Genomic DNA, 45,414 nt, shown 5'->3' on the forward strand with positions numbered 1-45,414 from the left:
GGGGGGAAGCTACGTCCGGGCTACGCCCGGCCTCCGCTTCCCCCCACACGTCATCTACGATGTCGCTGACCCTTCAACTGCGATGTCGCTGTGCAATACTGCATGTCGAAGCCTTCGCTGACATGACAGTCGATATAGAGGATCGGATCGAGCGCGCGGATCAGGCCGATCATCGCGCGCGATTCCGGCGCATCCAGCTTGGCGTAATCGCGATTGAGATCGATATTGCGCGCATTGGCGTCCCGCCCCTTTTCGACCGGGCCCCGGATATGCGGATAGTTGTAGGCGCTCCTCTGTTCATGCCCGTCGATATTGTAGATCGGCACGAACACCAGATCGACCTGATCGAGCAGGCTGTCCTTCCCGCGCAGCGCAATATCGCGCAGCAGCATCAGCCCGGCATCCTTGCCGTCGATCTCGCCCGAGTGGATGCCGCCCTGCACCAGCACGACGGGCTTGCCCGCACCGCCCTTGCTGGCGCGGACATAGATCATCTCGCGCCCCTGGGTGGTGTGGCCGAACGTCTCGACGCGGATGAAGGGCGACGCCGCTTGCAGGCGTGCGAGCCATGCCCTCACCTCGGCATAGCGCGGCGTCGTTCGGAAACCCGATGCCTCGACCGGGGTGATCCAGGGATCGCCCGCCTTTGCGATCAGGGCCTCGCTCTTCCCGGACCATGGCAGTGTCGGCGGCAGGCGCGCGGGCTGCTGCGCATTCAGACTGCCTGCCGTCGTCAGCAGCAAAAGGCCGAGAAGGGGAGCACGCTTGGTCTGCAAGGCAGCACTTTCATAGGGGACCGACATGAAGCCGCCGCTGTATGATACGATATAGCGTACCGCAACCCGGTGCTTGTATCGGCCCGATATGGCTTGTGTGGCGACAGCCCAAATCGCGCCGCCAGCAATGTTTTGTTACTTTCGGCGCACCGTCGCGTTGTCGTGGGGTAATTCGTTCGAGGTCCCGTCACACATGCCATTTCCCGCCGATCGCAATGCCATTCTCGAAGCCCGTCGTACGCTGAAGATGGCGCGATCCGCCCATGCCTATGTCCGCGGCAACACGGCGAAATTCTACGAATGGCTGGCAGCGTCCAAGACGGCGCGGCGGGTGCCGCAGGGACCGGCGATCTGGATTTGCGGCGACTGCCATCTGGGCAATCTGGGGCCGGTCGCCAATGGCCGTGGCTCGGTGGAAATCCAGATCCGCGATCTCGATCAGGCCGTAATCGGCAACCCCGCCCATGACCTCATCCGGCTCGGCCTGTCGCTGGCCACGGCGGCGCGCGGCTCTGACCTGCCCGGTGTCGTGACCATGCGCATGATGGAGGCGATGGTCGAAGGCTATGCCACGGCCTTCCGCGATCCCGATCGCGACGATCCCGACCTCGACTCCGAAATCGTCCGCAGCGTCGAGCGTGAGGCCCTGGGTCGGCGCTGGCGCCATCTGGCCAAGGAAAGGCTGGACGCCGTCGAACCGCTTATCCCGCTGGGCAAGAAATTCTGGGAGTTGTCGCCTGAGGAGCGTGAGGCACTGACCGCGCTGTTCGCCGACGAACGGGTCGGTGCCATGGTCCTGTCGCTGAAGGGCAAGCCGCAGGACCGCGAAGTCCGGCTGGTCGACGCCGCCTATTGGATGAAGGGGTGCAGTTCGCTGGGCCTGCTGCGCTACGCCGCGATCGTGGCGCTCCGGACGCGCAAGGGTAACTGGTCGTACGCGCTCGTCGATCTGAAGGAGGCGACCGATCCCATCGCCCCCGCAGCGTCCGGCGCGAAAATGCCGGGCGACCCTGCGGAGCGGGTGGTGACCGCGGCCCGTCATTTGTCCCCCTATCTCGGCGAGCGGATGATGCCCGTCACGATGCTGGACCGCTCGCTCTTCATCCGCGAACTGACCCCGCACGACATGAAGCTGGAGGTCGATCAGTTCAGCCAGGGCGAGGCGGTTCGCGCCGCCCGACATCTGGCTTTCGTCGTCGGGACCGCCCATGCGCGTCAGATGGACGCGGCCGCCCGCTCCGAATGGCTGGCGATGATCGAAGCGGATCGGAGCGGTGCGCTCGACACGCCGTCATGGCTATGGGAAAGCGTCGTCACGCTCTCCGGCAGTCACGAAGCGGGCTATCTGGAACACTGCCGACGCTATGCCATCGCCGCCTAGCGATCCGTCGGAATTGACCCGTTGGCCTCGGCGATCAGGCGCGCCATGCGCGCGGCGTCCTTGGCGACCTGTTCGTCGTCCAGTTCGCGACGCAACCATCGCATCTCGTGAAGATTGCCGTGCTCGTCGAGCTCACCACATCCGATCCGCTTGCCATAGTCCAGCAGTGCGCACGTCGCCCCGGGGACATGCGCCCGGACGATCTTCTGCACCTCATCGATAACATATTCGCCGGAACCAGCAATTTGCGTCATATCATCCTCTGATCGAGCCTCGGGATAGCATTCGCATCGACGCGTACGAAGCCATTTCTTTGCCCCTCCCCGTATCGGACGGCGTAGCGGGCACGAAAAAGGGGCGCGGTGCCCGGACCTAGGTCCGGCGCACCGCGCCCCCGTGAGGCAATCGACGGGCTTAGCTGGCCTGGTTGGCCGACACCGGCTTGGCGGTCACGTCGAAGCGATCGGCGTTCATCACCTTCACCCAGGCCCGCACGAAGTCGCGCACGAACTTTTCCTCGTGCCCGTTCTCGGCATAGACCTCGGCGGTCGCGCGCAGCTGCGAGTTGGAGCCGAAGATCAGGTCGGTCCGCGTCGCGCGCCACTTTTCCTGGCGGCCGCCACGGTCGTAACCGATGAACTTCTCGTCGCTTGACGCATCGACCAGATCCCAGAAGGTATCATTGTCGAGCAGGTTGACGAAGAAGTCGTTGGTCAGCTGACCCGGACGATCGGTCAGCACGCCTTCCGGTGCATCGCCGAAATTCGCGCCCAGCACGCGCAGGCCACCGACCAGCACGGTCATTTCTGGCGCGGACAGGCCCAGCAGCGCCGCCCGGTCGAGCAGCAGCTCCTCGGTCTTTACCGGGTTGCGGGTCTTCAGATAGTTGCGGAAACCATCGGCCTGCGGCTCCATCCACTTGAAGCTCTCGACATCGGTCCATTCCTGCGTCGCATCGCCGCGACCGCCAAGGAACGGGACGCTGACGTCGAACCCGGCATCACGCGCCGCCTTCTCGACCGCCGCCGAACCCGCCAGCACGATCGCGTCAGCCAGCGACATGTCGCCGCGCAGTTCGTTCAGCTTGGCCAGAACCTGCTGGAGCTGTTCGGGCTCGTTGACCGCCCAGTCCTTCTGCGGAGCCAGCGCGATGCGGGCACCGTTGGCGCCGCCGCGATGGTCCGACCGGCGATAGGTCGATGCCGAGGCCCAGGCGGTCTTGACCAGCTGCGCGACCGTCAATCCGCTGGACAGCACTGCGTCCTTGAACGCAGCCACGGCCGCATCCGACGGTGCAGTGCCTTCGGGCACGGGATCCTGCCAGATCAGCGTCTCTTCGGGAGCTTCCGGCCCGAGATAGCGGATCTTCGGCCCCATGTCGCGGTGGGTCAGCTTGAACCAGGCGCGGGCAAACGCATCGTCGAGCGCCGACTGATCGTCGCGGAAACGCAACGCGATCTCGCGGAACTCGGGATCCATCTTCAGCGCCATGTCGGCGGTGGTCATGATCGTGGGCACGCGCTTGTTCGGGTCGCGCGCGTCGGGGGCCATGTCCTCCGGATCAGGATTGACCGGGGTCCACTGCTTGGCACCCGCCGGGCTCTGCGTCAGCTCATAGTCGTACTTGAACAACAGCCGCAGATAGTCGCCGGTCCACTGGGTCGGATTGTTCGACCAGGCACCCTCGATGCCCGAGGTCGTGATATGGCCCTGGCCGATCTCCTCGCTGTCGGTCAGCCAGCCGAGACCCTGCTGGTGGATCGCTTCCGAGGCGGGGTTCTTGAAGCCCGTAGGCGGCTTTGCACCATGCGCCTTGCCGAAGGCGTGGCCACCGGCGGTCAGCGCCACCGTCTCTTCCGAGTTCATGGCCATGCGCTGGAACGTCGCCTTCATGTCGCGCGCCGAGGTCAGCGGATCGGGATTGCCGCCGGGACCTTCGGGGTTGACGTAGATGAGGCCCATCTGGATCGCGGCAAGCGGCCCTTCGAGCTCGGGCAGTTCCTCGGTGATGCGGGTCTGCGCGCCTTCGTCGACCCACAGCTCTTCGGCACCCCAGAAGGTGTCACCCTCCGACGCATAGACATCCTTGCGGCCGCCCGCGAAGCCGAAGGTCGGGCCGCCCATGCTCTCGATCGCGACATTGCCCGCCAGGATGAACAGATCGGCCCAGCTGATATGCTTGCCGTATTTCTGCTTGATCGGCCACAGCAGGCGCCGAGCCTTGTCGAGATTGCCGTTGTCCGGCCACGAGTTGAGCGGCTCGAAACGCTGCTGACCCGAGGACGACCCGCCGCGCCCATCGGTCACGCGATAGGTGCCCGCGGCGTGCCAGGCCATGCGGATCATGAAGGGGCCATAATGGCCATAGTCCGCCGGCCACCAGGGCTTGCTGTCGGTCATCAGCGCGAGCAGGTCCGCCTTGACCGCGGCATAGTCGAGCGTGTTGAACGCCTCGGCATAGTCGAAATCTTCGCCCATCGGATCGGGCGAGATGCCGTGTTGGTGCAGCATGTCGATCGGCAGCGCATCGGGCCACCAGTCCTTGTTGGTCCGCCCCAGCAGCGACCGCGCCTTGACTTCGCCGCCGCCCTTGCCGCCCATCGGGCAACCGCTGCCCTTGGGCTGTTCGTAATCGGCCATGTCGGTGTCCTCTTCCAACCGGTGTTCCTATGGGAGCGAAGGTGCCGCATCGGACAACATGCTGTCCAAGCGATTTTTCGGGCCTGACAGATTTCATTAATCGATCACTATCGGCACCGTGCTCATGGAACAGAATGCCTATGACCGCGACCGGTTGCAGAATGACAGGACGGACCATCTGTCGGGTCGCACGTCCCAGCCCGCTGGCGGGCGGCGGGGAATGACGACCGTCCGCCCCGCCCTGAAAAGCGGGAACGGACGGTACCTATCAAGAAGCGCGGGTAAGACCGCCGGGCGATCTTCCTCCGGCCCGGCGATCCGGCGACTTACGCCGAGCGTCGCGACGTCAACCGCAGCAACCGACCGCCATCGCCATCCTCCAACACCCACAAGGCGCCATCGGGACCGGCCGTCACGAAACGGATGCGGGCCCCCATGTCCCAGCGTGCCGCTTCCCGTGGCTTGATGCCGTCGAACGTGATCTGCACCAGCAGGTTCGATCCCAGTCCACCGACAAAGGCCGAACCCCGCCATTCGGGGAACATGTTGCCCCGATAGAAGGTGAAGCCCGCAGGTGCGATGACCGGGTTCCAATAGAGCGCCGGTTGCCGGAACTGCGGCTTGGTGTCGGGACGCGGGATCGGCTTGTCGTTGTAATTGTCGCCATAGGAGACCAGCGGCCAGCCATAATTGGCGCCCGGTTCGATCAGGTTGAGTTCGTCGCCGCCCTTCGGCCCCATCTCGGTTTCCCACAGCCGCCCTTGATCGTCGAAGGCGAGGCCGTAAGGATTGCGCAGGCCGCTCACCCAGGTTTCGGCCGGGGTCAGGTTGGGCGCGGGCATCGTCGCCTGCCGGACCTTGGCGGTGGCGGCGGCGACCGTATCCTCGGGCGGATCGATGATGCCGATGCTCGTCGCGCCGGTCTTGCCCGCCGCCGGATTGCCCGCCGCCGGATTGCCGGGCGCGGGCTTGCCGTCCAGGGTCAGGCGCAGGATCTTTCCGAGCGCCTGATCGGGGTCTTGCGCCGGGGTGAAACGCTGCCGCTCGCCCACCGTCAGGAACAGATGCTGCCCGTCCGGCGAAAAGGCGATATAGCCGCCGAATTGCCCACCCGCCCCGCGCGGCAGTTGCCGCCAGATGACCGACAGGTTCGCCAGCGAGGCGCCCCCTGCACCTTCCATCAGCGTCGCACGCGCAAGGGCCAGCCCGTCGCCGCCTTCGCCCGGCTCCGCATAGGTCAGATAGACCTGACGATCCTGTGCGAAGGTCGGCGATGCGATGACGAAGAGCAGGCCGCCCTGCCCTTCATGATGAACCGTCGGCACGCCGCCGACCGGGGTCTTGGCCCCCGCCTTCGTCACCAGCCACAGCTTGCCCGGCTTTTCGGTGACCAGCATGCGGTCGTTGCCGATAAAGCTGAGCGCCCAGGGATCGTCGAACGTTGCGATCGCCTCGGTACGGAACGGCTTGGACGTCGCGGGCTTGGCGTTCCCGTAATTGACCGGCGCTTCCGCGGAACTTGCCGTGGAGCCGTTTTCCTCCGCCTTGCCGCAGGCGGTCAGGGTCATCGCCAGCGTGGCAAGCGGCAGGACGAAGGGTGGGATGCGATGGAACACGGGGGATGAAATCCTTGGCAAAGACGCGGGAGACGGGTGTCAGCAATGCTGGGGGCGAAGCGGCTCGACGACGGCGGCGATATCCTCGTTTGCCCGCCCGGCCGCCGCCGCCGCCTCGAAGCGGGTGCGTGCGGCAGCGGCGCTGGCGAGATCGATACCCTGCGCGTCGAACGCCGCCTGGGCATAGGACAGGTCCTTGGCCATCAGCGGGATCAGGAATTGCGGGTCATAGGCACGCTGAAGCATCCGCCCCGCGACCGCGCCCAGCAGCGGACTGCCCGGCGCGCCACTGGCCAGCAGGCCGACCGCACGGTCGACATCCAGCCCGCTCCGCTCGATCATCGCGACGGCCTCCGCCAGGCTGGCGATCTGCACGCCGCACAGGAAATTGTTGACCAGCTTCAACAGCGCGCCGCTGCCGGTATCGCCCAGATGGATGGTTTCGCTGCCCATCGCCGCGAGAACGGGTTGGGCCGTCTCCACATCGGACGCGGCACCGCCCACGAGGAAGCGCAGCTGCCCCGACGCGGCCTGCACCTTGCTTCCCGTGACCGGCGCATCGAGAAAGCCGATACCGCGCCCCTTGGCGGCGGCGGCCAGCTCGCGCACCCAGTCGATCGTCAGCGTACTCGCCTCGATCAGAATGCTGCCGAGACGCATCGCCGCCAGCGCGCCCGCGTCCAGCCAAACGGCGCGGGAGGCATCGTCGCTCGACAGCATCCCGACCGCGACATCCGCCTGCGCCACCGCATCGGCCGGTGTCTCGGCAACGTGCGCCCCGGCGGTTGCCAGCGAGGCGGCCTTGTCCTTCGAGCGGTTCCACACGGTGACGTGGAACCCCGCCTCCAGCAGCTGGCGCGCCATGCCGCCGCCCATGATGCCCAGGCCCAGCAGGGCCACATTGCGGATCGTCATTGCGTCACCTCGAATTGCAGGAGTGCGGCCTCGTCGATCTCCAGCCCCAGGCCGGGAAGATCATCGGACAGCCTGATATAGCCATCCTGCGCGACGGGCTCGCCCTTGAAAATATACCAGAACAGCTCGTTGCCCACTTCCACGTCGACCTTGGGAAAATATTCCGCGATCGGCGAGTTCAGGCTGGCCATCACGACGTGATAATTATGCATCTGCCCGGCATGCGGTACGACCGGGATGCCATGCGCCTCGGCCAGCGCCTGGATCTTGCGGGCGGCGGTCAGGCCGCCGACCCGGTTCGTGTCGAACTGAATATAGTCCAGCGCGCGAGCCTCGATCAGCTGGCGGAAGCCGTAGCTGGTGAATTCATGCTCGCCCGCCGCGATCGGCGTCGATCCGAAACGGCGCAGCTCGTGATAGCCATGGATATCGTCGGGGATGATCGCCTCTTCCAGCCAGCGGAGGTTGAACGGCTCGATCAGCCGCATCATCCGCTTCGCATAGTCGAGGCTCCAGCCCATATAGGCATCGGCCATCACGTCGATCTCATCGCCCACGGCTTCGCGCACCGTACGCACCAGCTCGACATTGCGCGCCATACCCGCCGCACCGTCGGCCGGGCCCCAGCCGAAACGCAGCTTCATCGCGCCGAAGCCCTGCGCCTTGTAGCGTCGGGCTTCCTCGGCCAGCTCGTCGAGCGGCACGGAATAGAGGCGGCTGGCATAGACGGGAATATGCGGCCGGGTGCGTCCGCCCATCAGGCGGAAACAGGGCTGCCGGGCGTCCTTGCCCATCAGGTCCCACAGCGCAATGTCGATGGCGGAGATCGCGGCCATCACCACGCCCTTGCGCCCGAACGCCATCGTCTTGCGGTACATGTGCTGCCACAGGAACTCGGTGTCCCACGGATTGCAGCCGATCAGCAGCGGTGCCAGCGCACCGTCGATGATCTGCTTGGCGACCATCGGCGCCAGCGCGGCATTGCCGATGCCGACCAGCCCGGTATCGGTGAATATCTCGACGATCAGCCAGCCGTGGAAGGTGAAGCTGCCCATCGTCTCGGGTGACAGCATGGGCGAAACGGCATCCATCGGATTGGTGCAGAAATGAGGCGGCAGGGCCTGTGTGCGGCCCTTCCACTGCACGACTCGGGTGCGGACTTCGGTGATCTTCACGCGGTGTTTCCTTCACGGTCGAGTTGTTGGATGCGCGGAACCGCCAGACAGATCAGCGCGAAGGCCAGGACATGGAGCGAGGCGGCGACCGCCAGCACGGGGGCGTAGCCATGGCCATGGTCGAGCGCCCACCCCGCCGCCTGGCCCATGACGATGCCGCCGAACGCGCCCCCCATGCCGACCAGTCCCGCGAGACGCCCCAGCGCCGCGCGCGAGATCATGTCGGTCGGCAGCGTCATAACCAGGGTCGACCAGCCTTGCTGGCCGAAAAAGGCTAGGCTGAAGATGGCCAGCACCATCCCCACCGTTTGCGCCTGCGGCACCAGCATCACCCAGGGCATGCACGCGGCACAGGCGGCCAGCGCGATCTTGCGGGCGGCGTTGACGGACATGCCGCGTGCGAGCAGTCGGCTCGACAGCCAGCCCGCGCCGATGCTGCCGCCGCCCGCCGCCGCATAGGGAATCCAGCCCAGCGTCGCGGCCTGTTTGAGGTCGAAATGATGCACCTCGAACAGATATTTGGGCAGCCAGAACAGGTAGAAATACCAGGCGCCGTCGCTCAGGAACTTGGCACCGACGATACCGGCGACCTCACGCCGGGCAAGAAGCGCACGAACCGTCGGCGCCTTCGCGGGATGGTCCGGCACAGCCGCCTGCGGGCGCGGATCGCGATAGGACATGGCCCACGACACAGCCCAGACCAGCCCCAGCGCGCCGGTCACGAAGAACACCCAGCGCCAGCTCGCCAGGCCGAACCAGTTCGCCTGGGCGAGCAGCAACGCGATCAGCGGCGGGGCGATGACCGCGCCGACCGATGTCCCGGCATTCACGATACCCATCGCGGTCGCACGGGCGCTGGGCGTGAAACGCTCGGCAATGGCCCGTGTGGCGGCGGGAAAGCCCCCGCCCTCACCGATGCCCAGCAACAGCCGACTGGCGACCAGCGCCACGACCCCGCCCGCCAGCCCATGACTGGCGCAGGCCAGCGACCAGAACGCCATGATCGCGACAAAGCCGACCCGCGTTCCCACCCGGTCGAGCAGCCAGCCGCCGCCCAGATACATCAGGCCATATGTCGCCAGGAACGCGGAATCGAGCAGCGCCTTGGTCTGGTTGCTGATCGGGATATCCTTCTGGATATGCCCGATCACCCAGGGCAGTGTCTGTCGATCGAGATAGCTGATGGCGATCGCCGTCGCCACCAGCAGCGCGATCCCCCATGACCGTGTGGCAATCGGGGTATCAACGCGCATTCAACACGACCAGCGCGACGCCCTGTCTGGGCACCGTGATCGACGTGGTAACCGTGTCGCGCGCCTCGGCCGTCAGGGTGATGGGCTGCGGCTGCATCGCCGATGCCTTTTCCAGCGCGGCATATTGCGTGACGTTGGGATTCAGCGGCGACCCCATCTTCTTCCAGGCGGAAAAGGCATTTGCGTTATCCTCATCGACGCGGAACAGCGTCGCCGTCGGGGCCCGGCCACGGACGCCCCGGATCGTCAGGCGGATCGCAGCACTCGGGCCGGGCACGTCGTCATCGTGATAGTGCCACAGGAGGACGGCGACCTGGCCATCCTTGGTCCGCGTGGCGAGCGTGCCGACATCCGCCTGCCCCCGCACGCCTTTGGCCATGATCTCGTCCAGCGGCAGCTCCGCATCGCTCGTCGCGGCCAATTGGTCGGTTCCCAGCTTCGCGAACATCCGGAACACGTTGAGCACGGGCAGGTCGATGCCGTTGGACGACAGCTGGCGATACCCCGCGAACCAGGGCTGGTCCTCGAACTCAAACGCCCAGGTCAGCACGCCTTCCAGATTGACGTTGCGCCGCTTTGCCAGGGCCCAGATGCGCGGGAAGCTGGCCGCCGTATAGCTGGAATACATGGTGCCGTTGCGATAGCCGTTCTTTAGGCCGGGACACGCCGCGCAGCCCTCGGGATCGCTTTCGCCGATCACGACCGGCTTGGACGCCAGCGCTGGCATGGCCAGCGTCTTGTCGAAGCCGCCGTTCACGCCGCGAAGGTGAACGTCGAGACCCATGCGGACATGGCCGTCCACGAACTTGGGGTCCCCCTTGGCATGGAAGGCCAGGAAGTCCGTCGGCGTTCCGATCTGGCCGGTCGCGTAGTTCTTGCCGCTGGTCACATGGCGCAGGAAGCCGTCCATGAAGCTGCCACCGGGACCCGCCGAATCCATGCCGCCGACCCGCGCCGTGGGCAGCGCGCGGCGAACGCCATCGATGGCATAGTCGTGCAGCTTGTAGAACTCCTCCGGCGTGCCCTGCCAATAGGCTCCGTTCGGTTCGTTCCAAACCTCGAAATACCAGCGTTCGACCTCGGCACGGCCATAGCGTTCGACATTGTGGCGGGTCCATTGATAGACCAGCTCGCGCCACTTGTCATAATCCTTGGGCGGATAGGCCCAGCCGGTGATGATGTATTTATAGTCGAAGCCCGGACGCCAGTTGTGCCGGTACGGCGTCCCCGCCGGGGCCGTCGACATCGCCTCCGGCATGAAGCCGATCTGGAGGTACGGCTTCACGCCCCGCGCGATATAGGTGTCGATGATGCGGTCGATATTGGTCCAGTCATAGATCGGCTTGCCGTCCTTGGTCTCCCGATAGATATTGGTGCTGCCCCATTTGAACGCCGGTGTGCCGTCGCCGGTGTTCAGCAGGTTGTGCGCCCGGAAATACACCTCGCCGCGCCGCAGGTCGCCCAGTTGTACCAGCAGCTTCTCGCCGTCCTTCATCGTCGCATAGTTCGGTACGTCTGCCCCGAAGAACCGCCACGACGGCGGCAACGCCCCGACCGTCTTTGACGCATCCACCGAGACCGCCACGGGTCGCGGCGCCGCCACCGCCGCCGGGGCGGACTGCCCGTACGACGGCGCGGACATCAGCAGCGCGCCCATGGCGACCGACAAGCCGCTGAAATATCTCATGACCTTATCTCCATAAAGGCGTTGGGGATCGATCGGGGACACGAAGGTCCGCTGCGAAAGCGCAATGATGGACGAGAATAGGGCTCAGCGGCGGCGAACGCCCCCACTGCGCCTTCCGACGCCGTGCGAACCGCAAACCGAAGCGGCGCGGTTCCGTTTCGCACGATCGCCTTGAGCAGCGCGACACCTATCCCCTGCCTCGCCATAGCCCCTCTCCCCAAGCGGTATGCAACCGCCTCAAGCCACAACCATAACTTGTAGTACCAGATTCCACAACGACAAAGAATTGGGACTTTATCGTATCTTGTCCGTTCGCAATCTTGTAAGACATTGGACCCGACAGCGGTCGCGCTTGACGCATACCGGCTGTCGTCACCATGGTGTTGATATGACTGCCGATGACGCCCCCGACTTCGTTCGCAAAAGCCGCCCGACCGACATACGCGGGGGGATTGCCCATGAATTGGGGGTGGCGATCGTGAGCGGCAGGATGGCTCCCGGCACCCCGCTCGTCAGCGAAGAGCGCTACAGCAGCGAGAACGGCGTTTCACGCGGGGCGTATCGCGAGGCGCTGCGAATCCTGGCGGCCAAGGGTCTTATCGTCAATCGCGTGAAGAGCGTCACGCGGGTGACCGAACGGGCCAAGTGGAACATGCTCGACCTCGACGTCCTGGGCTGGATGTTCGAGGGGGGACCGACGCCCGAATTCATCGCCAGCATCTTCGAACTGCGCAGCATCGTCGAACCGTCCGCCGCCATGTTCGCAGCCCGGCGGCGTGACGAGCGGCAGCTGGCACGCATGGGCCATGCCCTGGGAGAGATGGAGCGCTATGGCCTGCTCGACCCTGCCGGGCGGGCGGCCGATCAGGCCTTTCACCTGACGATCCTGGAGGCCACGCGGAACGAGCCGTTGATGACCCTGTCCTCTTCGATCGCGGCGGCGGTCGAGTGGACGACCCGCTTCGCCAGGGACGAGCGCCGTCAGTATCGCGACCCGATGCCGGATCATCACGCGGTGTACGCCGCCTTGATCGAAGGCGACGGGCGGGCCGCCCGTCACGCCATGGAGATACTGATCGGCAACGCGTCCAGCGACGCCGGTGTCGACCCCGATCGATGATGGGAAGGGAGTCGGGCCCTTAGGGGTCGGATTCTCCGCGTCATTCCACGGGGGTACGCCGCACCCACAGCACCGCGAGCAGGACGATGGCGGTCAGCACCCCGCACATCGCCCAGGCCGCGTTGACGGCGGGGACGAGCGCGGCCTTTTCCACCAGCGGCCGCACCATCTCGACGGCGAAATCGTCGAGCGGCTGGCCGCGCTGTTCCAGAAAGGCGTCCTTGGGGATGCCGATGCGCAGCGCCGTGTCGAGGTCACCCGCCTGAAGGCGGCTGGCGATATGGCGCCCCTCGGTCGCGGCGCGGCTGAAGATCATTGTGTCGACCAGTGCCAGCCCGACCGCACCGCCCAGATTGCGCATCAGGTTGAACAGCCCGCTGCCATCGGCGACCAGCGTGCGCGGCAATCGGCCCAGCGCCATGCGGGTCGGCGGCAACAGGCAGAACATGATCGCCGCGCCGCGCACCACCTGGGGCAGGATCATCGCGTGGAAATCGGTCTGCGCGGTCTGGCTCATGCTCATCAGCAGGCCGATCGCGAACAAGCCGAAGCCGAAGGCGGTCAGCCAGCGCGGATCGACCCGCCGCTCGGCCCAGACCGCGATGGGCGCGCTCACCAGTTGGGCGATGCCGGTGACCAGCATGATCTCGCCGATGCGCAGCGCGCCATGCTCGCGCACCAGTCCCAGGAAGAAGGGCATCAGATAGGTCGAACCGAACAGGCCGAACCCCAGGACGAAGCTGAACAGGCATCCGATCGCAAAATTGCGGTCGGCAAAGCAGCGCAGTTCGACCAGCGGCACCGCCGCGCGCCATGTCCGTACGACGAACCCGCCCCCGCACGCCACGAAGACGGCCAGCAAGCCCAACACGCGCGCATCGCCCCAGCCACGCGTCGGCGCGTCCTTCAACCCGATCTGCAACGCGACGAGCGCGGCGGCGAGCAGGACCAGCGCCGCAATGTCGATGCTACGGCGCGTGCCCGATCGCTCGACCGCCGCCTGCCCGCGCAACAGCCACGCCACGCCCAGCGCCGCGACGATACCCGGCACGATGTTGATGCGGAACAGCCAGTGCCACGAAAAGGATTGCGTCACCCATCCGCCAATGATTGGTCCGATGGTCGGCGCCAGAACGGCGGCCACCCCGGCGATGGTGGTCGCCAGCCCCTGTACCCGTACCGGGAACAGCAGAAAGACGGCGGAAAATACGATGGGGATCAGCGTGCCGCCCGAAAAGCCCTGCACGACCCGCCATAGGATCAGACTTTCGAAACTGCCGCTCATCGCGCACCCGATCGAGGCCAGGGTGAACAGGCTGACCGCGCCGACGAACAGCCGCCGCATCCCCAGCACGTCGGTCAGATACCCCGTAAGCGGGATCGCGACGATCTCGGCGGTCAGATAGGCGGTCTGGATCCAGACCATCCGATCGGGCGCGATACGCAGCGCGGCCTGGATCGTCGGCAGCGAGGTCGCGACGATCTGTACGTCCAGGATCGCCATGAACATGCCCAGGCACATGCAGGTGAAGCCGGCCCAGGCGGCGAACCCGGCCGTCTTCGGCTCGGAGGCGGGCGATGCGGTCGCGGGTGTCATATCGTCGCTGCGCCTGCCATCCGTCGACCCCGTCCTGTATTTTTCGACAGGTTGAACAAGCCGCGACGCGGATCGTTGCGCTCCGGTATCCATTTCCGCCGGTTGACCGGCTACTCGGACGGTGCATGTCTCAACCGGTTGCCCTTCTGTCGCTTGCGACGCGCACGCCCCATCATCGACTGTCCCAGGATCAGGCCCTCGCTACGGCGCGGGCGTTGATCGGCGACCGCTTCGCCGATTTCGACCGGCTGGCGCCCGTCTTCGACCATGCGGGCATCGCCGAGCGCCAACTGGCCATGCCGCTCGACTGGTATCATACGCCCCGCTCGTTCGAGCAGCGGAGCGCCGCCTATCTCGACGTCGCACTCAACCTGTTCGTCGCCGCCGCCGGTGGTGCGCTGGAGGAGGCCGGATTGGAGGCCCGCGACGTCGATGCCATCGTCACCGTCTCATCTACCGGGATCGCCACGCCCAGCCTGGAGGCGCGGGCCATGGCACATCTGTCATTCCGGAACGATGTGCGGCGGGTGCCGGTCTTCGGCCTGGGCTGTGCGGGCGGCGCCACCGGGCTGGCGCTTGCCGCCGATCTGGCCCGCGCGCGACCGGGTTCGACGGTGCTGTTCGTCACGGTCGAACTGTGCAGCTTGGCGCTGAGGACCAACGGCGCGGACAAGGCCGACCTGATCTCCACCGCGCTGTTCGGTGACGGCGCGGCGGCGTGCCTGCTGCGAACCGGCGACGAAGGCTTTGCCCAGATCGTCGGTAGCGCGGAACACACCTGGAACGACACGCTCGACATCATGGGGTGGCGCACCGAGCAGACGGGGCTGGCCGTCGTCCTGAACCGCGCGATCCCGACCTTTGTCGAGCGCGAGATGCGTCAGGCCGTGACCGGCATGCTGAATGCGCAGGGGTTCGCCTTGTCGGATATCGACCGTTTCATCTGCCATCCCGGCGGGGCGCGCGTGCTAGACGCGCTGGAGATCGCCCTTGGCCTGGAGCATGGCGCACTGGCGCAGGAACGTGCGGTTCTTCGCGACCATGGCAACATGTCCGCGCCGACCGTGCTATTCGTGCTGGACCGCTATCGCCGGGAAGGCCTGCCGCTTCGCTCTCTGCTGAGCGCCTTGGGGCCGGGCTTCACCGCCTCTTCGCTGGTGCTGGAGTGCAATCGATGACCCTACCCTATGCCATCATGGCGTTCGTCACGCTCCAGCGGTTGAGCGAGTTGGTCATCGCGCGGCGCAACACCGCCCGGCTGATGGCGGCGGGTGCGCGCGAATATGGGGCGAGCCATTATCCGGTGATGGTCGCGATGCATACCGCGTGGCTGGTCGCCCTGTGGTTCAGCGTGGGCGGCCGGACGGTCTCCTGGCCGTTGCTCCTGGTCTTCGCCGTCTTGCAGGGGATGCGGATCTGGGTGCTGGCGACCCTGGGTCCGCGCTGGACGACGCGGATCATCGTCCTGCCGGGCGCGTCGCTGGTCGCCCGGGGGCCGTTCCGTTTCCTGCGCCACCCCAATTACGCGGTCGTCACCGCCGAGATCGCGGTGCTGCCCCTCACCTTCGGACTGGTCGGCATTGCCGCGCTGTTCACCGTCCTGAACGCGGCGATGCTGTATGTCCGGATCGGCGCGGAGAACCGCGCGCTGGGCCTCAGCGCCGGGTCGCAGCCGCCTCCCGCTCGGCCTTGATCCGCAGCATCGCGGCGTGACAGGTGGGCGAGGTCTGATCGATCTTCTGGATCATGCAGGCCTCGACCTTCTTGCGGCTCATCGACTTCATCTCCATCGGGCACAGCCGCCGCGCCTCGGCGACGCAGGCCTTCTTGCCCGGATCGGGCTCGGCCTGGGCGACGCCGATGGTCAGGGGCGACAACAGCGCCGCGATGGTCAGGGCTTTGTACATCATGCGACTTGCACCTCGTGATATCGTGGCTGCGATGTACCCCACAATATGGGTGACAGGCCAGTTTCGGATTTCACGGATCGAAGCGAAAACCGAGCCGCTCTCCCGTAATGAGGTCATTCCCGATGGATCACCCGGCCGATCGCTTGCGCGATCCGGGTGATGGTCGTCGGCTTTTCGCAGCGGGCCACGGTTGCGAAGCGGGTCGGCAAGGCCCCTCCATCATATCCCGTCGTGAAAATCAGCGGTATTCTGCGTTCGATCAGGATGTCGGCGACCGGATAGGCCAGGTCCCCGCCAAGATTGACGTCGAGAATGGCCCCGTCGATCCGCCGTTCGGATCGGGCCATCTCCAAAGCCTCCCGGAGCGTGCCGACCGGGCCCACCACCACCGCGTCAGCCTCGCCCAGTTCGATCCGCAGATCGTCGGCGATCAGAAATTCGTCCTCCGCCACCAGAATATGACAGCCGCTTAGTGTTCGTTCAGCCATACGCCCCCACCTCCTTGCTCGCGGAAACTGGCAGTGAGATCGCGCAAAGCACGCCGTCCGGGCCATGCTGGTAGGATGTGCGCGCCCGCAGCTGATAGGGAAGCGCCCGCTCGATCAATTCGCGGCCCTGGCCGGTACCCTTCGGGGCCGATCCGGCGGGCGGCATGGCGACGCCGCTTTCCCGCCAGTCGATATGCAGCCAGGGCTGCCCGTCATCGCCCATGGGCTCAAGCGACCATGTCACGGCAAGGTGCCCGGTCGCTTGTCCCAGAGCGCCATATTTCACCGCATTCGTCGCGAGTTCGTGGAGCGCCATCGCCAGCGTCTGAACGGTCGACGAGCGCAAGCGCACGCCGGCCGGTCCCGTCAGCGAGACATGGTCCAGGCCGCCGTTGATCGCCGACAGCTCGGTTCGGATCAGATCGTCGAACATGACACGATCGACGTCATGAAGCCGGGACAGTAGCCCCTGTACCCGCGCCAGCGACTCCAGACGGTCCCGAAAGCGCAAGCGGAAGTCCGATAGATCGGCACTGGACCGCGCCGTCTTGTCGGCCATCGACCGCACGACGCCGATCAGGTTTCGGGTCCGATGCTGGAGTTCGTCGACAAGGATCGACTGGCGTTCCTGCAATTCCTTCAATTGCTGAACATCGGTCGTCGTGCCCAGCCATTCGACGATGCGCCTGGCATCGTCACGAACCGGCATGGCACGCATATGGTGCCAGACATAGGCGCCGTCGCTCGCGCGCCGGACCCGGAACTCGACGTCGATACGGCCCGACAAGGACGCCCCGTCCCATGCGCGCAGGACGGCATCATGATCGTCCGAACAAACCGCATCGAGCCAGCCGCGACCGATGCTGGCCGTCAGACTCTGCCCTGTAAAGGCTTGCCACTGGCTGCTGGCCCAGCTCCACTGACCCAGTTCGGCCGAACGCCAGACCAGTTGCGGTATCCCCTCGACCAGCAGGTGCAGCCACGCCTCGCTGGCTCTCACGCGTTCTTCGATACGGCGTCGCTCGGTGATGTTGGTGAACAGGACAGCGACATGATGAAGCCCGGTGTCGAGCGGAAAGATATTGAGATCGAACAGCCGGTCCAGGGTCGGCTCGCTTTCCTCGACGCGGATCGAGCGGCCGGTATCGAGGACCTGGCCATACAGCTTCGTCCAATGCGGGTTCGGCGTGCCCAGCAATTCCGTCGCGGTCTGGCCGACCGGCCACGGCATGCCCGTATGTTGAAGGAAGGCGGGATTGACCTCGACAAAGCGAAAGTCGGCCCAGCGGCCATGGTCATCGCGAAGGACCTCGACCACGGCATAGGCCTCATCCATCGATTCGAAGAGGGCGCGATATTTGGCTTCGCTGTCGCGCAGGGCCGTTTCGGCGCGTTTGCGCGCGTCAATGTCGATATTGATCCCCGCCCATTTCTCGATGCGCCCCTCGGCATCGAGGACGGGACCGGCACGAACATTGGTCCAGCGCCAGCCGCCATCCGGGGCACGGAGCCGAAACTCCGCATCGACCAGCCCCCGTATCGTCATCGCCTCGCGCCACTGGCGTTCGGCATAGGCGCGATCGTCGGGATGAATGGCATCGAGCCAGCCATAACCCAGCCATTCCGTCTCCGTCTGGCCGGTATAGGCCCGCCAGCTTGGGCTGTCGGTGACGACGACGCCGTCCGGATCGGTTTCCCAGACCGCCTGCGCCCAGCTTCCGATCAGCAGTCGATGTCGCGCCTCGCTTTCGCGCAGGGTGCGCTCGGCCAGGACCTGCGCGGTCGTTTCCCGCAAGGTCCACAGGACACCGGCGACCCTGCCCGCCTCATCGCGGACCGGGGCATAATCGACGTCGAACCACGCATCCTCCAGCCGGCCGTTGCGCTGGACGGGATAGCGCTGCGCCTGAAGGCGTGCCGACTTGCCCGCCATTCCCGCCGCGATGTCCGCCGCAAAAACATCGCGCGACCGGGCAAAGGTCTGAAAGGCGGACTGTCCCAGCGCGTCGACATGGTGTTCGCGCAAAAGTTCGGTGAAGCGGTCATTATAGAGGTGGATGGCCTCCTCACCCCAGACAAGGCTCATCATGCTGGACGACGCAAGCATGAGATCGACCACCGTCTTCAGGCTCTGCGGCCAATGTCCGATCGCCCCCAATGGCGTCTCGGTCCAGGCCCGATCGCGGATGCGGACCGCCATTCCCGTTTCGCCACGGGGCCATGGCGGCACATCCTCTCGATCTTGTGCCACCATCTCTCCGCCTCGCTGATCAGGTCTTGCAAAAGATCAGAAGATCACGCCCGACACGTCGCCGGGCAGTCCGCTAACCTGTTACGTAAAAAAGATAATCAAACATCCGTCTAAGCGTCCATGGCTGTCATATGGTCAGTCCGACGAAGATGGCTCCCGTCCGTGCCCGATCCTGCGCCGCCTCGAACGCCTCGTTGATCTGGTCGAGCGGGAAGCGATGGGTGATCAGTTCCTGCGTCTTGAGCACCCCGCGCGTCACCAGGTCGAGCACCTCAACCTGTTCGGCATGGATGTCGTGAAAGGCGAAGCTGGCGCTGGGGATCAGGGTGATCTCGGACATCTGGATACGCTGCCACTCTAGCGGGATGGCGATGGCCCCCGCGTCGAAGCCGCCGACGATGACGACCTTGCCGCCGCGCCGCACCAGCCGCGTGGCGAGCGGCAGCGTGTCGGGCATGGACTCACCGCCCGCGCATTCGAATACGATATCGGCACCCCGATCGTCGGTCTGGCCGAAGATCGCTGCCTCGGGGTCCTCGTCGTCCGGGTGAAGGGTATGGTCGGCGCCCAGCCGCTCGGCCAGGGCGAGCGCGTGCGGCATCTTGTCGATGATCGTCACGGTCGCACCGCTGGCCTTGGCGAGCATCAGCTGGCCCAGCCCGATCGGCCCCGCCCCGATGATCGCCACGCGCGACCCGATGGTCAGGCCCGACAGATGCTGGGCGTGCAACGCCACGGCATAGGTGTCGAGCAGCGCGGCATCGTCATACCCCACATTGTCGGGCAGGCGGTGGAACTTGTGCTGCGGTCCGACGACATATTCGGCATAGGCGCGCGAGACGCTGGCGCGGCGGGTGGGATAGAGATCGGGGCAGCGATTATATTGCTGCACCCGGCACCAGTCACAATGACCGCAGCCGAGCACGGATTCGACCAGCACCCGGTCGCCGATCGCGACGCGGCTGACCGCCGGGCCGACCTCGACCACTTCGCCTGCCAGTTCATGGCCCATGATGCAGCAGTGCAGTTCCTCCTCCGCCTTTTCCCAGTGGCGCAGGTCAGTGCCGCAGATGCCCGCCATCCGCACCCGCGCCTTGACCCAGTCGTCGGCAGGCAACTGGGGTTCGTCGACCTCGGCGATCTCGAAACGGCCATCGGCGGTCTTGCGGGCGGCTTTCACGGCATGTCTCCCGAATGGGCGGCGAGCGGCTCTTGCCGCGCCGCGATGGTGGTCGATGTCAGCCCCCTGCCCCCGAGGGAAATCGCCCCCTCCGCCAGCGCCGCGACCAGCGCACGAGCGTCGCGCAAGCCCGCATCCCAGCGCCCCCGCACCGAACGGGGCGAGAAGTCCAAAGCCTTGCCCGCGACTTCGTCCTGCTGCTCGGCATAGCGAAGCTGCACCAGCGTGACCGATGCCTGCGCCATCTCGGGAGCGGTGGCATAATGGTCCTGCCAGCGGGTGAGCGTCCGGCGCGACTGTGCGGCGAAGACCAGATCCTGCGTCCGGCTGATCATGCCGCCGATGGTCGGTGCGCGGGGGCCAGCCAATGGCAACAGGTCGACCGCGATGCATAGCAGCGGCCCGTCACCGGGCCGGGCCAGCATGGGGTCGAGCGGCAGATTGGCGGCCAATCCGCCATCGACATAGAGTTCCCCGTCGATCGCGACCGGAGGAAAGGCAGGCGGCATGGCGCAGCTGGCCCGGATATGGTCGGGCGTGATCCTGTCGCGCCCGTTGTCGAAGACGACCTCGGCACCGGTATCCAGTGCGACCGCCTGCACCATGTAGCGGACCCTGCCGCCATTCAGCCGCTCGAAATCGACGAGACGCGCCAGCGTATGGGCCAGCGGCGTGGTGTCATAGAGCGCTGGCGTATCACGCTCGGCCAGAGCGGTGCCCAGCGGCGCGAACAGCCCCCGCCGCCCGCCGAACAGCGTTGCGATCACCTCACCGCTGCGCCGCCAGCTGTCGATCATCCCGTCCCACGCGAAAGCGCCGACGGCGCCGGTGCGGTCCGGCCGCCACAGGTCGGACAGCCGCGACAGGATATCCGCCGGTGCATTGCCCGCGATGATCGCGCCGTTCATCGCTCCGGCCGAGGTGCCGACGACCCAGTCGGGCGAGATGCCCGCCTCATGCAGGGCCTCATAGACCCCGGCCTGATAGGCGCCCAACGCATTGCCCCCGGCCAGGAGCAGAGCGATGCGGAGATCGGGCGGCAGGTGAGGAGTCATGCGCCAACAAACCCGCAAATGCCCGGATGGTGGCGTACAAACGCCCGCAATACCCAGAAAACTCAATGATATAGATCAGGCCCTATGTTGGTCGGCAGAAACCGGGATCGCCGACGGAACGTTGCCCCGGCACTCATGTCTTTGGACCCGCAAGCCGAACTGACCACCGCCGACCGCGAACGCGGCTTGCGGCTGCTCGTCGTCGAGGCGGGGTTTTCGGGTGGCGCCGCCGCGCTCACCAGCGGGGTGATCCTGACCGCCTTCGCGCTGCATCTGGGGGCGTCGAACGTGATGGTCGGCATCCTGGCGGCGATGCCGTTCCTCGCGCAGTTGCTGCAACTGCCCGCCATCCAGCTGGTCGAGCGATGGCGGCGGCGCAAGCGGATCGCGGTCCTGTCCAGCCTGGTCGGGCGGACGATGCTGGCCGTGATGGCGGTGCTCGCATTTTTCAGCGGGACGACCGCGCTGCTGATCTTCCTGGGCGCGCAGATGCTGCTCTGCGGACTGGGCGCGGTCGGCGGATGCGCCTGGAATACATGGATGCGCGACCTCGCGCCCGATGATCGGCTGGGCGACGTCTTTGCCCGGCGGACGGTGTGGCTGACCGCGATCAGCCTGATCCTGGGGCTGGTCGCCGCGCTGGCGCTGGACCGGACGCCAGCGGGATCGCCTGCACGGGACATGGTGTTCGCCGCGATGTTCGCCAGCGGCTGCGTCACCGGGCTGATCAGCGCGCGGATCGTCGCGATGATGCCCGAGCCGTTGATGCCCCCCGCCCCCGGCTCCATCGCATTGCGCGCCTTGCTGGCCCAGCCGCTGGGCGACCCCAATTTCCGCCGGTTGCTGGTCTTCGTGGCGAGCTGGCAATTTGCGATCAACCTCGCGACCCCCTTCTTCACCGTCTTCATCGTCCGCCAGCTGCATTTCGCGGTCAGCTTCGTGCTGTTGCTCAGCGTCGCCAGCCAGGTCGCCAATATCCTCGCGCTGCGCCTCTGGGGGCGGCTAAGCGACCGGTTCGCCAACAAGTCGGTACTGGCGGTGTGCGCCCCGGCCTATATCCTGGCGATCGTGGCGATGATCGGCGCATCGCAACTAGGCGACCGGGGGGCGGTGAAGCTGTGGCTGATCGGGCTCCACCTCGTCATGGGCGCGACCATTGCGGGCGTGACGCTGGCCAGCACCAATATCGCGCTGAAGCTGTCGCCCAAGGGGTCCGCCACCGCCTATGTCGCGGCCAATGCGATGACCACCGCCATCGCGGCCGGGATCGCGCCGATCCTGGGCGGGCTGCTGGCGCAGTTCTTCGCCGCACGCCAGTTCGAACTGGTGGCGCGGTGGCGCAGCCCCAACGGCATCTTCACCCTGCCGATCGTGCTGACCGCCTGGGATTTCTATTTCCTGCTGGCGGGTCTGATCGGCCTCTATGCCATTCATCGCCTGTCGCTGGTGCGCGAGCAGGGCGAGATCGAGCGGCGGGCCATGGTCGGGCAAGTGCTGAACGAGACACGGCGCAGCATCCGTAACATCTCCTCGGTCGCGGGGCTGCGCGCCGCGACCGACCTGCCCGGCGCTCTCCTGCGCGATGCCCGCACCCGCATCCGGCTGAAACGCGCACAAGCGGCGCGGGCGGGACGAATGCACTGACCCAGTTTAGCGGAACGCCATTTGCCCGGAACTCCGTTCTTTCCGAGGGGGTTGGCCATCATCCCCGTCCCCCTTTCGGAGTGATGCCATGCCCCGAACAGCGACGGCCGAAGCGCCGCCCGCGATCAGCCCCCATCTGCTCGACCTGCGCGACCTGCTACGCGACGAACCCGCGCCGCTGGCCGATTTCACCGTCGGCGATCTGATCATCCGGCTCCACCGGACCGCGACATCGGTCTTCGCGATCGTGCGCCGCAAGGGCAGCGCAGGCGGACTGGCGGTGCGGGCCGCCTATATACCGATGAGCTTCGACTGTGCGCTGCTACCGCCCGAGAAGGGCGAGGTTGCCCGGCTCCGCCTGACCAGCGCGATGGGCGAGCATGTCATCTCTTATATCGCCGACCGGCTGGCGGTGGAGCGGCTGCGCATCACGACCTGCTTCACCCCGGCCCGGCCGATGATGCTGCCCCCCGCCCCGCGCGACCTCTATCCCCTTGGCGCGAGCGACGATCCCCTGCGGGCGCAAGGCGTGGTCGAGGCGTCGCAGCGCGGGCTGAACACCGGCCTCCTCTATTTCCGCATCGAGGCGCCAGCCTTTGGCAATGTCCTCTACATCCAGAATTTCACCGCTTCGAACGACTATTTCCGCACGACCGGCACCGTCCCGCGCGAGGCGGTGGCGGGGAACTGGCCCGAACTGGGCTATGCGCTGCCCCTCCCCGATGCCGATGCCGATCCCGCCGAGGTCGCGTTGCCGGCGGGCGAGAGCGTCACGCTGTCCGACACCATCCTGGTCTTCCGCCACCATGCACCCCCGCACGAACGCGAATCCGCCCGCCAGTTCGTGCAGATGCTGGGCAGCGCCTATGACCTGCTCGATCCGCCCCCCGTCGCCTATCGCGACTGGATCGACCGCGCCGAGCGGGCCGCGCGCGATCTGGACGAAGCCCCCGATGCCACGATCCGCCATTACGGCCATCGCTATGTCCACCCCTATACGGGCGCCGAATATCCCGACATCATGGTGCAGATGTCGGTCATCGCCGCGCTCCGCCGATGGGGCGATTGGCGGGGCGAGCCGCATCCCCTGGAAGCGGCGTTCAAGGCGGGGCTGCCGCGCTTCTTCGACGAAAAGCTCGGCACGTTCCGTCGTTATCTGCCCAATGTCGGCAAGGACAAGAATGCCGATGCGGTCGACAGCTGGTATCTCTATCACCCCCTGCTGAACCTCGGCACGCTGGCGCTGGGTGGCGATGACGATGCGCGCGCGCTGTTCCTGAAGGCGATCGACTATGGCGTGCGGGTCGCGCGGCATTTCGACTATCGCTGGCCGATCGAATATGACGTCACCGACTTCTCGGTCATCACCAAGGAGGCCCCCGTCGACGGGCGCGGGCAGACCGATGTCGGCGGCATCTATGCCTGGGTCATGCTCCAGGCGTTCGAGCTGACCGACGACAAGACCTATCTCGACGAGGCGCGCGCGGCGATCGACGCCGCCATCGGGCTGGGCTTCAACCTCAACTATCAGGCCAATCTGACCGCCTGGGGCGCCGCCGCCTGCATGCGGTTGTGGCGGATCACCAATCGCGACGCCTATCGCGAGCAGAGCTATGTCTATCTCGCCAGCTTCCTGCACAATGCGGTGATCTGGGACAGCCGCATCGGCCATGCCGCGCATTACGAGACGTTCCTGGCGGTCACCTGTCTGCAGGACGCGCCTTATATGGCGATGTACGAGTGCTTCGACAGCTATGTCGCGTTCGAGCGTTATCTGGACGATGGCGGCCCCGACCTCGACCCCGAGGCGCGGATGCTGATCGGCGAATATTGCCGCCATGCCCTGTCGCGCGCCTGGTATTATTATCCCGACGCGCTGCCCCCCGAAGCGATTGCAGAGGAACAGCGCGAGGCCAACGGCCATATCGACAAGACCCTCTCCTTCCCGCTGGAGGATCTCTATCCCGATGGCCAGCCCGCCGGGCAGGTGGGACAGGAGGTGTACGGCGCGGGCGCGGCGTTCATCTTCGCAACCAGCGCCTTCCACCAAGTCGAGGGCGCGCCGTTCCGCCTCTATTGCGACATGCTGGTCCGCGCGGTCGAGCGGGTCGGCGACCATGCGCTGTCGATCGTGCTCGACGGGGGTGAGACGCGCACCGCCTCGCTGCGCCTCGTCCGGTTGAAGCGGCGCACGCTGACCGACAGCCGCGTCACCACCGCCAGCGGCGAGACGATCGCCCCCGATGCCGTCAGCGCCGACCGCGTCGATTATTGCGTGCCCGCGCAAGGCCGCCTGATCCTGACCTGGGAATAAACGATGACCAAGAACCCCACCATGTTGTCCGGCCGCCGCATCCTGCTGACCGGCGGCACCACCGGCATCGGCCGGGCCGCGCTGAAGGCGCTGGCGAACGAGGGCGCGCGCGTCCTGACCTTCGGACGGCATCAGGATGCGCTCGATGCGGCGTTGTCCGGGATCGATGGCGAGGTGATCGGGATCGTCGAGGACGCCGCGACGCGCGACGGCATCGACCGGGTCTTCGCCGCGGTCGACGACCGGCTGGGGGGCATCGACATGCTGGTCGCCTGTGCCGCACTCGGCGCGCAGCCGATCCATGAGATGGCCGAGGAGGATTGGCGCTATGTGATCGACGCCAACCTGACCGGCTATCTCGCCTGCGCCCGCGCTGCGATTCTGCGCATGCAGGACCAGGGCGGCGGCCATCTGCTGTTCGTCGGATCGATCAGCACCGAGATCAAGGCGGCGGGCGAAAGCGTCTATGCCGCGACCAAGGCGGGTATCCAGGCCTTTGCCGAGACGCTGCGCAAGGAGGTTGCGGACAAGCGCATCCGGGTCAGCGTGATCCAGCCCGGATCGGTCGACACCGACATGCAGGAATGCAGCGCGGAGGAGAAACAGACCGCGGTCGCCGAAGGCCGGATGCTGCCTGCCGAGGATGTCGCCGATGCGATCCTGTTCGTCCTCAGCCGATCGGCCAATTGCGACATCGTCAACCTGCGGATCGAACCGCTGATCCAGAAGACGGCGTGAGGGGGGACGTCAGAGTCCCACCCGCCGTATGACCAACCCCACCGCCGCGATCCGTTCGACATCGACATAGGTCGGCTTTTCCAGCTCGTCGCCGAAGATGTCGGGGTCGAGCTCGGAATAGTCGACCTCGAAGCCGGTCGCGGGCAGCTGCTCGGCCAGCGCCATGCGCAGCACGTCCTGCCCATCGACGACCGAAGCGCCCGTATGCAGGATCAGTTGTCCCTTGGGCTTGAGCAGTGCCAGGGCCTGAAGCGTCCAGTCGAGCGAAAGCTGGCCGCCATACAGGTCGCCACCGTCGCGGTAAGCCCGGCGATCCGCGTCGATCATGAACGGCGGATGGGTGACGATCTGGTCAAAGGAGTCGGTCAGCTCCTTTGGTGTCGAGACATTTGCGACGCTGTGCGCGACACCGGCATGTTCGGCGTTGATCGACGCCAGGAACAGCGCGCGCGGGTTGATGTCGGCCAGCGTCAGATGCGAACCGCGCGCAACCCGCGCCGCGACGATCCCGCCGACCCCGGCCCCCGCACCATAATCGAGGATGTGCCGGGCGCCCACGTCCATCCGCCCGATGATCAGCCTGGCGAACCGATAGCTGTCCGGCCCCAGAAACACCGAGTCCGTGGCCGTGGTCGGATAGGCGGAATGGAGGAACAGCGTCCCCTCGACGCGCGACACGCGCAATGTGGCTTGCAGGCACCCGTCATCGCGTTCGACCAGCATCTCCGCAGCGTCCAAGGCGGCACGCAGCTCGGCATCCAACACCGACGGCGAGAAGGGCAGGCTCCAGCCCAATATGTCCCGCACATCGTTCGCGGGCCGATCCCCGCGATTGACGAGCACCCGCGCATGGGTGGCGGGCGTCGGCGTCACGAACTGATAGTCGCGTGCTTCCAGCAATTGCAGGAGGCGCAACAGGCCCTCGCGCTGCTTGGCCGGTCCGGTTGGGCCCTGGGCCGCTCCCGGCCGCTGTTCGATTTCGCCTATCACTCTATGATCCTTGTTTTTTCTCCTTCAATATCGGGGGACAGGCGCAGTTCCCGGTTTCAATATGGATCAGCCTGTTGCTTGGCCGGCTGCGCTTGTTCGATCACTGCTGGCCGCCCACGCCGGGTGCCGAGAATTAGCAAGGCCAAGGCACTCGCCGCCCCGGCAACGAGGATCGAGGGGCGAACGCCAAGGCGGACCGCCGAACGGTCCAGCAGCACCTCTCCCCGCCCGACGGCATTGACCAGTCGCGGCACGATCTGCGTGTCGATGAAGAATTTGGGGACCGAAGGGCCCGTCGTCTTTTTCAGCATATAGTCGCGACCGACCGTCATGGCATTTCTCCTTTTTAAATCCGTATCTTAGATCAAATTCGGGATAGCCGCCGCCGCCACAGGGTTAACGACAAGACCCGGCGAATGTTTCGCAAGGAAACGCCCGCCGCCCCGGCCGGAGATGCCCGATGAAAGCCACGTACAAGCCGTATCGCCTCCCCTCCGGTGGATGGGGCTCCGCGCGCTCGGTCGGCAATATCCTGCGCCGGGAGGGCGTGCTGGGTAGCGCCAGCGTCGCGCTGTCGCGGCATAACAAGGTCGATGGCTATCAGTGCAACAGCTGCGCCTGGGTAAAGCCCGCCACACCGCTCCCCTTCGAGTTCTGCGAAAACGGCGTGAAGGCGGTCGCCTGGGAGTTGACCGCACATCGCTGCACACCCGCCTTTTTCGCCGAACACACGGTCAGCGAGTTGCTGGGGTGGGACGATTACCATCTGGAACAGCCCGGCCGCCTGACCCATCCGCTGCGCTACGACGCTGCGACCGACACATATGTGCCGGTATCCTGGGGCCATGCCATCGAGGAGATCGCCCGCGAACTGCGCGCGGTGGACGACAAGCAGCACGGCACCGTCTTCTACAGCTCCGGCCGATTGTCGAACGAAGGCAGCTATCTCTATCAGTTGTTCGCCCGGCTCTATGGCAACAACAACCTGCCCGACAGTTCCAACATGTGCCATGAAACGACCTCGGTCGCCCTGCCCGCCAGTATCGGCCAGGGCGTCGGCACGGTCGATCTGGGGGATTTCGCCAAGACCGACTGCCTGATGTTCTTCGGCCAGAATCCGGGGAGCAATTCGCCGCGGATGCTCCACCCGCTTCAGGAAGCCAGCCAGCGCGGAGTGCCGATCATCACCTTCAACCCGCTTCGCGAGCGGGGACTGGAGCGGTTTCTGAACCCGCAATCCCCGACCGAAATGCTGACCGGCAAGGATACGCGGATCAGCTCGGACTATCATCAGGTCAAGAATGGCGGCGATCTGGCGGCGATCGCGGGCATCTGCAAGGCGGTGCTGACGCTGCACGACGACGCCCTGGCGGCAGGTGAGCCGCCGATCCTGGACCTCGCCTTCATCGACGCGCACACGCACGGGTTCGAACGCTTCGCCGACTGGCTGCGGGCGCAGGACTGGGACGAGCTGGAGCGGCGTTCGGGGCTGCATCGTGCCGATCTCGAAGCGACCGCGCTCATCTATGCCCGTGCGCCGTCGACCATCGGCATTTACGGCATGGGCCTGACTCAGCATCGCGCGGGGGTCGAGACGGTGCAGATGCTGGTCAACCTGCTCCTGATGCGCGGCAATATCGGGCGGCCCGGTGCGGGCATCTGTCCCGTGCGCGGCCACAGCAATGTCCAGGGCCAGCGGACGGTCGGCGTCACCGAAAAGCCCGAACTGTTCCCCCTCGACCGGCTGGGGGAGCAATTCGGCTTCGAGCCGCCGCGCGAGGCGGGGTACAACACGGTCGAGGCGTGCGAGGCGATCCTCGATGGCCGGGTGAAGGCGTTTTTCATGCTGGGCGGCAATTTTGCCCGCGCGATCCCCGACCAGGGCCGGATGGAGCCCGCCTGGCGCCGGATGCGCCTGACCGTCAACGTCCTGACCAAGCTCAACCGCACCGCTTTGCTCCCCGGCGAGATCAGCTATATCCTGCCGGTGATCGGGCGGCTGGAGATAGACGAGACGGCAGCCGGGCAGCAGGCGCTGTCGATGGAGGACACCTCCGGCTGCGTCCATGGCAATCGCGGGCTTCGCACGCCCGCTTCGCCGCATCTCATCAGCGAGATCCGTCTGCTGTGCGAACTGGCCAAGCAGGTGTTCGAGCCCCATCCCAAGGTGCGGTGGGACGATTATATGACCGACTATGCCGAAATCCGGCGGGAGATCGCCTACACTCTGCCCGACAATTTCCACGATTATGAGACGCGCATGTGGGAGCCGGGCGGTTTCCAGCGCGACCTGCCCGCCAAGCGGCGCGAATGGCAAACCGATACCGACCGCGCCAATTTCGTCACGCCGGAGGCACTCGACGAGGACCTCGACATGCCGGACGTCGGGCATGACGTGCTGCGACTGATGACTCTGCGCAGCAACGACCAGTTCAACACCACCGTCTATGGTTACAACGATCGTTTCCGGGGGATCGACGGCATCCGCAACGTCGTGCTGATGAACCGCTCCGACATCGAACGCCGGGGGCTGAAGGTGGGACAGGCGGTGACGCTGCGCACCGTGGCCGATGACGGCGTCGACCGGCATCTGTCGGGGATGATCGTCGTCGCCTATGACATTCCGGTCGGATGCATCGGCGGCTATTATCCCGAGTGCAATGTCCTGATGCCGGTGTGGCATTATGCGGTGGGCAGCAAGACGCCCGCCGCCAAATCCATTCCCGTGACGGTCGAAAGCGACGGCGATATCGTGATCGAGCCTGGAATGGTGGAAACGTCAGCTTGATAACGCCTTTTGGCGGAGCCGATCGCCCTGTTTTCCTGAACGCTGGCAGGAACTGGAGGCCTTTATCGCATTCTTCATGTGCGATGTGCCGCCCTAAAATCCCTGCTTGACGGTGAAGTGCAGCCGTTCGAGTGTCCCCGAGGCCCCATTGGCCAGTTCGCGATGCGACAGGCGCGCCTCGACGCCCATGTCGAGGCGCGGCAGCGGCGATAGGAACAGGTTGATCGCGGTGTCCCACACCTGCCGCGTCGACAGGGGCGACGCCGATGCCGGGTTCCAGACCCGCTGGAACGAACCCATCCAGGTGCTGCGCAGCGTGCCGGTCCAGAAATGGCGCATACCGGCAAATCCCGCAATCAAGGACACCGGCACCAGTCGGTCGTTCGCCATCTCATAGACCACGTCGGGCGCGACGTTCACGCCGACATAGCGCCCGATCCCGCGACCGCCGGTCATCATGAAGCGGATATCGTCGCCCTTGCCGGTGGGCAACGGCGCGGTCCCCGCCAGCGATATGCCATAACCTTGCGTCGTCACCGCCGGTCGGGCCGTCGCGGGATCGACCCTCATCGACCGGAACAGGCCCGTCACCGACAGGCTGGCCCCCTTCCCCGTCCATAGCAACTGTCCAGTCAGGTCGGGGATGCTGTCGTCGTCATTGTCCGACAAGGCGGTCGCCCCCGCCATCGCCGATACGGTTTCCGGGTTCTCGATCGATGCGGAAGCGGTCCATCCGCCGCCGATGGGGCGGCTGTAGCGCAACAACATCTGCCGAACCAGCACGGTGCCGTCGGTCACGCCGACGAAATCGGCGGTTTCGGGCAGGGCCGCGACATATTGGAAGTTGCTCCAGTCCTGCCCCATGGCGAAGCCGCCATAACCCGCCACCGCGCGGCGGAGCCCGAAGCTATAGGGGTTGAGCGCCCGCTCGCCGCCGGACACCGCCGGGGCGACCTGAAAATCCGCTTCGATCAAGGTCGTCAGCGTCCGGGTGCCGACCGGCGTCGCGGTCTGGAAGGCGATGCGTGACTGTTTGGCCGAGGCATCGGTAAGGATGCCAGAACGCCGCCCGCCGACCGGGATCGATTGCGGCAGCGACAATTCGCGCCCCAGCGGATTGGTCGCGGTGTCGCCGTTGCCGTAGCGACTGAAGATCAGGTCGCCCTTGACGAACCCCGCGATCCGAAAGCTGGTATCGCCTATGCGGAAGCCATAGCCCGAGGGCACGCTGGACGTACCCCCTTGGGCTGTGATCGAAGGGGTCCCCGCCGGACGCGGCAGCGGGTCCTGCGAAGACGGGCGCGTGGCGGGAGCGGGCGCGGCGGCGGCAACCGGGGTGGGCTGCGCGGGCGGTCGTGTCGCATCCAGCGCGCGCTGCACCGCGTCGAGCTGTTGCTGCAACTCTTCGACCTTGCGGCGCAGCGCCTGATAATCCTCGGCGGTTTGCGCGGCGGCGGGTGTCGTTCCTGCCAGCGCCAGACCGGAAAACAAGGCGGCACGCGTGGTCCGCTGCCCGAGATGCGGCATCCTATATCCCCTTTCGATATGGCCGACGTTTGCGCCGTGCCGTTCCACGTCAGCGTGCGATGATGGTCGAGTCGATGTCGGCGATTGTCCGCACGCCGGTCAGCGCCATCGCCACCCGCATTTCCCGGTCGAACAGTTCGAGCAGATTGGCGACCCCCGCCTGGCCATCGGCGGCCAGCGCATAGATGAAGGCCCGCCCCAGCATGACGGCATCCGCCCCCAGCGCCAGCATCCGCACCACGTCCAGCCCCGACCGTATGCCCGAATCCGCCAGGATTGTGAGCTGTCCCTTCACCGCGTCGGCGATGGCGGGCAAGGCGCGCGCCGAAGACAGCACGCCGTCGAGCTGCCGCCCGCCATGGTTCGACACGACGATGCCCTGCGCGCCGAAGCGCACCGCCTCCCGCGCGTCCTCGACGTCGAGGATGCCCTTGATGACGATCGACCCCTTCCAGAAGTCGCGAATCCATTGCAGGTCGCGCCAGCCGATCCCCGGATCGAAATTCGCGCCCAGCCAGCCGATATAGTCGGCCAGCCCCGTGGCCGCGCCGCGATAGGCCGAGATATTGCCCAGGTCGTGCGGCCGCCCATGGATGCCGACATCCCAGGCCCAGCGCGGATGGGTGACCGCCTGCAGCATCCGCCGCCACGCGGCATGGGGACCAGACATGCCCGAATGCGCATCGCGGTAACGGGCACCCGGCACCGGCATGTCGACGGTGAAGACCAGCGTCTCCACCCCCGCCGCCTGCGCCCGCTCCAGCGCGTCGCGCATGAAGCCGCGATCCTTCAGCACATAGAGCTGGAACCAGATGGGCGCGGGCGACTGGCGCTGCACCTCGTCGATGGCGCAGACCGACACGGTCGACAGGGTGAAGGGCACCTGCTTGTCCGCCGCCGCCCGGGCCGCCTGCACCTCGCCGCGCCTGGCATACATGCCGGTCAGCCCCACGGGGGCGAGCACCACCGGCATTCCAAGCGACTGTCCGAACAGCGTCGTGCTCAGGTCGATATCGGCGACGTCGCGCAGCACCCGTTGGCGCAGCGCCACGTCGGACAGGTCCGACACGTTGCGGCGCAGCGTATGCTCGGCATAGGCCCCGCCATCGATATAGTGGAACAGGAACGGGGGCAGGCGACGCCGCGCGGCTTCGCGATAGTCGGTGGTGGCGGAGATGATCATCGGATCGTTCCCAAATCTATAGCGAGGGGTCGGCGTCGCGCGCGGCGGCAGCGCGTTCGGACCGGGCAAGGTCGTCCTCGACCCGCCGGACCGTGTTGCGCACGAATTCGAGATGGACGTCGGCGGCCTCGCGCGCGCCGTCGGCGTCGCCCGCGACGATGCAATCCATGATCGCACGGTGCTGCGCCGACAGCGCCTCGAACGTCCGTGGCACGGCGTAGATCTTTTCGCGGCTCTGCGAGATGCTGGTGTGGAGCAGTCCGAACAGGCTGGACATGACATGCGTCAGCACCGCGTTGCGCGAGGCATGGGCGATGGCGAGGTGGAAGGCGGCATCGGCATGCGCCTCCGCCGCGACGTCACCCGCATCGTGCAGCTTCTCCATCGCGTCGAACCGGCGCCGGATGCGGTCCTTGTCCACCGCATCGGCGCGCCGCGCGGCATGATAGGCGGCCGCACCGTCTAGCGACTCCCGGACCTCGAAGATATCGTGGCCATAACCCGGATTGGCCTCGACCAGCGGGGCCAGCGGTTCGGCGATCATCTGTTCGGTCCATTGCGCGGACGGCTCGGCCAGGATCGCCCCGGCGCGCGGGCGGATGGTGATGCGGCCCTGTGCCGCCAGCCTGTTCATCGCCTCGCGCAGGATGTTGCGCGACACCCCCAGCGTCTCCGCCATCGCGCGTTCGGAGGGCAGGCGCGCGCCGGGCAGCAATTTGCGCTGCGCGATCAGCTCCTCGATCGCGGCCTCCGCCCGGCCCGACACGCTCGATATGCCGCTCATGGGATCATCCACGGCACGAGATAGGCCTGAATTGTGGTGAGAATCCCGACCAGCGCGCAGAGCGGCAGGCTGTGGCGCACGGTGAAGCGGAACAGGTCGGATTCCTTGCCCACCAAGCCCACCGCGGCACAGGCGATGGCGATCGACTGTGGCGAGATCATCTTGCCGGTGACGCCGCCGGTGGTGTTGACCGCGACGAGCAGAACGTCGCTGACGCCGATCTGGTGCGCGGTGTTGGCCTGCAATGCCGCGAACAGCGCGTTCGCCGATGTATCCGATCCGGTCAGGAACACGCCCAGCCAGCCGAGGAACGGCGAGAAGAAGGTGAAAGCCGATCCCGTATGCGCCAATGCCAGTGCCAGGGTCGCCGACAGTCCCGAATAATTGGCGAGGAACGCGAAGGCGAGGACCATGCCGATCGAATAGATCGGAACCAGCAGGCTTTTCAACGTCTCGACAAAGGTGCGCGCCGCATCCGCCGGCTTCATCCGCAGGAAGGTGATGGTGACGATCGCGGCCAGCATGATCGCGGTGCCGGTCGCCGACAGCCAGTCGAACTTGTATACCGCTTCATAGGGCGTGACCTGCGGCACGATCGGCGGCACCTTGGCGACCAGCTTGTCGAGGAACGGTACGTGCAGCTTCAGCACCAGGTGGGCGAGCGGCCCATCGGCGGCGAAGAGCGCCTTGACCGGCGCGATGCTCCACAGCGTGACGAACACGGTCAGGATCAGGAAGGGCGACCAGGCCCAGGCGATCCTGGCGGGCGAATGGCGGACAGCCCGGGTCGAGATCGGCGCGACCGGCACCGCACCATCGGCGGCGACCTCTGCCGCGTCGAAGCGGAAGATGCGCCGGGGTTGCCAGAAGCGGAGGAAGATGGGCAGCGCGATCAGGGTCGCCAGCGCGGCGGTGATGTCGGGCAGTTCGGGTCCGATGAACTGCGCGGTCAGGAACTGGACGATGGCAAACGAACCGCCCGCGACCAGAATGGCGGGCCATGTCTCACGCACCCCGCGCGGGCCGTCCATGATCAGGATCAGCCAGAAGGGCACGATGACCGACAGCAACGGCAACTGCCGCCCCGCCATCTGGCCGATCAGGAACGGGTCGATGCCGGTCACCTGCCCCGCGACGACGATCGGAATGCCCATCGCCCCGAACGCCACGGGGGCGGTGTTGGCGATCAGGCACAGGCCTGCCGCGTAGAGCGGGCGAAAGCCCAGCCCGACCAGCAGGGCCGACGTGATCGCGACCGGCGCGCCGAACCCGGCGGCCCCTTCCAGAAAGGCCCCGAACGCGAAACCGACCAGCAGCAGTTGCAGCCGCTGATCCTCGGTCACCGTCAGGATCGATTGCCGGATGACGTCGAACGCACCGGTCGCCACCGCGATCCGGTACAGGAACACCGCGCCGAGGATGATCCAGGCGATCGGCCACAATCCATAGAAGAAACCGAAGACCCCGGCGGCCAGCGCACTATTCACCGGCATCCCGTACAGGGCGATCGCGACCGCCAGGGTCAGCGCAACGGTAATCGTGCCCGCCACATAGCCTTTCAGACGAAAGACGGTCAGCGCGAGAAAGAAAAAGATGATCGGTATGGCGGCGACCAGGCTGGAAAGCCAGATATTGCCCAACGGGTCATAATTCTGCGCCCAAACCGCCACGGCACCGCTCCTGAAAGATTAGTAGTACCAGATCCTTATATCTTGATCTAAAATCTGCCGTCTGGTGGCCAGCGTCAACTATGGCCGGCACCGATCATCGCTTTTTGGTACTACCATGGAAAGTCACGGAGATTGCTGAGAAAAGCTCTTCGACCGTGACCGGAGATCGCAGACCGCGGCATATGACAGGCTGGCGAGATCGCGGGACAGCCTGCCAGTTTCACCGGCTAGGCAGGTCGGATAAAGCCCTCCGGAGCAGGCGTGAAGCGAGGCTCGCGAAGCCTATGAGGGAAGCTGCGGTTTCGCCGTAAGGGATGGCGACACGTCGCCCTTCCCCGGCCTACTAGCCTGTGGCTTGGGCGATGTCGAATTGGCGGTTTTCGCCCGCCGCGACCGGCAAAGGCTTACGAGAGAGGCGGCATAGCCGCCGTCGTTTTGACGATGTCCGCTCGTAAGGCGGCCAATTGGCGCAAATTGTCCTCTCGCCCCAGGACTTCGACCAGCGGATTATGATCGCCCGGGCGCTCGCCCTGGCCGTCGAGAACGGCGAACCAGCTCGCGTCGCGGAACAACTCGTCGCTCGACAGGACGATACGACCCGAGCTTCGGAAGTGCCCGAGTTTCTCCGCCAGCGTATCGGGAATCGCCATTGCCTGTCGCTCGCGCCACATGGGTTCGTCGCGGCCCATGGTGGCGTGATAATGCAGGATCAGGAAATCACGCACGTCGAGCATCTCTTGCCCGAACACCCGGTTGAACTGTCGCGCCAGCAGGGGCGAGCAATCGGCCGCCGGAAAGAGCGACAGCAATTTGGCGATGCCGCTCTGGATCAGGTGGATGCTGGTCGATTCCAGCGGCTCGAGGAAACCGCTCGACAAGCCGATCGCGACGACATTGGCCCGCCACGCCTCCCGCCGCATTCCGGGGGTAAAGCGTATCAGACGCGGTTCGGCGAGCGGCGGCCCGTCCATCCCGGCGATGAGTGAGGCGCGTGCTTCCTCTTCGTCCTGGAACCGGCTGGAAAAGACATAGCCGTTGCCGACCCGGTGCTGGAGCGGAATGCGCCAGCGCCACCCCGCCTCGGCCGCCGTCGCGCGGGTATAGGGCGTGCGATCGCTCTCCGCCGCGCTCGGTGCCGCCCAAGCCCGGTCGCAGGGCAGCCAGTGCGACCAATCGTCAAAGCCGACACCCAGCGCCTGCCCGATGAGCAGCGCGCGCAACCCCGAGCAGTCGATGAACAGGTCCCCCGCCACGACCTGGCCGCCGTCCAGCGTCAGCGACCGGACGAAGCCGCTCTCCCCATCCTGCTCCACCGACGCGACGACGCCTTCGATCCGGCGTACGCCCGCGCGCTCGGCCAGTCTGCGCAGATATCGGGCATAGAGCCCAGCATCGAAATGATAGGCATAACCCAGCGTCGAGAGAAGCGAACGGCGATCGGCGACGGGACGCGCGAACCGCCCCGCTCGTGCCGCCTGTGCGGTCAGCGAATAGGCCTCGGTCGGTACGCGGTCGCCATCGGCGCGGGCGCGGATCAGGCGGTGGAGGAACATCGCGCCGTCACCCGGCGGGCCGTATGTGCCGAAGGGATGGAAATACCGGCTCCCCTCGCCGTTCCAGCCGACAAACTCGATGCCGAGCTTCACGGTCGCCTTGGTCTCGGCCATGAACGAGCGCTCGTCCAATCCGATGATCTGATTGAACCAGTGGATGGTCGGGATGGTCGCCTCACCGACACCGATCGTGCCGATGGCATCGGACTCGACCAGTGTGATCGCGACACCCTGGCCCGCCAGCGCACGCGACAGGGCGGCGGCCGTCATCCAGCCCGCCGTCCCCCCGCCCAGGATCACGATCCGGCGAATACGTTTCTCCGTCATGGGCGCGAGCCTAACCGATGATCCTCGTGCCAGCGAGCATCATCGGCTCGAACACGCGACCGTCTGGCCCGTCGGGCGACGGAGCGCGAGATAGACGGTGCTCCACAATTGCGCTGCGTTGGACTCGTCGACATCGGCACCCGCCGCACCGAAGGGTACGACCTGGTAGCGGCCATCGGCATAGCGCCACGACCACAGCTCGGAGCTTTGCACCCTGCGCGTCGCCTCGATTCCGTCCCACAGGCAGGATTGCGCGCGGGCCAGCGATGCGCGAACATCGGCGGGCAGGTCACGCCGCTCCAATTGCCGGGCCAGACCGGCCGCGACCAGCGCCTGTTGCCAGCTCCACACCACCGTACCGTGATAAGCGTTGGGCGAGAATTTGCGCTGGATCGCCGCGTCGGCAAAGGCGGGATTGGCGACGAGCATCCCCACCCCTGTTCGCAGGCCGGCCGGAAAGGCGTCGATGAAGCTGCTCGCCATCACCTTCAGCGCTTCAGCCGGGGGCCGGGCGAAGAGCAAGGCAAAGCCGGGATCGCTATTTTGCACCGCAATCGGCCGTCCCTGCGCGTCGAGCGCGATTGCCGGGAAGCGCATCGGCGCATCGCCGATCGACGCCAGCGCGGGTGCGTCCGGTACGCCGATCATGCGCGCATAGCGGCTGACGGCCTGGCGTGCCTCGGCGGCGGTCAGCGTGACGTCGAACAGCGGGGGGGCCTTGGTCCGCCAGATTTCGGCCACCGCCCGCGCCGCGCCAAACGCCTTGGCATCACTGGCAGACAGATAGGGCCGGAGCAGTCCGCTGGCCGCCAACGCCGCCGCCGAGTCCAGCGCGGCGGGCACGAGCACGGCGTTGACGTCATAGGGGATGCGGCCCCCCGCCAGTCCGTCATTGCTGTCGCGCCATTCGCCCGCATCCATGCCGGGCTTCAGCGCGATCAGCTTCGCCGGAACCGGATTACGGGCAAAGGGCTGTGCCTGACGCAGGACGAAGCATAGATTGCGCACCATCCGTGCGCCCATCGTCTCGCCACCCACCCGCTGCGCAAGAAACGCCGCCGCCCGCGCCCGCCCCCGGGGATCGTCGAGCAACCAGGCCCGCGCGACGGGTGCGAGCATATAATCGCTGTCGACCATGTTGTAGTTGTAGACGGGGGCGTCCGAAAGGCTGCCATCGGCCTTGCGATGGTCGAGGATCGCGAACTCGCCAATATCCTCCTCATGCGCCACCTCGCCTTGCGGCGACAGGCGTGCCAGCACCGATGACAGGCCCGTTTCCACCGCTTCGGGCTGTAGCGCGGGCATCAGGAGACGGACCGACATCAGCGTGTCGCGCCCGAAATAGGTGTCGAACCGCCACGACCCGGCCAGAAACTTCTCGGCATAGCTGAGGAAGGTCAGCGCGTTGCGCGCGCCCTGGTCGGGCTGTGCCTTGGCGTTGAGCAGGTCCGTACCGCCGCGCGGGGTCAGCGGCGTCTCGCCGGTTAGCGCCATCACGGCGAAGCGTATCCGCCCGTCCTTGCCCGCCAGGATCGCGCCATTGTCGATCCGGCCATCGGTGACGGCCACCGCCAAGTCATACCCCGCAGCGCCATCCAGCCGGTCGCGCGACCAGCGGATCGCGCCTGCCGTTATCCGCGGACGGGTCAGCACTTCGGCGGGGGCAGTGCCAAGCGCCTGATAATCGCGGATGACGCGGATGCTGGACAGCACAGCCTGACGCGGAACCAGGCGCTCCGCATCGATCGTCACGGTGAAGCGCACGCCGTGGAGCGGCCGCCCCCTGGCATCGTTGACGGTGACGGGCTCCGGTTCACCCTCCAGCCGCCACTCGGCCTCCCGCGCCAGCGGCTCGAACCATAGGGCGGTGCCGCTATTGCCCGCCGGAAAGGCGACGAGGAGGCGGGGTTGCTTCCCCGATCTCAACACGACATGCGCCGCGACCGGGCCGGAGCGCGTGAAGCTGTTGATGTTCAGCCCTTCGCGCAAGGCATAATGCTCGACCGGTGCCGCGCCGGTCAGGCCGAGCAACGCGGCCAGCCCCAGCGACAGCCGCAACCCCGCCTTCGCGCTCACAGCTTGAGCGTCGCGCTGATCAGGGCATTGCGCCCGACGATCGCACGGCCATAAAAATAGCCGTCCACGATCGTCTGGGTCTGGCCCTGACGTGGATTGCCCTCGGTAAAGCCCTTCACGTCGGTCAGGTTGTCGACGCTGACCGACAGGTTCAGGCGCGGCGTGGCGTCGATACTCGCACCGATCGAGAAGACGCCATAGTCGGGCAGCGCGATACCGTTGCCGCTGTCCGCGAAGATCTTGCCGATATATTTGTAGCGCCCGTAAATCTCGCCCAGGCCGCCGGGCAGGACGAAGGACGGGGTGACGGTCAGCAGCTTCTTCGGCGTGCGCTCGGGCGTGTTGCCGTCATATTGCGGCTGGGCGACGCCGTTGAAGCGGAGGTTGCTGAGCTTGGGGTCCTGATAGACACCCTGCACGTTCAGGCTGAAGAAATCGACCGGGCGCAAGGTCGCGTCGAGTTGCACGCCGTTGGTGAAGTTGTCGGCCAGTGCATTGCTCGCCTGGGCCGGGTTGGCGGGGTCGATGAACTGGTAGTTCTGGTCGCGGAACTCGGTACGGAAACCGATGACCGAGGCGTTGAAGCCGTTCGCCTTGAACCGCACGCCGCCCTCGTACAGCGTAAGCGCGGTTGGTGCATGGGTGCCGCCGGTATCGCCGCCATTGGTCTGGAAGCCGCGCGCGCCGCGTACATAGAGCGCGACATGATCGGTCAGCTCGTAGTTGATGCCCGCCGTATAGGCCCAATCGGAATAATTGGCGGTCTGGCGGGTATAGGTGCCACTGAACGTGCTGCCGACATTGTCGTACAGGCCCGGCGTGCCCGCTGGAACCGCGGCGTTGACGGCCGCAGAATTGCCGATGTCGACCCGGACATGCTGATGCTCGTAGCGCGCACCGAAGTCGATGTGCAGCCGGTCACCGATGGTCAGTTCGTCGTTGAAATAGGCCGACAGCGACGTGACCTCGTCGTTGAACAGGCCTTGTCCCCAATTGCCGTAATTGACCATGCCGTTGTTGGTCAGCGATCCCAGCACGCCGCCCGCCGCGTTCAGCGCGACCATGTCATAGACGTTGGAGTCGTTGCGCACGTCGTTCAGCACGGTTGCGACCGCCGACTGGTTGTTGGAGCGGCGGACATTATAGACCATGCCGCCGACGGTCAGCGAATTGTCGATATTGCCGCCGCCGAAATCCCATTTCACACCGAAATCGCTGCCGAAATCCTTGGTCGACAGAGTCTGGTGGTTGAGCACCGTCTGCTGAAGCAGGCCATTGCCGTTCAGGCCGTTGAGCGCGGCGGTGTTCGACGCGGCGATCACCTGCCCGGTGCGAATGTTGCGCAGGCCATATTGCGCAACGCCGGGAAAGCGGAGCGCGGCAACCTGGAAATAGGTCAGCGGCGAGGCTTGAAGCGGGGTCAGCCCGGCCAGCGGCGAAGACGCAGGCGTCAGATAGTTGAGCGCCGATGTCAGGCCTGCGGTGCCCGACCCGCTGCCTGGAAAGATACCGTTGAAATCATAGGACCCGTCCAGATAACGCGCGCGACCGAACAGGCGCAGGCTGGGGCTGACCGGCACCTCGACATCGATACGATAGGTATTGGCCTTCACATGGATACCGTCGGCCGAGCTGAATCGGCGCAAGCTTTCACCGGTTGCGGGCGCGTTGGGCACGAGGAACTGGGTAAAGCCGCGCCCGCCCGCATCATCACGCTTCAAGTCCAGGCCGGGCACGCTGCCGATCGTGCCGTCCGCCGCCACCCGGAACGGCATGCCGGCATAATAAGGGAAATGCTTGTCGCCATGCTTCACCGTGAAGCGGACGAGGCCGCCATTGGCGAATTTCTTCTCCAGCATCGCCTTCACGTCATAGGCGTTGAAGGTGAAAGGCGTACGGCGCACGCCCTTTTGGGAGGTGACATAACCGCCGACGTTGAACGCCCAGCCATCGGCGATCGGTGCAGAGAAATAGCCATCGGCGCGCAGGTCGCCATAGGTGGTGCCGGTATAGCGCACCATCGCCCTCGCCTTGTCATGGTCGGGCTTCAGCGAGATGAAGTTGATCGTCGCGCCCGCACCATTGGGGGCCAGCACGCCCGACGTGCCGCCCTCGACCGCCTCAAGCCGATTTATGGTGATGTCGTTCTGGAAATAGAAATCCGCGCCGCCGCCGCCATAGAGGATCGGCATGCCGTCCTCTTCCAGCGTGATGAAGGTCTGGCCGCCACCACGCAGGCCGCGCACGGAATAGTTGTTCGAGATCGGCCCCGCCGTGCCCTCGACGAAAATGCCGGGCACCAGTTCCAGCGTCTCGGCGGTCGAGCGCGGGGCCTTGCGCAGCAGGTCCGCCGCGCTCGCCAGCGTGACGTTGGACGAGGAGTTGAACAACGTCCGACGGTCCGAGGTGTTGCCGGTAACGATGATCTCGTTCTGCGCCCCGTCGTCGGCCTGTTCGGTGTCGGCGGCCCCGCTATCGTCCGCCGTGGCGGCGGGCGAGTTGCCCGGTCGGGCTCCGCCGTCCTGCGGCAGGGTGTAGCCCACCGTCCGCGTCGCCGCCGGCTTGCCCGCCCCGATCACTGCCGTCCGCCCGTCGAACGACAGCAGCCGCAGGTGGCTGGGCCCGATCAACCGCTTCAGCCCTTCCTCGATGCTCAGCTGTCCTTTGACGGCCGACACGGTCTGGCCGCGCGTCACGTCGCTCGGCGCAAGGATCTGGATGCCCGCCTGCTGGGCGAAGCGGACCAGCCCGGTCGTCGCAGGCTGACGGGGAATATCGAAGTTGCGGACCGTCGCCTGAGCAGCGACGGCAGGCGATACGATCCCGGCGGCGATCGCCACCATCGAGACAAGCGGAATGGTCAGAATCTGGCTGCGCATGGCACCCCTCCCAGAAGTTTTTTCGACACGCTTCATACGGCGCTGATCCAAGGATGCGCGGCCGCCGCGTTTCCGTCGCCCCGCCATCAAATTTTTCAAAACGATTTTACTGGGGGATAATGCGGGTCACGTCGCCTTTGCCCGGCACCTGGCGGCGCTCGACCCGGCCACCGACCATAGCCGCGCTGGCGGCCGCGAAGCCGTCGACATCGTAGATGCGGAACCAGCCCACGACGCGCCGTCGGGCCAGTGGCGGCGCGACTTCCAGCTGGTCGTTGTTGTAGCGGTTAAATTCCGCCACCGCCTGCCCCAGCGTCATATCGTCGAGCACGATGCGCCCTTCCCGCCACGCCAATTGCTGGTCCGACGCCTGGGGCTGCATCGCCCGCACCGCCATCCGGTCGGGATGCAGGACCGCCCATTCGCCTGCGGCCACACGGCGCGGCGGTTCGGTGCTGTCGACCGACCAGATCTTCACCACCCCCTTCGTCACCACCACGCGAGCGGCTTCGCCCTCCCGCCGGACATCGAAGGCCGTGCCGACCGCCTGGACGCGATAGGGTCCGCTCGCCACCACGAATGGCCGCTTCGGATTATGCGCGACCTGGAACCAGGCCTCGCCCTTGCTCACATCGATATGTCGCTCCGCGGGCGTGAAGGCCACGCGCAGGGTCGTGCCGCTGTTGACGAGCGCGACCGATCCATCGGCGAGCGGCATGCGCCGTATCTCGCCGATCCGCGTATCGATGCGCTCCCCCCGGTCGGGCCAGAACCCGAGGCTTAGCCCGGCCACCAGCGCGGCCGCCATCGCGCCGCCGCCCCACCGCCGCCAATGCCGTCGATTGCGTTGCGCACGCCCCTCATCCTCGAACCCATCGTCTTCGGAAAGCCCCGACAGGGCCCGAGCACGGTCGAGCAGACCCAGCGCCGCCCTTGCGCGCAGGAGAGCCCCCCGATGCCGCCCATCTTCCTCCAACCAGGCCGCCAGCCTGGCGTCCTCGTCACTATCCAAGCCCCGGTCGATGGCGGCGGCCCAGCGACAGGCGATATCGTCGATCATCGCCCGCCCCCCAATCCCCGGCGGATCGCGCGCGCGGTCCGGGACTGACGACGACGGATCGGAAGCTCGGCCTTTTCTTCCTCGCTCAGCTGGTCCAGAATTCGCTTCAGGCCGCGCGCGACGTCATTTTCCACCACGGTTTCCGGGATATGCAGCCGCATCGCGATGTCGCGCTGCGCCATGCCGTCGATCTTGCGCAGCCGGAAGATCTGACGCGCACGATCCGGCAGTGCATCGATCAGGCGCTCGATCCGGGCCAGCATATGCCGCTCGGCCACGATCTCTTCGGGCGAATGGGACAGGTCGGGTGCGCTGTCCAACTCGGCCAGACCGCTGGCCGCGTCGATGCTGACGACCCGTTCGCGCCTGATCTGCTCCAGCACGACGTTGCGCGCGGCGCGGAAGAAGTAACGGCGCGGGTCGTCGATATGGGCGAACCCGTCGAGCCTGCTGATCCGGCAGTAGGTCTCCTGCACCACGTCATCCACGTCGACGGTCGGAAACGCCGCGCGCAGCCAGATCCGCAACTGCCGCTCATGCGGCAGAATGTAACGACCGACCCAGGCGACAAGCTGATCCGAACTCACGCGGCTCCCCTCATCATCCAAGATGCAGCAGCCTTGCCTTTCCGTCGAGACGACCAGTAATTTTATGGCAATCCGATCGGGCACGGCCCAGATTCGCCGGTCCGCTCCCATGCGCGGGGAAATGCCGTCTAAGTTTGCGGTGTTGCGGGCGTGATCCGGCCCGACAATCCCGGACTGGTAGCCGCATAGCTCGACATATTGGCCTCAAGAACGAAGGCAAGCGTCGAGACGACGTCGATCCATTTCCTGATACGCAGCCGCGTTTCGGCACACCAGGCATTGGCCGGTCGTTAATTCCCACCAGCGGATTGGATCCGAACGACAAAGGCGCGACTATCCGCGCTGGGAAATCCCGAATTCGAACCGCCGCTCGCTGGCTGCCTCGATGCCCTGCAGGCATCGATCCCACAACGGCCAAACGGCAACGCTTCGCCGCAACTACATCGCCACAATCCGGATGTCAGAGCCAGACCGGTGAACCGTCAACCCGATCCACCGGCTACCGGGGCTGATCACCTGAACCTAACTCATCATTTTAGCCGCAGCATCAATATGTGTTTGCGCCGCTGACCCGGATGGTGCCGTTGACGCCAGCCGGGAAAAAAGCACCGGACGACACCGAGGCGGCCGACGCGTAAAGAATCCCCAGCGCCTGCTCTGGCGTGCGACGGATCGCAATCCAATTGTAGTTCACGATGTCGATCTTCGAGTAAACCCAATCCGCGCCCGCGAAGCCGCCGATTCCCGGAGCATCCGATTCCATCGCGCGCGGACCGTCATATTGGTCACGCCCAAGAGCCATGGCAACCGCACGACCAAAGAGATTGCTTTGGCCCGCTGCCGGAACCCGCACGTCCGCGTCAGCCCGTACGAACAGCGAGTTACGCAAGATCGCATCGCTGGCTGCGATGCCAGCGGCAAAGGCGGCCATCCCCGTGCGCAACGCCGCGGTGAGTTGCCAAGTCACATCATAGACTGCCTGAGTCACGACCGACGACAATGCGACAGCGCCCAGCAGGAAATCATTTTCGGAAGCATAGGGATCGAAGAAGCTGGTGACTGCGGGCGGCGGCGTGCCGCGCTTCGTTATCGCAATCGCCTGGAACGGGCTGCCTTCGCCTCCGGCAATGTTGATCGCCGGTTGCGCCGTGACCGCGCCGGCCAGTGTGCGGCGCAGATAGGCGATTCGCGCGTCGGTTGCCTCCGATACCTCCCGCATCATCGCGAGCAGGCTCAGGTCGGTGAATGCCACCCGGCGCCCCCCCGAAACCGTACCGGCTGCTCCAGCGCCGCCGGTCATGCTGGCCGAAAGTGCGCCACCATCGAGCGCACGATGCAGATAGGCGGCGAGCAGATAATGGAGTTGAAGCCCGAAATTGAGGCGGTCATTGTCCGTTGCGGTATAGGTCGGCGGCAGCACCGTGGATGTCGCGGTGCCGGTAGGCGTCGGCGTCGCCACGGCTTCCGCACCGACGACATCGTCGTTGCACGCCGAGAGGAACGACAGTCCCCCGGCCATTGCCGTGGCACTACCGGCCATCTGGAGAAAGCGGCGGCGTGTATCGTCAAAGCCCGAAATGTCCTGATGTGCCATGATGTGTCCCCTGCTGATTGCCTGTCGCGTGGCGAGCCGCGTCAGCGGCGGCCTGCCTGAACGCCATTCAGTTCGCGGCGCTGGTGCCGATGATGCCGTTGATGCCGGTCGGGAAGAAGCCGCCCTGGCTCACCGCACCCGCATTCATGAACAGCACGTTCAAGGCCTGCTGCGGCGTGCGGGTCAGGTAAAGTCCGTCCGCGTTGGTCTGGCCGATACGAGTCACCGCTGATCCGTTGCTACCGATGGTCGGTGTCAACGGCCTTTCAGCGGTCGCCGTGCCATCGACCCGGTCTCGCCAGGCGGCCAGTTTGTCGACCGCTACGAGCAAGTCCGGCTGTTGCGCGGCCCGCTGCTGGATCATGTATCGCACTGCGGTGGCGTTGGACGCCGCCGTTGCGGACATTGTCACCATCGTCGCCTGCACGACATCGTTGGTCAGATTTGGCAACATTCCCGCCAGGACGGACGCCTGAACCGACAACAGCGTATCAGCCGCCAGCAACCCGTTGTTCGGTGAGGCATAAGGATCGAAAGTCTCGGTCTGACCAATCACGCCGGCTAGGGTCAGGACTCGTTGATCACAGCCAGAAGATGACGGTGGCCGCGAGAGCAACGGCGGGAAAGAAGGCCGTGGGGCAGCGATCGTAGCGTGT

General features: G+C 65.9%; 34 protein-coding genes and 1 pseudogene. 8 read left to right on the forward strand and 27 right to left on the reverse strand.

The features are described from left to right. Positions 1-95: 95 nt before the first annotated feature. Positions 96-803, reverse strand: a pseudogene (locus tag GGQ89_RS17135) (M14 family zinc carboxypeptidase); the annotation flags it as partial. 166 nt (positions 804-969) lie between these two features. Between GGQ89_RS17135 and GGQ89_RS17140 the strand changes: the two are divergent. Beyond that, positions 970-2,157 (forward strand): DUF2252 family protein, encoded by a 1,188-nt coding sequence (locus GGQ89_RS17140; protein WP_184106572.1) that lies wholly within the window; start codon positions 970-972, stop codon positions 2,155-2,157. Here GGQ89_RS17140 and GGQ89_RS17145 read toward each other — a convergent pair. The 7 genes from GGQ89_RS17145 to GGQ89_RS17175 all read right to left on the reverse strand — a co-directional run bounded on the left by GGQ89_RS17145 (position 2,154) and on the right by GGQ89_RS17175 (position 11,443). Further along, positions 2,154-2,369 carry a hypothetical protein gene (locus GGQ89_RS17145; RefSeq protein ID WP_221239008.1) on the reverse strand — a complete coding sequence of 72 codons (216 nt, stop codon included), beginning with the start codon at positions 2,367-2,369 and terminating at the stop codon, positions 2,154-2,156. The genes GGQ89_RS17140 and GGQ89_RS17145 overlap by 4 nt on opposite strands. 202 nt (positions 2,370-2,571) lie before the next feature. Beyond that, positions 2,572-4,797, reverse strand: a complete 2,226-nt coding sequence (gene katG / locus GGQ89_RS17150) for a catalase/peroxidase HPI (RefSeq protein ID WP_184106598.1) — start codon at positions 4,795-4,797, stop codon at positions 2,572-2,574. Positions 4,798-5,123: 326 nt separating this feature from the next. Continuing rightward, a complete protein-coding gene (locus tag GGQ89_RS17155) occupies positions 5,124-6,413 on the reverse strand; it encodes a PQQ-dependent sugar dehydrogenase (protein ID WP_338112268.1) in 1,290 nt (429 codons plus the stop codon). 39 nt (positions 6,414-6,452) lie between these two features. After that, a complete protein-coding gene (locus GGQ89_RS17160; protein WP_184106574.1) occupies positions 6,453-7,328 on the reverse strand; it encodes an NAD(P)-dependent oxidoreductase in 876 nt (291 codons plus the stop codon). Continuing rightward, positions 7,325-8,503, reverse strand: a complete 1,179-nt coding sequence (locus GGQ89_RS17165; protein WP_184106575.1) for an enolase C-terminal domain-like protein — start codon at positions 8,501-8,503, stop codon at positions 7,325-7,327. The genes GGQ89_RS17160 and GGQ89_RS17165 overlap by 4 nt, the downstream gene beginning before the upstream one ends. Continuing rightward, complete coding sequence (locus GGQ89_RS17170; RefSeq protein ID WP_184106576.1) at positions 8,500-9,756, reverse strand: MFS transporter; 1,257 nt, start codon at positions 9,754-9,756, stop codon at positions 8,500-8,502. Before GGQ89_RS17170 ends, GGQ89_RS17165 begins: the two co-directional genes overlap by 4 nt. Further along, complete coding sequence (locus GGQ89_RS17175; RefSeq protein ID WP_240456299.1) at positions 9,746-11,443, reverse strand: GH39 family glycosyl hydrolase; 1,698 nt, start codon at positions 11,441-11,443, stop codon at positions 9,746-9,748. Before GGQ89_RS17175 ends, GGQ89_RS17170 begins: the two co-directional genes overlap by 11 nt. A gap of 388 nt (positions 11,444-11,831) precedes the next feature. Here GGQ89_RS17175 and GGQ89_RS17180 point away from each other — a divergent pair, with 388 nt between their 5' ends. Next, positions 11,832-12,563: a FadR/GntR family transcriptional regulator gene (locus GGQ89_RS17180; protein ID WP_184106577.1), complete on the forward strand. Its 732-nt coding sequence runs from the start codon at positions 11,832-11,834 to the stop codon at positions 12,561-12,563. Between the two features lie 40 nt (positions 12,564-12,603). Here the strand turns inward: GGQ89_RS17180 and GGQ89_RS17185 are convergent, their stop codons facing one another. Further along, a complete protein-coding gene (locus GGQ89_RS17185; RefSeq protein ID WP_184106578.1) occupies positions 12,604-14,160 on the reverse strand; it encodes a DHA2 family efflux MFS transporter permease subunit in 1,557 nt (518 codons plus the stop codon). A 125-nt stretch (positions 14,161-14,285) separates the two neighbouring features. On the opposite strand from GGQ89_RS17185, the gene GGQ89_RS17190 reads away from it, so the two are divergent. Further along, positions 14,286-15,338, forward strand: a complete 1,053-nt coding sequence (locus tag GGQ89_RS17190) for a type III polyketide synthase (RefSeq protein WP_184106579.1) — start codon at positions 14,286-14,288, stop codon at positions 15,336-15,338. Beyond that, positions 15,335-15,853, forward strand: a complete 519-nt coding sequence (locus GGQ89_RS17195) for an isoprenylcysteine carboxyl methyltransferase family protein (RefSeq protein ID WP_056432681.1) — start codon at positions 15,335-15,337, stop codon at positions 15,851-15,853. Before GGQ89_RS17190 ends, GGQ89_RS17195 begins: the two co-directional genes overlap by 4 nt. On the opposite strand, the gene GGQ89_RS17200 is transcribed toward GGQ89_RS17195, so the two are convergent. The 5 genes from GGQ89_RS17200 to GGQ89_RS17220 all read right to left on the reverse strand — a co-directional run bounded on the left by GGQ89_RS17200 (position 15,816) and on the right by GGQ89_RS17220 (position 21,044). Next, a complete protein-coding gene (locus tag GGQ89_RS17200) occupies positions 15,816-16,070 on the reverse strand; it encodes a hypothetical protein (protein ID WP_056432684.1) in 255 nt (84 codons plus the stop codon). The genes GGQ89_RS17195 and GGQ89_RS17200 overlap by 38 nt on opposite strands. 113 nt (positions 16,071-16,183) lie before the next feature. Further along, positions 16,184-16,558, reverse strand: coding sequence for a response regulator (locus GGQ89_RS17205; protein ID WP_184106580.1), 375 nt, complete (start codon positions 16,556-16,558; stop codon positions 16,184-16,186). After that, the gene (locus tag GGQ89_RS17210; RefSeq protein WP_184106581.1) at positions 16,551-18,758 is read right to left on the reverse strand and encodes a PAS domain-containing sensor histidine kinase; all 2,208 of its coding nucleotides are present in this window, start codon (positions 18,756-18,758) and stop codon (positions 16,551-16,553) included. Before GGQ89_RS17210 ends, GGQ89_RS17205 begins: the two co-directional genes overlap by 8 nt. A gap of 178 nt (positions 18,759-18,936) precedes the next feature. After that, complete coding sequence (locus GGQ89_RS17215; RefSeq protein WP_184106582.1) at positions 18,937-19,989, reverse strand: alcohol dehydrogenase catalytic domain-containing protein; 1,053 nt, start codon at positions 19,987-19,989, stop codon at positions 18,937-18,939. Beyond that, complete coding sequence (locus tag GGQ89_RS17220; protein ID WP_184106583.1) at positions 19,986-21,044, reverse strand: patatin-like phospholipase family protein; 1,059 nt, start codon at positions 21,042-21,044, stop codon at positions 19,986-19,988. The genes GGQ89_RS17215 and GGQ89_RS17220 overlap by 4 nt, the downstream gene beginning before the upstream one ends. A 135-nt stretch (positions 21,045-21,179) precedes the next feature. Between GGQ89_RS17220 and GGQ89_RS17225 the strand changes: the two genes are divergently transcribed. The 3 genes from GGQ89_RS17225 (at position 21,180) to GGQ89_RS17235 (ending at position 25,740) form a co-directional block, all read left to right on the forward strand. Then, a complete protein-coding gene (locus tag GGQ89_RS17225; RefSeq protein ID WP_184106584.1) occupies positions 21,180-22,688 on the forward strand; it encodes an MFS transporter in 1,509 nt (502 codons plus the stop codon). 88 nt (positions 22,689-22,776) lie between these two features. Further along, a complete protein-coding gene (locus GGQ89_RS17230) occupies positions 22,777-25,002 on the forward strand; it encodes a hypothetical protein (protein WP_184106585.1) in 2,226 nt (741 codons plus the stop codon). Between the two features lie 3 nt (positions 25,003-25,005). Then, complete coding sequence (locus GGQ89_RS17235) at positions 25,006-25,740, forward strand: SDR family oxidoreductase (RefSeq protein WP_240456298.1); 735 nt, start codon at positions 25,006-25,008, stop codon at positions 25,738-25,740. A 9-nt stretch (positions 25,741-25,749) separates the two neighbouring features. Here GGQ89_RS17235 and GGQ89_RS20100 read toward each other — a convergent pair whose 3' ends face one another. Further along, the gene (locus GGQ89_RS20100) at positions 25,750-26,730 is read right to left on the reverse strand and encodes a methyltransferase (RefSeq protein WP_184106586.1); all 981 of its coding nucleotides are present in this window, start codon (positions 26,728-26,730) and stop codon (positions 25,750-25,752) included. A 56-nt stretch (positions 26,731-26,786) separates the two neighbouring features. Beyond that, on the reverse strand, positions 26,787-27,062 hold the full coding sequence (locus GGQ89_RS17245) for a hypothetical protein (protein WP_184106587.1): 276 nt from the start codon (positions 27,060-27,062) through the stop codon (positions 26,787-26,789). A gap of 128 nt (positions 27,063-27,190) precedes the next feature. Here GGQ89_RS17245 and GGQ89_RS17250 point away from each other — a divergent pair, with 128 nt between their 5' ends. Continuing rightward, positions 27,191-29,518 carry an FdhF/YdeP family oxidoreductase gene (locus tag GGQ89_RS17250; RefSeq protein ID WP_184106588.1) on the forward strand — a complete coding sequence of 776 codons (2,328 nt, stop codon included), beginning with the start codon at positions 27,191-27,193 and terminating at the stop codon, positions 29,516-29,518. Between the two features lie 93 nt (positions 29,519-29,611). On the opposite strand, the gene GGQ89_RS17255 is transcribed toward GGQ89_RS17250, so the two are convergent. The 11 genes from GGQ89_RS17255 to GGQ89_RS17305 form a co-directional block, all read right to left on the reverse strand. Further along, positions 29,612-31,045 carry a porin gene (locus GGQ89_RS17255; RefSeq protein ID WP_240456297.1) on the reverse strand — a complete coding sequence of 478 codons (1,434 nt, stop codon included), beginning with the start codon at positions 31,043-31,045 and terminating at the stop codon, positions 29,612-29,614. 49 nt (positions 31,046-31,094) lie between these two features. Continuing rightward, entirely contained in the window at positions 31,095-32,228 is a 1,134-nt protein-coding gene (gene lldD, locus GGQ89_RS17260) for an FMN-dependent L-lactate dehydrogenase LldD (RefSeq protein ID WP_184106589.1), read from the reverse strand. Positions 32,229-32,244: 16 nt separating this feature from the next. Continuing rightward, entirely contained in the window at positions 32,245-33,012 is a 768-nt protein-coding gene (locus tag GGQ89_RS17265) for an FCD domain-containing protein (protein WP_184106590.1), read from the reverse strand. Further along, positions 33,009-34,682, reverse strand: a complete 1,674-nt coding sequence (lldP, locus tag GGQ89_RS17270) for an L-lactate permease (protein WP_184106591.1) — start codon at positions 34,680-34,682, stop codon at positions 33,009-33,011. Before lldP ends, GGQ89_RS17265 begins: the two co-directional genes overlap by 4 nt. Before the next feature lie 404 nt (positions 34,683-35,086). Next, positions 35,087-36,562 (reverse strand): tryptophan halogenase family protein, encoded by a 1,476-nt coding sequence (locus tag GGQ89_RS17275; RefSeq protein ID WP_184106592.1) that lies wholly within the window; start codon positions 36,560-36,562, stop codon positions 35,087-35,089. A gap of 39 nt (positions 36,563-36,601) precedes the next feature. Next, entirely contained in the window at positions 36,602-38,638 is a 2,037-nt protein-coding gene (locus GGQ89_RS17280) for a hypothetical protein (RefSeq protein ID WP_184106593.1), read from the reverse strand. Then, positions 38,635-41,517: a TonB-dependent siderophore receptor gene (locus tag GGQ89_RS17285; RefSeq protein WP_184106594.1), complete on the reverse strand. Its 2,883-nt coding sequence runs from the start codon at positions 41,515-41,517 to the stop codon at positions 38,635-38,637. Before GGQ89_RS17285 ends, GGQ89_RS17280 begins: the two co-directional genes overlap by 4 nt. Before the next feature lie 106 nt (positions 41,518-41,623). Beyond that, positions 41,624-42,577, reverse strand: a complete 954-nt coding sequence (locus GGQ89_RS17290) for a FecR family protein (RefSeq protein WP_184106595.1) — start codon at positions 42,575-42,577, stop codon at positions 41,624-41,626. Continuing rightward, entirely contained in the window at positions 42,574-43,275 is a 702-nt protein-coding gene (locus GGQ89_RS17295) for an RNA polymerase sigma factor (RefSeq protein ID WP_244955811.1), read from the reverse strand. Before GGQ89_RS17295 ends, GGQ89_RS17290 begins: the two co-directional genes overlap by 4 nt. A gap of 436 nt (positions 43,276-43,711) precedes the next feature. Next, a complete protein-coding gene (locus tag GGQ89_RS17300; protein WP_184106596.1) occupies positions 43,712-44,758 on the reverse strand; it encodes a ferritin-like domain-containing protein in 1,047 nt (348 codons plus the stop codon). Between the two features lie 67 nt (positions 44,759-44,825). After that, positions 44,826-45,314, reverse strand: a complete 489-nt coding sequence (locus GGQ89_RS17305) for a hypothetical protein (protein WP_184106597.1) — start codon at positions 45,312-45,314, stop codon at positions 44,826-44,828. Positions 45,315-45,414: the final 100 nt, after the last annotated feature.

Source organism: Sphingomonas yabuuchiae, assembly GCF_014199595.1.
Lineage (GTDB): Bacteria > Pseudomonadota > Alphaproteobacteria > Sphingomonadales > Sphingomonadaceae > Sphingomonas > Sphingomonas yabuuchiae.

What these genes read in the sequence shown, in the direction of transcription:
- GGQ89_RS17140 (WP_184106572.1), top strand. Translation starts at nt 970, where the DNA reads ATGCCATTTCCCGCCGATCGCAATGCCATTCTCGAAGCCCGTCGTACG.
- katG (WP_184106598.1), bottom strand. Translation starts at nt 4,797, where the DNA reads ATGGCCGATTACGAACAGCCCAAGGGCAGCGGTTGCCCGATGGGCGGC.
- GGQ89_RS17160 (WP_184106574.1), bottom strand. Translation starts at nt 7,328, where the DNA reads ATGACGATCCGCAATGTGGCCCTGCTGGGCCTGGGCATCATGGGCGGC.
- GGQ89_RS17170 (WP_184106576.1), bottom strand. Translation starts at nt 9,756, where the DNA reads ATGCGCGTTGATACCCCGATTGCCACACGGTCATGGGGGATCGCGCTG.
- GGQ89_RS17175 (WP_240456299.1), bottom strand. Translation starts at nt 11,443, where the DNA reads ATGAGATATTTCAGCGGCTTGTCGGTCGCCATGGGCGCGCTGCTGATG.
- GGQ89_RS17180 (WP_184106577.1), top strand. Translation starts at nt 11,832, where the DNA reads ATGACTGCCGATGACGCCCCCGACTTCGTTCGCAAAAGCCGCCCGACC.
- GGQ89_RS17185 (WP_184106578.1), bottom strand. Translation starts at nt 14,160, where the DNA reads ATGACACCCGCGACCGCATCGCCCGCCTCCGAGCCGAAGACGGCCGGG.
- GGQ89_RS17190 (WP_184106579.1), top strand. Translation starts at nt 14,286, where the DNA reads ATGTCTCAACCGGTTGCCCTTCTGTCGCTTGCGACGCGCACGCCCCAT.
- GGQ89_RS17195 (WP_056432681.1), top strand. Translation starts at nt 15,335, where the DNA reads ATGACCCTACCCTATGCCATCATGGCGTTCGTCACGCTCCAGCGGTTG.
- GGQ89_RS17200 (WP_056432684.1), bottom strand. Translation starts at nt 16,070, where the DNA reads ATGATGTACAAAGCCCTGACCATCGCGGCGCTGTTGTCGCCCCTGACC.
- GGQ89_RS17205 (WP_184106580.1), bottom strand. Translation starts at nt 16,558, where the DNA reads ATGGCTGAACGAACACTAAGCGGCTGTCATATTCTGGTGGCGGAGGAC.
- GGQ89_RS17210 (WP_184106581.1), bottom strand. Translation starts at nt 18,758, where the DNA reads ATGGCGGTCCGCATCCGCGATCGGGCCTGGACCGAGACGCCATTGGGG.
- GGQ89_RS17220 (WP_184106583.1), bottom strand. Translation starts at nt 21,044, where the DNA reads ATGACTCCTCACCTGCCGCCCGATCTCCGCATCGCTCTGCTCCTGGCC.
- GGQ89_RS17225 (WP_184106584.1), top strand. Translation starts at nt 21,180, where the DNA reads ATGTCTTTGGACCCGCAAGCCGAACTGACCACCGCCGACCGCGAACGC.
- GGQ89_RS17230 (WP_184106585.1), top strand. Translation starts at nt 22,777, where the DNA reads ATGCCCCGAACAGCGACGGCCGAAGCGCCGCCCGCGATCAGCCCCCAT.
- GGQ89_RS17235 (WP_240456298.1), top strand. Translation starts at nt 25,006, where the DNA reads ATGACCAAGAACCCCACCATGTTGTCCGGCCGCCGCATCCTGCTGACC.
- GGQ89_RS17245 (WP_184106587.1), bottom strand. Translation starts at nt 27,062, where the DNA reads ATGACGGTCGGTCGCGACTATATGCTGAAAAAGACGACGGGCCCTTCG.
- GGQ89_RS17250 (WP_184106588.1), top strand. Translation starts at nt 27,191, where the DNA reads ATGAAAGCCACGTACAAGCCGTATCGCCTCCCCTCCGGTGGATGGGGC.
- GGQ89_RS17255 (WP_240456297.1), bottom strand. Translation starts at nt 31,045, where the DNA reads ATGCCGCATCTCGGGCAGCGGACCACGCGTGCCGCCTTGTTTTCCGGT.
- lldD (WP_184106589.1), bottom strand. Translation starts at nt 32,228, where the DNA reads ATGATCATCTCCGCCACCACCGACTATCGCGAAGCCGCGCGGCGTCGC.
- GGQ89_RS17265 (WP_184106590.1), bottom strand. Translation starts at nt 33,012, where the DNA reads ATGAGCGGCATATCGAGCGTGTCGGGCCGGGCGGAGGCCGCGATCGAG.
- GGQ89_RS17275 (WP_184106592.1), bottom strand. Translation starts at nt 36,562, where the DNA reads ATGACGGAGAAACGTATTCGCCGGATCGTGATCCTGGGCGGGGGGACG.
- GGQ89_RS17285 (WP_184106594.1), bottom strand. Translation starts at nt 41,517, where the DNA reads ATGCGCAGCCAGATTCTGACCATTCCGCTTGTCTCGATGGTGGCGATC.
- GGQ89_RS17290 (WP_184106595.1), bottom strand. Translation starts at nt 42,577, where the DNA reads ATGATCGACGATATCGCCTGTCGCTGGGCCGCCGCCATCGACCGGGGC.
- GGQ89_RS17295 (WP_244955811.1), bottom strand. Translation starts at nt 43,275, where the DNA reads ATGGGAGCGGACCGGCGAATCTGGGCCGTGCCCGATCGGATTGCCATA.
- GGQ89_RS17300 (WP_184106596.1), bottom strand. Translation starts at nt 44,758, where the DNA reads ATGGCACATCAGGACATTTCGGGCTTTGACGATACACGCCGCCGCTTT.